The organism is Cupriavidus sp. 291-E7 (genome assembly GCF_057798835.1).
This window is the reverse complement of record NZ_JBYOJV010000031.1, coordinates 1-49835: the sequence shown is the minus strand read 5'-3', so window position 1 is coordinate 49835 and position 49835 is coordinate 1. Positions and strand designations below refer to the sequence as shown.

Annotated in this window: 47 protein-coding genes; 26 read left to right on the top strand and 21 right to left on the bottom strand. The window is 62.1% G+C overall.

Features of this window, described 5'->3' with window-relative positions; genetic code table 11:
* The 3 genes from AC3FLX_RS31230 to AC3FLX_RS31220 all read right to left on the bottom strand — a co-directional run.
* A partial coding sequence (locus AC3FLX_RS31230; protein WP_488701189.1) for an autotransporter family protein occupies positions 1-1499 on the bottom strand: 1499 nt, incomplete at its 3' end.
* Between the two features lie 888 nt (positions 1500-2387).
* Positions 2388-2519 carry a hypothetical protein gene (locus AC3FLX_RS31225; RefSeq protein WP_488701188.1) on the bottom strand — a complete coding sequence of 44 codons (132 nt, stop codon included), beginning with the start codon at positions 2517-2519 and terminating at the stop codon, positions 2388-2390.
* A gap of 578 nt (positions 2520-3097) precedes the next feature.
* Positions 3098-3955, bottom strand: coding sequence for a helix-turn-helix domain-containing protein (locus tag AC3FLX_RS31220; protein WP_488701187.1), 858 nt, complete (start codon positions 3953-3955; stop codon positions 3098-3100).
* A gap of 114 nt (positions 3956-4069) precedes the next feature.
* Between AC3FLX_RS31220 and pdxR the strand changes: the two genes are divergently transcribed.
* On the top strand, positions 4070-5479 hold the full coding sequence (gene pdxR / locus AC3FLX_RS31215; RefSeq protein ID WP_488701192.1) for a MocR-like pyridoxine biosynthesis transcription factor PdxR: 1410 nt from the start codon (positions 4070-4072) through the stop codon (positions 5477-5479).
* A gap of 28 nt (positions 5480-5507) precedes the next feature.
* Here pdxR and AC3FLX_RS31210 read toward each other — a convergent pair whose 3' ends face one another.
* The 8 genes from AC3FLX_RS31210 to AC3FLX_RS31175 all read right to left on the bottom strand — a co-directional run bounded on the left by AC3FLX_RS31210 (position 5508) and on the right by AC3FLX_RS31175 (position 12137).
* Positions 5508-6020, bottom strand: a complete 513-nt coding sequence (locus tag AC3FLX_RS31210) for a YkgB family protein (protein ID WP_488701186.1) — start codon at positions 6018-6020, stop codon at positions 5508-5510.
* A 238-nt stretch (positions 6021-6258) separates the two neighbouring features.
* The gene (locus tag AC3FLX_RS31205; protein WP_488701185.1) at positions 6259-7209 is read right to left on the bottom strand and encodes an AraC family transcriptional regulator; all 951 of its coding nucleotides are present in this window, start codon (positions 7207-7209) and stop codon (positions 6259-6261) included.
* Between the two features lie 79 nt (positions 7210-7288).
* A complete protein-coding gene (locus tag AC3FLX_RS31200; RefSeq protein WP_488701184.1) occupies positions 7289-7738 on the bottom strand; it encodes a GNAT family N-acetyltransferase in 450 nt (149 codons plus the stop codon).
* 58 nt (positions 7739-7796) lie between these two features.
* Positions 7797-8492 carry a glutathione S-transferase N-terminal domain-containing protein gene (locus tag AC3FLX_RS31195; protein WP_488701183.1) on the bottom strand — a complete coding sequence of 232 codons (696 nt, stop codon included), beginning with the start codon at positions 8490-8492 and terminating at the stop codon, positions 7797-7799.
* 146 nt (positions 8493-8638) lie between these two features.
* On the bottom strand, positions 8639-9184 hold the full coding sequence (locus AC3FLX_RS31190) for a carboxymuconolactone decarboxylase family protein (RefSeq protein WP_488701182.1): 546 nt from the start codon (positions 9182-9184) through the stop codon (positions 8639-8641).
* Between the two features lie 183 nt (positions 9185-9367).
* A complete protein-coding gene (locus tag AC3FLX_RS31185; protein WP_488701181.1) occupies positions 9368-10003 on the bottom strand; it encodes a nitroreductase family protein in 636 nt (211 codons plus the stop codon).
* A 249-nt stretch (positions 10004-10252) separates the two neighbouring features.
* On the bottom strand, positions 10253-11179 hold the full coding sequence (locus AC3FLX_RS31180) for a LysR family transcriptional regulator (RefSeq protein WP_488701180.1): 927 nt from the start codon (positions 11177-11179) through the stop codon (positions 10253-10255).
* A 322-nt stretch (positions 11180-11501) separates the two neighbouring features.
* Positions 11502-12137 carry a nitroreductase family protein gene (locus AC3FLX_RS31175; RefSeq protein ID WP_488701191.1) on the bottom strand — a complete coding sequence of 212 codons (636 nt, stop codon included), beginning with the start codon at positions 12135-12137 and terminating at the stop codon, positions 11502-11504.
* A 232-nt stretch (positions 12138-12369) separates the two neighbouring features.
* Here AC3FLX_RS31175 and AC3FLX_RS31170 point away from each other — a divergent pair, with 232 nt between their 5' ends.
* Positions 12370-12846 (top strand): RidA family protein, encoded by a 477-nt coding sequence (locus tag AC3FLX_RS31170; protein ID WP_488701179.1) that lies wholly within the window; start codon positions 12370-12372, stop codon positions 12844-12846.
* On the opposite strand, the gene AC3FLX_RS31165 is transcribed toward AC3FLX_RS31170, so the two are convergent.
* Positions 12827-13720: a LysR family transcriptional regulator gene (locus tag AC3FLX_RS31165; protein WP_488701178.1), complete on the bottom strand. Its 894-nt coding sequence runs from the start codon at positions 13718-13720 to the stop codon at positions 12827-12829. The two genes, AC3FLX_RS31170 and AC3FLX_RS31165, sit on opposite strands and share 20 nt — an antisense overlap.
* A gap of 127 nt (positions 13721-13847) precedes the next feature.
* Here AC3FLX_RS31165 and AC3FLX_RS31160 point away from each other — a divergent pair, with 127 nt between their 5' ends.
* From AC3FLX_RS31160 to AC3FLX_RS31145, 4 genes are all read left to right on the top strand, one after another.
* Complete coding sequence (locus AC3FLX_RS31160) at positions 13848-14834, top strand: zinc-dependent alcohol dehydrogenase family protein (protein WP_488701177.1); 987 nt, start codon at positions 13848-13850, stop codon at positions 14832-14834.
* A 175-nt stretch (positions 14835-15009) separates the two neighbouring features.
* Complete coding sequence (locus tag AC3FLX_RS31155) at positions 15010-15924, top strand: pyridoxal-phosphate dependent enzyme (protein ID WP_488701176.1); 915 nt, start codon at positions 15010-15012, stop codon at positions 15922-15924.
* A 170-nt stretch (positions 15925-16094) separates the two neighbouring features.
* Positions 16095-16883 carry a flagellar filament capping protein FliD gene (gene fliD, locus AC3FLX_RS31150; RefSeq protein ID WP_488701175.1) on the top strand — a complete coding sequence of 263 codons (789 nt, stop codon included), beginning with the start codon at positions 16095-16097 and terminating at the stop codon, positions 16881-16883.
* 146 nt (positions 16884-17029) lie between these two features.
* Positions 17030-17977, top strand: a complete 948-nt coding sequence (locus AC3FLX_RS31145; RefSeq protein WP_488701174.1) for a LysR family transcriptional regulator — start codon at positions 17030-17032, stop codon at positions 17975-17977.
* Between the two features lie 84 nt (positions 17978-18061).
* Here the strand turns inward: AC3FLX_RS31145 and AC3FLX_RS31140 are convergent, their stop codons facing one another.
* Positions 18062-19180: a succinylglutamate desuccinylase/aspartoacylase family protein gene (locus AC3FLX_RS31140; protein ID WP_488701173.1), complete on the bottom strand. Its 1119-nt coding sequence runs from the start codon at positions 19178-19180 to the stop codon at positions 18062-18064.
* Between the two features lie 35 nt (positions 19181-19215).
* Complete coding sequence (gene ocd / locus AC3FLX_RS31135; RefSeq protein WP_488701172.1) at positions 19216-20289, bottom strand: ornithine cyclodeaminase; 1074 nt, start codon at positions 20287-20289, stop codon at positions 19216-19218.
* 136 nt (positions 20290-20425) lie between these two features.
* Between ocd and AC3FLX_RS31130 the strand changes: the two genes are divergently transcribed.
* Positions 20426-20851, top strand: coding sequence for an Lrp/AsnC family transcriptional regulator (locus AC3FLX_RS31130; protein ID WP_488701171.1), 426 nt, complete (start codon positions 20426-20428; stop codon positions 20849-20851).
* A 21-nt stretch (positions 20852-20872) separates the two neighbouring features.
* Here AC3FLX_RS31130 and AC3FLX_RS31125 read toward each other — a convergent pair whose 3' ends face one another.
* Complete coding sequence (locus AC3FLX_RS31125; protein WP_488701170.1) at positions 20873-21778, bottom strand: GntR family transcriptional regulator; 906 nt, start codon at positions 21776-21778, stop codon at positions 20873-20875.
* A gap of 82 nt (positions 21779-21860) precedes the next feature.
* On the opposite strand from AC3FLX_RS31125, the gene AC3FLX_RS31120 reads away from it, so the two are divergent.
* The 5 genes from AC3FLX_RS31120 to AC3FLX_RS31100 all read left to right on the top strand — a co-directional run bounded on the left by AC3FLX_RS31120 (position 21861) and on the right by AC3FLX_RS31100 (position 28205).
* Positions 21861-23060, top strand: a complete 1200-nt coding sequence (locus AC3FLX_RS31120) for a C45 family autoproteolytic acyltransferase/hydrolase (RefSeq protein ID WP_488701169.1) — start codon at positions 21861-21863, stop codon at positions 23058-23060.
* Positions 23061-23106: 46 nt separating this feature from the next.
* Positions 23107-24699, top strand: coding sequence for an ABC transporter substrate-binding protein (locus AC3FLX_RS31115; RefSeq protein ID WP_488701168.1), 1593 nt, complete (start codon positions 23107-23109; stop codon positions 24697-24699).
* Between the two features lie 76 nt (positions 24700-24775).
* Positions 24776-25732 carry an ABC transporter permease gene (locus AC3FLX_RS31110; protein ID WP_488701167.1) on the top strand — a complete coding sequence of 319 codons (957 nt, stop codon included), beginning with the start codon at positions 24776-24778 and terminating at the stop codon, positions 25730-25732.
* Positions 25729-26541, top strand: a complete 813-nt coding sequence (locus AC3FLX_RS31105) for an ABC transporter permease (protein ID WP_488701166.1) — start codon at positions 25729-25731, stop codon at positions 26539-26541. The genes AC3FLX_RS31110 and AC3FLX_RS31105 overlap by 4 nt, the downstream gene beginning before the upstream one ends.
* Positions 26538-28205, top strand: a complete 1668-nt coding sequence (locus tag AC3FLX_RS31100; protein ID WP_488701165.1) for a dipeptide ABC transporter ATP-binding protein — start codon at positions 26538-26540, stop codon at positions 28203-28205. Before AC3FLX_RS31105 ends, AC3FLX_RS31100 begins: the two co-directional genes overlap by 4 nt.
* A gap of 67 nt (positions 28206-28272) precedes the next feature.
* Here the strand turns inward: AC3FLX_RS31100 and AC3FLX_RS31095 are convergent, their stop codons facing one another.
* On the bottom strand, positions 28273-29322 hold the full coding sequence (locus AC3FLX_RS31095) for a porin (RefSeq protein ID WP_488701164.1): 1050 nt from the start codon (positions 29320-29322) through the stop codon (positions 28273-28275).
* A 1364-nt stretch (positions 29323-30686) separates the two neighbouring features.
* On the opposite strand from AC3FLX_RS31095, the gene AC3FLX_RS31090 reads away from it, so the two are divergent.
* From AC3FLX_RS31090 to AC3FLX_RS31065, 6 genes are all read left to right on the top strand, one after another.
* Complete coding sequence (locus tag AC3FLX_RS31090; RefSeq protein WP_488701163.1) at positions 30687-32357, top strand: MASE1 domain-containing protein; 1671 nt, start codon at positions 30687-30689, stop codon at positions 32355-32357.
* Positions 32302-33003: a response regulator gene (locus tag AC3FLX_RS31085; protein WP_488701162.1), complete on the top strand. Its 702-nt coding sequence runs from the start codon at positions 32302-32304 to the stop codon at positions 33001-33003. The genes AC3FLX_RS31090 and AC3FLX_RS31085 overlap by 56 nt, the downstream gene beginning before the upstream one ends.
* Positions 33004-33314: 311 nt before the next feature.
* Entirely contained in the window at positions 33315-34505 is a 1191-nt protein-coding gene (locus tag AC3FLX_RS31080) for a mandelate racemase/muconate lactonizing enzyme family protein (protein WP_488701161.1), read from the top strand.
* Between the two features lie 141 nt (positions 34506-34646).
* Positions 34647-35984, top strand: coding sequence for an MFS transporter (locus AC3FLX_RS31075; RefSeq protein ID WP_488701160.1), 1338 nt, complete (start codon positions 34647-34649; stop codon positions 35982-35984).
* A gap of 16 nt (positions 35985-36000) precedes the next feature.
* Positions 36001-36930: a 2-dehydropantoate 2-reductase gene (locus tag AC3FLX_RS31070; RefSeq protein ID WP_488701159.1), complete on the top strand. Its 930-nt coding sequence runs from the start codon at positions 36001-36003 to the stop codon at positions 36928-36930.
* 146 nt (positions 36931-37076) lie between these two features.
* Positions 37077-37805, top strand: coding sequence for a GntR family transcriptional regulator (locus AC3FLX_RS31065; RefSeq protein ID WP_488701158.1), 729 nt, complete (start codon positions 37077-37079; stop codon positions 37803-37805).
* 61 nt (positions 37806-37866) lie between these two features.
* Here AC3FLX_RS31065 and AC3FLX_RS31060 read toward each other — a convergent pair whose 3' ends face one another.
* Together AC3FLX_RS31060 and AC3FLX_RS31055 are read right to left on the bottom strand one after the other, a co-directional pair.
* Positions 37867-38766, bottom strand: a complete 900-nt coding sequence (locus tag AC3FLX_RS31060) for an N-acyl homoserine lactonase family protein (protein ID WP_488701157.1) — start codon at positions 38764-38766, stop codon at positions 37867-37869.
* A gap of 35 nt (positions 38767-38801) precedes the next feature.
* Positions 38802-39191, bottom strand: a complete 390-nt coding sequence (locus tag AC3FLX_RS31055) for a cupin domain-containing protein (protein WP_488701156.1) — start codon at positions 39189-39191, stop codon at positions 38802-38804.
* 269 nt (positions 39192-39460) lie between these two features.
* Between AC3FLX_RS31055 and AC3FLX_RS31050 the strand changes: the two genes are divergently transcribed.
* Entirely contained in the window at positions 39461-40294 is an 834-nt protein-coding gene (locus tag AC3FLX_RS31050; RefSeq protein WP_488701155.1) for a LysR family transcriptional regulator, read from the top strand.
* 115 nt (positions 40295-40409) lie between these two features.
* Here the strand turns inward: AC3FLX_RS31050 and AC3FLX_RS31045 are convergent, their stop codons facing one another.
* Positions 40410-41960, bottom strand: coding sequence for a methyl-accepting chemotaxis protein (locus AC3FLX_RS31045; RefSeq protein ID WP_488701154.1), 1551 nt, complete (start codon positions 41958-41960; stop codon positions 40410-40412).
* A 353-nt stretch (positions 41961-42313) separates the two neighbouring features.
* Here AC3FLX_RS31045 and AC3FLX_RS31040 point away from each other — a divergent pair, with 353 nt between their 5' ends.
* The 7 genes from AC3FLX_RS31040 (at position 42314) to AC3FLX_RS31010 (ending at position 48600) form a co-directional block, all read left to right on the top strand.
* Entirely contained in the window at positions 42314-43564 is a 1251-nt protein-coding gene (locus AC3FLX_RS31040; RefSeq protein ID WP_488701153.1) for a CaiB/BaiF CoA transferase family protein, read from the top strand.
* Positions 43561-44337: an enoyl-CoA hydratase-related protein gene (locus AC3FLX_RS31035; protein ID WP_488701152.1), complete on the top strand. Its 777-nt coding sequence runs from the start codon at positions 43561-43563 to the stop codon at positions 44335-44337. The genes AC3FLX_RS31040 and AC3FLX_RS31035 overlap by 4 nt, the downstream gene beginning before the upstream one ends.
* 26 nt (positions 44338-44363) lie before the next feature.
* On the top strand, positions 44364-45188 hold the full coding sequence (locus AC3FLX_RS31030) for an enoyl-CoA hydratase-related protein (RefSeq protein WP_488701151.1): 825 nt from the start codon (positions 44364-44366) through the stop codon (positions 45186-45188).
* A 64-nt stretch (positions 45189-45252) separates the two neighbouring features.
* Complete coding sequence (locus AC3FLX_RS31025; protein WP_488701150.1) at positions 45253-46140, top strand: LysR substrate-binding domain-containing protein; 888 nt, start codon at positions 45253-45255, stop codon at positions 46138-46140.
* 124 nt (positions 46141-46264) lie between these two features.
* Positions 46265-47230, top strand: a complete 966-nt coding sequence (locus AC3FLX_RS31020; RefSeq protein WP_488701149.1) for a Bug family tripartite tricarboxylate transporter substrate binding protein — start codon at positions 46265-46267, stop codon at positions 47228-47230.
* A 196-nt stretch (positions 47231-47426) separates the two neighbouring features.
* On the top strand, positions 47427-48011 hold the full coding sequence (locus AC3FLX_RS31015; RefSeq protein ID WP_488701148.1) for a TetR/AcrR family transcriptional regulator: 585 nt from the start codon (positions 47427-47429) through the stop codon (positions 48009-48011).
* Between the two features lie 94 nt (positions 48012-48105).
* Entirely contained in the window at positions 48106-48600 is a 495-nt protein-coding gene (locus AC3FLX_RS31010; RefSeq protein WP_488701147.1) for a hypothetical protein, read from the top strand.
* A 471-nt stretch (positions 48601-49071) separates the two neighbouring features.
* On the opposite strand, the gene AC3FLX_RS31005 is transcribed toward AC3FLX_RS31010, so the two are convergent.
* Both AC3FLX_RS31005 and AC3FLX_RS31000 read right to left on the bottom strand, forming a co-directional pair.
* Positions 49072-49275: a barstar family protein gene (locus AC3FLX_RS31005; protein WP_488701190.1), complete on the bottom strand. Its 204-nt coding sequence runs from the start codon at positions 49273-49275 to the stop codon at positions 49072-49074.
* A gap of 19 nt (positions 49276-49294) precedes the next feature.
* Positions 49295-49835: DDE-type integrase/transposase/recombinase (locus tag AC3FLX_RS31000; protein WP_488701146.1), on the bottom strand; the 541-nt coding region annotated here is incomplete at its 5' end.

Genomic DNA, 49835 nt, shown 5'->3' with positions numbered 1-49835 from the left:
ACATTGGCGCCGTACTGGTCGGTGAACGCGTCGAAACGCACCTGCGACCACGCGAGCTGCGCCTGCGGCGTGACAGACCAGTTGCCGCCCAGCGCGAGCTGGTGGCCGGCTTCCACGCTGGTGGCCACACCGCTGCCGCGATTGCCATTGGCGAGCTTGGTTGCCAGCGTCGACGAGCGGATGTCGGTGTCGTACCACGTCACCGTGGCGCGGGCATCGACATACGAACCATTGTTGCCGTACCACGTTGCCGTACCGCCGAAGCCATAACCGGTGGCATCGATCGCGCCGTTGCCGAACATCGACGACACGTTGGAGTTGGCGATGCCGTAGTGGAACGTCGGACCCACCACCAGCGTGCCGGACTGGTTCTCGATGACCGGTGCATCCACGCCGCCTTCGAACTTCCACATGCGCACGTTGTAGCTGGCGCCGGTCGTGCTGGTCGACGGATCGATATGGGTGTTCGAACCTTCCACGCGCGCCCAGGCACCGCGGCCGATGATCGGCTTGCCGGCATCCTGCTCGGCCTGCACCGAAGCGTTAGGCGACCACGAGCGATTGCCGACGCGCTGCTGCAGCGTGCCGAGTTCGTTGAAGCGCTGCAGGACGCTGGAATAGGCTTCATACAGCGGCACGGTCGGCGCCAGCAGTGGGGCGGCGGATGCGGCCGAGCTGCCGCCAACCGTCGGATCGGCCAGCGTCGAGCGCAGATACCAGTCGCCATCGGCTGGCGTCGACACGCCGTTCTTGTACAACCGGTACGCGTACGCGCCGCCAACCGCGGCCTGCTGGCCCTGGAACGTGTAGTCGCCCGCCAGCGTGAAGGTGCCATTCGATGCGCCTTGCACGTCGATGACCTTGATGCCTTCGACGGTCGGGGCGCCAGAGCCACCGACGTTGACCGCGCGGAGCTGGCTGGTGCCCGACGTGTCGCCCGTTACCACCAGGCGTCCCGTTGCCGAGTTATCACCGCCGAATACGGTATTCACGCGCACGGTGCCGCCATTGCCGATGTAGTTGCCGGCGATGGTCAGCACGCCCGAGCCGCCACCCGGCGTGACCGTGCCGGTGTTGGTGACATCGCCGAAGATCGTGCCCGCGCCGGACAGCGTACCCGCTGCGTTGACCGTCACCGGACTGGTGATCGAACCATCGATGGCCAGCGTACCGAGGTTGATGGTGGTCGGGCCGGTGTAGGTCTGCGCCGCCGTCAGCACCGTGGTACCGGTGCCGTTCTGCGCCAGACCGCCCGCGCCGGAAACGACACCGCCGTACGTATAGCTATCCGACCGGTTGAACGCCAGGGTGGCGCCACTGTTGACCACGACATTGCTGGCGAGGCTGCCGCTGGTGCCACCGTTACCGATCTGCAGCGTGCCTTGGTCGACCGTCCACGGCGTCGTGACCGTGCCGGTACCGATCAGCGCCCACGTACTGCTTCTTGGTGAAAGTATCGAAATAGCGGTACTGCGCAGAGTCGCCAATGGTGGAGACATCGAATACGGCGTTGGTGCCGCCGCCAAGGCGGAAGGCGTCATTGGTGCCGAGTGCGCTTGCGACGACGTTGCCGACGATGTTGGAACCGGCCCGCAACTCAAGCGTGGCACGGGCATTCGCCGCCGTACCGAACACGATCGCAGCGGCAGCGCCGTCGCCGGCCAGCACCGTGCCGGAATTGACCAGCGTGATCGCGGTGGTAATCCCCGTGGATACCGCGGCGGCGCCTCGACCGCCCGCAATTCCCCCGGAGTTGTCAACGGAAAACGTGCCGGAGCCGAACCGGACGGCGAGACCGCCTCCGTTTCCACCGCTCAGGTCGTCACCGCCGCGAATCGTGCCCTGGTTGACGAGGCTGCCTACGCTCAGCGCCGACGAGAACGAAACTCCGACGCCTGCAACGCCCCCAACGCCGTCCCCCCGGCGATCGTACCCGACGCGGCGTTGACGACGCTGCCACCGCTGGAAACGGTCACCCCACTTCCGCCAGTACCGGCCGTGGCCCCACCACCCTTGATGGAGCCGTTATTGGTAAGCGTGACTGTACCGCCCAGGACAAAACCCGCGCTGCCCGTGCCGCCGTTGTTTGTATTGGTCCCGCCAGTGACCGAACCGTTGAGGATGGGCTGTCCTCCACTTACGGCAAGACCATTCCCCGGCGCGGCTCCGGTCACACCTGCATACGTGCCATCGAACGTCCGGTCACCGGTGAACCCGCCGGCCCCGGCGGCTCGGGTCAGCGTAAAGCCTTGCGTATCGATGATGATTCGCTTGGCGGGCGACGGAAATACACCGGATGCCGCAATCGTAAAGCTCGTGGCCAGACGGATCGTCGCGCTGGTGTCGCCGTCCGTTGCGGCAGCCGTCAGTGCGGCGCGCAGTTCGGCCTAGTTGCTGACCAGATATTCGCCAGCCGATGCACCCATCGCAAACAACAACGCGACGGCCAGCGTGATGGCAGACGCTTGCGGCGCGCACACCCCGGCCTGCCGGATTCCACGACAAAGTTTGGACTGCATGAACTACCCCTTATTTGTATTTGTATTTGTATTGTTTTCATTACAATTTCGTAGCGGGGGCGATGGTAGATCACACGAAGTTGTTATGTAAGCGCTACACGAATACTTCGTGGCGGCGTCGATACGACACCGCTTCCCCCATTGCAAGGAGGGATAAAAACGTATTAGAGGAGACGCTCTAAAAGGAACATGCGTGCCGACGGTGGCGGCGGGTCACGCGCGATCATCGGTCGCTAGTCAGGGCGGAATGACGGACGGATAAGGGTCGTCGACGATCGCGGTGCGCGCTCTACAGGGTTGCCGTGTCTTCATCGAGCATGTTGTTCACGAGCCTGCTGCGATATGAGGCTCAGCGCTTCAGCGCGGGTGGTTCTTCACATACCATCGGCTGACAGCACACGATGCACACGAAGATCCCCAGCCATGACTTCTCCATTCAACCTTCCGTGCCAAGCCGACACAGCGCTTGTCGGAATCGCCCGCGGCCGGATCTTTGCCGGTGAACACGATCGACGCATGCCGCAGGTATATGCGAAGCCAGGGAATGCGTGGAAGTGCGTCGGCATGAACGACATCCGTCACGAGCGCTCCAACCGGATCCGCCCTGGTGTGTTCCCGGAAATGCGACGAAAGCACGTAGTCATATGCGAGCGATCCGCGAAGCCGCAGTCGTGCGCAATCTGTGCCAGCGGTGTGCTGGTTTCCAATAGCAGCCGCGTTGCGCGGGCCACCCTTCGCCGCATGATAAATCGCAGCGGCGCTTCACCGGTTGAAGTGCGAAAGGCGCGCATGAAATGCGCGAGACTGACTTCGGCCATTGCCGCCAACTCCGTGAGGGCGATGTCGTCACCAAGATGATCTTCGATGTAGTCGAGGACACGGCGCAAACGAAACGGTGCGAGTCCCCCCTTGCAGGCCAGGCGCGGCGCGGTGGTCTCGAGCCTGGCCAGCTCAACGGCGAGCATGCCAACCAGGCTCTCGCAGTAAAGCCGCTGACCGATGCGTGGCGTGACGCTTGCCAGCGCAAGCCGATCTGCCATAGCCCAAATCGGTTTGTTCTCGAACATGAGGCGCGAGTGGAATTTGGCGGCGCCGCTGGCGGTCCCGCAGGCCTCACCCAGCAGCGTATCGTCGAAGTGGATCGCCACGCAGCGGAAGCCGCGAATGAAGCGGGTATAGCCGTAAGCTTCGCCGCCTTGCTCGATCAGACTCAGGTGATCACTGCCGCGATAGCCATCGATAAGCTGCTTGGATGGCTTGTAGCGTGCCTCGATACGGCCGCCGGTTTCTCGCAAGGCCGCCCGCAAGCTGACGCGCTGCGATCCGATCGGACGAGCCACGTCTTGCAATTCGCCGTATTCGAAGACTTCCACTTCCGTGTTTGCCCAGACACCGCCGGTTCGACTCTGATGCACGTTTGTGACGATACGTACCACGTTCAGTCTCCTACCCGATCGTGGTCCGGTCGCTCCGCTTGGCGGGCGCAGCATGAACCTTCGATGGCACAAATATTTGAACCACGTTTTGCAACTAGTGTGTGTACTAAGAATATGGACGCGGGGCTGCAGATCCAGCTCGACCGGAAGGCAAAGCTTCCCTTGTCGGAACAGATTCGTCTGAGCATTACCAGGGCAATCGACTCTGGCGTGCTTGCCCCCGGCACTCGATTGCCCTCGTGGCAAGATCTGGCTGCGCAGCTCGGCGTGGCGCGCGGCACCGTTCAGGCGGCATATGAGCGCTTGTCCGACGCGCGGGTAATCGAGGCCTTTGGGGCAAAGGGCACCCGTGTGGCGCCTCGGCGCAGCGCGCCATCAGTGCAGCCAGGCACGCCAACGCACGGGCATTTCTTTCGAAGCTATCTCGAAATGAATGCGGGGCCGGCAATCTTCCAGCTTGGGATTCCGGCGTTGAACGCGCTCCCGGACACGCTCTTCGCACGCATGCGTTCTTCGAACGTCCTAAAAACAGGGGCTTTCTCGTCATTGGTCTATCCCGATCCTCGCGGAGAGTTCGAACTGCGCCGGGAGATCGCCGCCTATCTCGCAATCTCCAGGAACCTCCACTGCGTCCCGGAGCAGGTGTTTGTCACTTCGGGCTACAGCTCTGGCCTCGGCCTTGCGCTGCGCGTGCTGGGCCTGGAAGGTAAAAAGGTTTGGATGGAAGAGCCCGGCTTCATGGTTACCCGAAAAGCGTTGGAGCTCGCTCGCTTAGAAAGCGTGCTGGTACCAGTCGACGCCGAAGGCCTGAATGTCGGCTACGGCATCGAGAAGGCCGCGGACGCCGCACTCGCGATCGTGACGCCCGGCCAACAAGCACCCTTGGGCACAACCCTGTCTTTGAGGCGACGGCTTCAGCTGCTCGAATGGGCAGTCTTCCGCGACGCATGGGTCATCGAAGATGACTACCTCAGCGAGCTACAACTGGACGGCCGAGCCGCCCCCGCCCTGGCGTCTCTTGGCGCGGGCCATCGGGTGATCCATATAGGAACGTTCAGCAAGACCATAAGCCCGGGGTTGCGGCTCGGATTTGCTGTAGCACCGGCTGAACTCGCCAACGCGTTCTCAGAAGTGGCCGCAACACTTGCCCCTGCGCCTTCACCAATTGTTCAGCTCGCCACGGCTCAGTTCATGCGCGATGGCCACTACGTCCGGCGCGTCCGTCGGCTCAAGCGTCTATATGCTGCGCAGCGCGACGCGCTCTGCGAGCAGCTGCAAACACGCAACGCGGAATGGACAAAGGCCGGCCTGGCGATACTGCTCAAGCTTCCTGATGGCTCACCGGACATCGATATCGCTGCGGAAGCCAAGAACTCTGGCATGGCACCATCGCCTCTGTCTGCATGGTTTGCGACACCGTCCTTCGCCCTACGCGGTCTGCTGCTCGGCGTTGCGACGGCAACGGAACCGCACGTTGCAGCATCGTGCAACCGTCTGTTCGAGATCATCGACCGATACCGCTAGCGCGGTACGTTGCACCCCGCTGCCGTCGTCAAACGCCAGACTTCCGGGTGTCCGACCACGAGCCTTGGACAGACGCCAAAAAGAGAGAGATCGATACGGCCAACAGAACCAGATCCTTAAGAAGGAACTGGCCAGGCATCGCCGAGATCGCCGGAAATCCACCCGCCGTCGCTTCCGCTACGCCAGGGGTGCTTAAGAAAAAGGTAAGCGTGATCAGATAGGTCGCAGCCGACATCGCTGCCCCGAGCGCGGAGAAGATACGCTGGAACGCTCCGAGAATCAGTGCCGCCGCGGTCGACAGCTCGAGTACGCCAATTGCGTAACTCGCTCCTTGCACCCCAAACAGGGTATGGAGCCAACTCATGATGGGGCTATTCGCGATGAACGGAGCGATCCCGTTGGCTTCGTATGCGGTGAATTTCATTCCGCCAAACCAAAGAAAGATCACGACCAGCGCCCATCTTAGCGGGGCCAGTACAGAGAACGATGCAACGCCTTTTTCGGCGACTTTCAGGCGAAACTCATTTGCATGGGTGGTCATTTTTCGTTTCCCGTTCAAGTTGTGCGGGTGGCTAGGAGCTTCCACTTTAGCGTTACGCCATAGCAGTTTCGAGACTCCATTTGCTCAATAAGATGCTAGAAAAGATCAAATGGGGGCGGTCTTTTCCATGTCGGGACACGGGGCGGCTACGCTGCGCTGGGTCGAGATCGCGGATGGGTTACTCGGGCGCCGGCGAGCGTAGTGCCCGATCGAGGGGACGCCTAAAAAGCGACGCGCATTAGTCGCCGTCGCGCGCCAGACGACGCCACTCCCCCGGTGTCATCTTCATCTTGTCGGTGAATACACGGCGGAATGCGGCAACGGATCGATAGCCTACCGAGTCGGCCACTGCCTCGGTCGTCATCGTCGGCTTCTTCAGCTCGTTGGCGGCTATGCTTATGCGGATGTCGGTCAGCAGTTCATTGGCTGAGCGCCCGAGACTGGACTGAAAGTGCCGCATGAAGGTGGCGCGGGACATGCTGCATAAGTCGGCCAGATCGGCCAGATTCCAGGTCCGCGCCGGATCGGCAAACATGGCCGAAATCGCAGGGGCCAGTCGTGGGTGGCCCGCAAGCGCCAACAGCCCCGCCGGGGACTTCTCCGATTCACTCGCCGCGCGTAGTACCAGCGTGAACAGCGCGAAGCTCAGGGCGTTAAGCATGGCGTTGCCTCCCGGCTTGTCGCCGGTTGACTCCATGCGCATCAGCCCCACCAGACTGGCGAGGTCTTTCGAGGCGGACATGATGCCGTCTTCCCCGTCCGTGGACCGCACCACGAGCGTTGCGGGCAAGTAATCGCGGATGATCCGATCATGGGGCGACCCGATACAAAACCGCCCGCACAGCATGTCCAGGCGTTCTCCCTTTCCATCGTTCTCGCTCAGCATCCATCCCGCGGAGCCCCGGCGATTTTGAGTAAGACCGGGTACATGTCCGCTGCCATCGTGCAACACGTGCGCCGACCCATGAGGCAACAGTACGATATCGCCGCTCACGAGTTCCCTGAGCGAACCTGTCTGTGGATCCTCAAGAATAGCCCTGCCTTTGAGGACCACGTGGTAAGGGATTTCGTGCGGTGCGGACTGATCCCATGCCACACGCCACGGCGCTCCATAAACGCAGCGCACCTCCAGCTGGCCTGTGATGTTGATCATGTGCAGGAGTTGGCTCAACCAGTCGACTTGGGACATAGGACCTCGAAAACATCAAACGCTCGCGCAACTGACTTCGGTTGCTCACCATTTGCACTGCAACATGTGGCCCCGTGGGTCAGGCCAATAGTTTGCGATATTGGATGAAACCTGAGCGATCCGCGATGCGGTCGTAGAGCTGCATGCCGTCATGATTGGATTCGTGTGTCAGCCAGTGCACACGGGACACTTGCCGACGGCGCGCTTCCGCATAGACATGCTCGATCAGCGAGCGCCCGATGCCGCCGCCACGCGCATGGTCGGCAACGAACAGATCCTGAAGATAGCAGTAGTCGCCGGCTGCCCAGGTAGATCGATGGTAGATCGAATGCACCAACCCCAGCGCCTGTTCTCCCGACATGGCAAGCGCCGCATACATCGGTTCGCCTGGGTCCAGGAAGCGTCTCCAGGTTGTGAGCGTCACGGACTCGGGGATCTCTACCTCATAGAATCGCTGATAGCTTTTCCAAAGCGGCAGCCAGAGATCGAAATCCTGGTTATCGATGGCCCTGATCTGGACTGATTGCACAGGACTCTTCCCTGAGATTAATGAATTGCATTCCGGCACTGTCACCAAGTCGCCAAGACTAGGCCGCCGTCACTTCAAGTCCGCGTTGCACCGCTGGACGAGCGAGGCCGCGATCGAGCCACCTTTTCACCCGGAGAAATCGCTCGAAGCCGACGATCTCGCCCGCCTCGTAAAAGCCGACGAGGTTGCGCACCCAACCCAGCAGTGAAATATCGGCGATGCTATATTCGGCGCCCATCACCCAGTCTCGACCCGCAAGCCGGTTGTCTAGAACGCCGAGCAGCCGCGCCGATTCGCTTGCGTACCGATCGCGCGGGCGCTTATCTTCGTAGTCTTTGCCGGCGAATTTGTTGAAGAATCCAACCTGGCCGAACATCGGCCCGACACCGCCCATCTGCCACATCACCCATTGGATCGTTTCATAGCGAGTACCAGGATCGGTGGAGAGAAGCTGCCCCGTCTTGTCGGCCAGATAGATCAGGATCGCTCCAGACTCGAACAACGCCAACGGTTGCCCACTCGGCCCATTCGGATCGTAGATCGCAGGAATCTTTCCATTGGGATTGAGCGCGACGAAGGCCGGATTATGATGCTCATTGACCGTGATATCGATGCGATGCGGCTCATAAGCGAGACCCGTTTCTTCCAGCATGATGCCCACCTTTACCCCGTTGGGTGTAGGTAGGGAAAATAGCTGCAATCGATCGGGGTACCGCGCAGGCCAGCGCGCAAAAATTGGATGATTGAGGGTCACTGTCTTCCGCAAAGTCTTGTCAGCTTGCACAAGGAGACGGGACGCACCCACGAACACTTTTCAGGGTGCGTCCCGACCTTGGACTTACGTTCGCATCAGCCCACACTTCCGAGAACCACATGCGTAGGTGATGCGTTCGGGCTAAGTCAGATGGAGCCGGCCGGCGCAACGGCAGGAAAATCCTTCTCGGGATCGAACACGTTGTTGAAGTAGTTCGTCAGCGAGTACATCGCCACCAGCGCGACGATCTCCATGACGTTCGCGTCCGTGTAGCCAGCATCGCGCACCGCTTTCAGATCGGCGTCACTGACCTGGCCGCGGGCCACGATGACCTTGCGTGCAAACTGGATCGCTGCGTCGCGCTTCGGGTCGCTGGCATGACCCTTCCGAGCGAGGATGATCTCGTCGGCCGGCAACTTGGCCATGTGCTCAGCCGTGAAGCTGTGCACGGTCAGGCAATAGTTGCAGCCATTCACTTCGGAAACGGCGAGGCCGATGCCGTCTCGCGTCTTCACGTCGAGCGCCTTGCTCAAGCCGCCGAGCAGCGTGGCCCATGCATTGAATGCAATCGGGCTCTGCGCGAAGCTCGCCATCATGTTCGGGGTGAATCCGATGTTCTTGGTGAACGCATCAAGCGTCGGTTTCGAATCGGCCGGTACCTGTTCCGGCGTGAGCGCTACAGTTCTTGCCATCTTGAATCTCCGTGAGTGGCGGGCTTGCAAATTGGGGGCAGTCCATTGGGGACCGCCCCGGTCACTTCGTGCCGATGTCTTGGGCCGAAGCGAGTGACATGTCTTCAGGAAGGAAGTACCTTGCGGTCGCCGCGACCTGAAGATGGTTGAGTCGTTCGCGCGGACAATGCCGCTGCGCCGCCCCTATACCAAATCCAACACATCGTTCAGTGGGCGCCGCGGCTTCTGCGCCCAGTTTCCGGAACGCTCCGTACCCACGGACAACAGCATGACCGGCACTTCGTTTGCTGCCAGTCCAAACTGTTCGTGCACGGCTTCGGCATCGAAACCGATCATCGGCGTCGAACCGAGTCCCAGCGAGCGCGCCGCATAGATCATCGCGGCCGCTCCGAAAGTGCCGGTACGTACCGCCTCATCGCGCTGGCGCTGTGGGTACGCCATATACAGATCACGGGCGGGGCTTTCCCATTCCGGCACCATTGCCGCTGGCATGACGCCAGCTTCCACCAGCGGAGCAAGACGTTCTGGAATGACGCTGGAGTCGGCCAGCTGACCGCAGATGATGAAGGTCACCGCGGCATCCGTTACCGCGGGTTGGCTCCAGGCAATGGGGCTTAGCCGGGCCTTGGCTTCAGGTGTGCGAACGGCGATGAAGCGCCAGTTCTGCATGTGGAAGGACGTTGGCGCGGAGGTACCGATTCGCACCAGTTCGCGGATCTGATCGTCGCTCAAGGTTGCGGCCGGGTCGTAATACTTGGCGGCGCTGCGGCTCAAGATGCATTCGATGACGGCGTTGGTCATGGTGTTTCCGTTGGTCATGCTAATTCCTGTGTGGGCTGCTTCAACTGCTTCGGAGCCTCCACTTTAGGCGGACGGAATAGCGATTTCGAGACTACTTTTGTTCAATAAAATGCTCAAAAGGATCAAAGCTACCGAGAGTGGTATTCGGCACATCCAGCACGAAAGGTGACCGCATGGGATGCCATCCCTGGATGGATTGGGCGGCCAACGGAATTCGCCCCATGACCTTCGAGGCCGGCACGCCGCGCATGACTGGCACCGCCGCTATCAGGCCGCGACCTGCCGGGATGCGGCGCCGAAATGGGGATGCCGCGCGAAAACCTCGGCAGCCCAATTTACGAACACCCGCACCTTGGCCGAGAGATGCCGGTTCTGCGGGTACATCGCCGAGATTGGCAATTCGTCGGTCTGCCACTCAGGCATGACTTCCACCAGCCGGCCACTACTGACATAGGGATCGGCCGCCGCTCGGGAGATGCGCGCAATGCCGTGGCCTTCCACGGCACAGCCCAGATATACGTCGGCGTCGTTCGTGGAGATCACGGAGGGGAGCAGCATTTCACTCCGTTCGTCGCCACGCGTGAGCGACCACGGTGTCACTCGACCGGTGCGGTTCGACAGGAAATTCACCGCCCTGTGCTGTGCCAGCTCCGAGAGATCTTGAGGCGTTCCGAAGCGGCGTAAATAGATGGGCGATGCATAGAAGGCCAGCGTCAGCCTGCCAATTCGACGCGCTACCATCGATTCCTCGAGCGCACCTACGCGCACCACCACGTCAACACCTTCCTTTAGCAGGTCAATCGGCTTGCCGTTGCTGGTCAGCTCCAGCTCCAGTTCGGGATAGGCGTTGAAGAAGTTGCGCAGCTGCGGCATCAACACCATCTTCGCGAGCCCGCTTGTGGTGTCCACCGTCAGCGTGCCGCGCGGCGAGTTGTTCTGGCGCATCAACAAGTGCTCCGCTTCGTCAATGTCTCCCAGAATGCGTACGCACCGTTCGTAATAGGCGGCCCCATCGGTCGTCACGCTGATGCGCCGCGTTGTTCTGTGCAGCAGCTTGACGCAGAGATGCGTCTCCAAGTTCTGTATCAAGCGGGTGATGGTCGCCTTTGGCAGATCGAGCGACTCCGCAGCGCGTGCAAAGCTGCCAACATCGACCACGCGCGTGAATGCCTGCATCGAGACAAGACGATCCATGACTACAGCTCTCGAAAGAAGAATGACTTGGAGACTGTTTCAGAGAAGACTGCAACCTGTGGCTGCAGGCAGCTCGGCAGAAGAGCGATGCCAGGCTTAACCAGTGCGATGGGACGATGAGCGCGATCGGTGAAGCCAATGCCGAACCAAGGCGGACAAGTCGGCCCTCGCATGATTCCCCGTCAGAATTTTTGTGTGCCTGAAATTGCCCGGACGCATCTCCAACACACAGTGCCCTGGGATGCCTCCGAGCCTCGGCGTTACGTTCGCGTCAGTCGACACTCCAGCGAACTCCGCGCGAATACATTGATTCGACTAACGGTTAAACGAGATCCAGCACATCGGCCACGGGAAGACGCGGCTTCTGCGCCCAGTTTCCGGGACGCTCCGCACCCACGGACAACAGCATGACCGGCACTTCGTTTGCCGCCAGTCCAAACTGTTCGTGCACGGCTTCGGCATCGAAACCGATCATCGGCGTCGAACCGAGTCCCAGCGAGCGCGCCGCATAGATCATCGCGGCCGCTCCGAAAGTGCCGGTACGTACCGCCTCATCGCGCTGGCGCTGTGGGTACGCCATATACAGATCACGAGCGGGGTTTTCCCATTCCGGCACCATAGCCGCCGGCATGACACCAGCTTCCACCAGCGGAGCGAGGCGTTCTGGAATGACGCTGGAGTCGGCCAACTGACCGCAGATGATGAAGGTGACCGCGGCATCCGTTACCGCGGGTTGGCTCCAGGCAATGGGGCTTAGCCGGGCCTTGGCTTCAGGTGTGCGAACGGCGATGAAGCGCCAGTTCTGCATGTGGAAGGACGTTGGCGCGGAGGTACCGATTCGCACCAGTTCGCGGATCTGATCGTCGCTCAATTTCGCGGCCGGGTCGTAATACTTGGCGGCGCTGCGGCTCAAGATACATTCGATGACGGCGTTGGTCATGGTGGTTCCGTTGCTCATGCTGATTCCGGTGGGTGAAGAATGAAGTTGAGGCTTCGTTCGCTTCCTCTTGGTGGCGGCATTGTGTATCGACGACAACACGATTAGAAGAACCAAGACTTTTGCTTTTCGTGTGTACCAAGAATGGAATCGCGCCGCGCGGGGAGTTGTGTCGCGCGCTAAGCATCGTCTCGGACAAACCCCGAGCATTCGATTACTCTCTACCCTTTCGACAGCGTCGGTAAAGGTGCCTATGACGAGAGACGACAAGTTTCGGCAGATCGCGGCGGAGTTCGGATTCGATCCGGACGAGGAAATCAAGATCGGTGGAAAGTACACACCTGTTTTGATTGATGGGAACGTCGCCTACATTGCCGGCCAAATTCCGCGAGTGGGAGAAACGGTGCGCTTCGTTGGCGTAGTGGGCGAATCGATTTCGCTCGAAGAGGGGCGTCGTGCCGCTGGGACTTCCACGCTGCGCGCCCTGTCGCTAATCAAAAAGCGCTGCGGGACGCTCGATGCCATTCAGGCGGTGCCGCGCATCACTGTGTATGTGCGAAGCGCGCCCGACTTCACGATGCAAAGCGAAGTCGCCGACGGCGCATCTGACGTCTTGTATTCGGTGCTTGGCGACGTCGGCATACACACTCGCTCGTCCGTTGGTGTACTGCAATTGCCAAAAGGTGCGTCGATAGAAGTGGATTTCATCTTCACGGTGCGGCCCGCGTAGTGGTGCCGATATCCTCCAGCCGCGCCACCGTCAGATCCACTAGCGCCCGCAAGCGTGCCAGCCGGCGCATGTCGCGGTGAATGCCAAACCAGACGTCGCGTCCCGGCGGCGCTTCGCCCAAGTCGATGCGCCGCAGGTCGGGCGTCGCATCGCCCAGTGCGCACGGTAGTACTGCGAAGCCGCCACCCTCGGCGCACATGCGAGCCTGCACGCCACGGTTGTTGCTGCGATAGGCGATACGTGCCCTGGGCAGCATTCTTCCGGCCCATGTCACGTCGGGTAGCGTGCCAAAAGCGGTATCCATGCTGATGAGCGCGGCCCCCTGGCCGTCGCCGGCACGCGGTGCCACCAGATCGCGGTGCCCGTACAGCGCGTACTGCATGTGCATCAGCTTTCGCTGGATGACGTCCGGCTCCTCGAACGGCGTGATGCGAAACGCCAGGTCGGCCTCGCGGCGCGCAAGGCTGTACTGGCGTGAGTCCGTCACCAGTTCCAACGACACGTCCGGATGCAGCCTGAGGAAAGCGGCAAAGACCGGGGTCAACACATGCATGCCGAACCAGTCGGATGACGTGACGCGCAGCGGGCCTGTCAGCGTATTGCCCTGTCCCGCCAGCGCTCGGGAGAGTCCGAGCGCTTCCTCCTCCATACGCTCGGCATAGACCAGGACGGCGCTCCCCTCGTCGGTCAGTACCAGGCCGTCGCTGGTTCGGTGGAACAAGGCTTGCCCAACGGCCTCCTCCAGCGCTCTGAGGCGCCGGCCCATCGTCGGTTGTGTCTGGCCGATCACTCGCGCCGCGCCGCCGAGCGTCCCCGCCCGCGCTATCGCGAGAAAGATCCGGACATCGCTCCATTCAAGCCTGTGGTCATGCATTTTTGACTATCCGCCATTCAAGATTGTTAATTTCCATGCGATTCCGCATGAGCCATGATGATTCCAATGACACGCGGAAAGCAAGATGTCCTGCGTGATGGCCAAACGGAAAAATCTGGAGATGACAATGTCCATGCACGCCCTGGTGCTGAACCACTACAACGGCCCCCTCGAATCCACCACGCTGGCCAAGCCTGACCCCGGCCCTGGACAGGTGCTGGTACGCATCGCAGCCAGCGGCCTCAATCCGCTCGACACCAAGATTCGGGCGGGCGCCGCCGCGCATGCGCGGCATTCGCTGCCGCTCGTCCTTGGCATTGACATGGCTGGCACAGTGGAAGCGGTTGGTGCGGGCGTTACCGCTTTTCGCCCCGGCGACGAAGTCTACGGAATGACCGGCGGCGTGGCTGGCCTGCAAGGTTCGCTCGCGCAGTACGCCGCCGTCGACGCCGATCTGTTGGCGCGCAAGCCGTCGAATCTGTCCATGCGCGACGCTGCGGCGCTGCCGCTGGCTTTCATCACGGCCTATGCCGGTATCGTCGATCGGGCGCACCTGCGGGCCGGCCAGACCGTGCTCGTCCAGGGCGGTGCCGGTGGCGTCGGCCATATCGCGGTGCAACTGGCGAGCGCGCTGGGCGCCAAGGTATTCGCCACGGCCAGCGAGAAGAATCTAGACCTGGTGCGCGAACTCGGCGCAACGCCCATTGATTACCGCGCGCAGTCCGTCGAAGACTACGTCGCCGCGCACACACAGGGCGACGGCTTCGATCTGGTCGTCGACACGGTTGGCGGACCGACGCTGGATACCTCGTTTGCCGCGGTGAAGCACTCCGGCCACGTAGTCAGCGCACTCGGTTGGGGCACACACGCGCTGGCGCCGCTTTCGTTCCGGGAAGCCACCTACTCCGGCGTGTTCACGCTGTATCCGCTTCTCACCGGCAAGCTGCGCGCCCATCACGGCGAGATGATGCGCGAGGCCACGCGGCTGGTGGAAAGCGGACTGCTACGGCCGGTGGTCGATCCACGCCGCTTTACGATGGTGCAGGCGGAACAGGCATATGAGGTCGTCACTGCGGGCACCGCGCGCGCGAAGTTGGTCGTCGAGATCGAATGATGGCCGGGACGGGGCCACGCTTTCTCGCCAGGGCTGGTCCGTTCGCCCGTCAGCACGATACTCCCCCGGCTGATGCGTACCTGATTGCCACTGGACATGGCGACGAAATTGCCCCATATACGGAGAAACTCCTGAACCCTGATGGCTTGGCCGCACCAACCTGAACAAATCCAAGATGGCACTGCATATCGAAACCCCTTTGCTGGCGTCCCCAACCCTAAGTGCAGCGGCGGGGCGCTCAGTCTGGCTCAAGCTTGAATCGCTGCAACCTTCCGGCTCGTTCAAGCTGCGCGGCATTGGCGCCGCATGCGAAGCGTATGTGCGGCAAGGAAAACGGCGGTTCATCTCGTCGTCAGGCGGCAACGCCGGCATAGCCGTAGCGTACGCCGGCAGCCGACTGTCGATCCCGGTCACGGTGGTCGTACCCGAATCCACCTCAGCACGCGCGATGGCACTGATCCGCCAGCATGGCGGTGAGGTCGTCGTGCATGGCGCGACATGGGACGACGCCAACGCACTCGCCATGTCGATGGTTGGCGACGATGCCGTCCTCCTCCACCCTTTCGACGACCCGTTGCTATGGTCCGGGCATGCCACGCTGGTCGACGAAGTAGCCCGGACCGGCTTCCGACCGGACGCCGTGGTGCTCTCCGTAGGCGGTGGCGGACTATTTTCTGGCGTGGTTGAGGGCCTGCGACGCAATCATTGGGAAGACGTGCCCGTGATCGCCGTGGAGACGATCGGCGCGGACTCGCTTTCGCAGTCGTTGCGGGCCGGTCATCGGGTAACGCTGGAGGCCATCACGAGCGTGGCCAAGTCTCTCGGCGCGAAACAGGTCAGTGCGCAGGCATTCGCGCTTGCCCGCTCGCACCCCACGCGAAGTGTGGTGGTGCCGGACCGCTCCGCCGTGGCCGCGTGTGAGCGTTTTCTGGACGAGCATCGCCTGCTGGTCGAACCCGCGTGCGGGGCAAGCCTCGCACTCGCCTACGAGCATAGCGAAGCGCTGGAAGGCGCTAACAACGTATTGATCGTGGTCTGCGGCGGCGTAACGGCCACCGTGGACGATCTGCGTCAGTGGTCGCGGTCTTGATTCCCGATTGGGTCATGATTTCCGGCCACCTTGGCGGAGGCGGGACGGGCCGTGGTGCCGGGCGACCCTTGCTTTTTCGCCATCGCGCAATTGTCTTTTCATCGTCTATGAATAATTAATCACAGTGCTCACGTCGTTAATCCGTGCATCTCTCTCACGGACGATCAACGATGAGTTCTGTCTCCTCCCTCGGTTCCGCCGCAGGCTTCGACCTGAACCAGATCCTCGCGGCGAAGGAGCGCAGCGTCGCCGCGCGCCTCAATTTCTACGACCAGCAGGCCACGGCCTATAACAGCAGGCTATCGGGCTACGCCAAGGTTCACGCCAGCCTGGACAAATTGACCGACGCGGCCAGTGCCATCACCAAGCTCGGCAACTTCGATCCGGCCAAGAATAGCAACCCATTGCCCGCGGCCTCGGCGGTCAAGCAACTGGTGGATGCGTTCAATGCCGTGCGCGGCGAGATCGGCGCCCAAAGCGCGGTCGGCACGGACAATACGGTGCGCGGCGCGCTTGCCGGTGATGCGTCGCTGCGCGCGATTTCCACCGCGCTGCAAGGCGCGCTCGACAACGGGGACATAGGCAAGCTCGGCCTATCCTTCGACAACCAGGGCAACCTGACGCTGGACAGCGCCAAGCTGGAGAAAGCGCTGAAGGACGATCCCGATGCCGTCAGGAAGCTGCTCCAGGGCGACGACAAGAACGGCGGGCTCGGCAAGGCGATTGCCGACGTGGTGACGGCCGTGACCAAGCCTGATGGTTACCTCGACAAGGCGGCGAGCCAGGTCAAGGGCGACCTGCGCAACCTCGCGGGTCGTCAGGCCGATGAGGCGACGCGGGCGGTGGCGTTGATGGAAACCTACCGCATCCAGTACACGCGGCTCGACATGCTGATCAACAACAGCAATTCGGCCAACGACTTCTTTTCCGGCCAGATGGCAATGCTGCGCGGCCGCTAACGGCGGCAGTGGCATCGGCGCGCGATTGTTGCCGTTCGCTCCACACACTGCGTTCGAGAATCGACTTGTGCGCAGCAGCGCGAGAAAACTAACATCGCGCGTTTCGAGTGTCGCGGGAGTTGCGCCGGATGGATAAGTTCCGAGCCATGTCAGTCTTCAAGAGGATCGTCGAGGCCGGCAGTTTCGGCCGCGCCGCCGATTCCCTGGGCATGGCGCGCGGTTCCGTGACGCGCTTGATCCAGGAACTCGAAGCCACGCTGGACGCGCGGCTGATCCATCGCTCGACCCGCAGCCTGCGCCTGACATCGAAGGGCGCGATCTACTACGGCCACTGCGTCAGCATTCTCGCGGCGGTGGACATGGCGGAAGCGGGTTTTCGCAGCACCACGCGCGGGCCTCAGGGCCGCTTGCGCATTGTCTTGCCGGATTCGCTCGGGCGCCGCGTCATCCTGCCCTCTCTGCCGTCGTTCCACGACCAGCATCCCGATATCGAACTGACGATGCATTTCGGCGAGGACCGTCCCGATATGGTCCAGGACGGCATCGATTGCGCCATTCGCATCGGGGAACTGGAGGATTCGTCGCTCACCGCGCGCCGCATCGGGCGATATCCGTACGTGACGGCCGCGAGCCCAATCTACCTTGCTCGCTTCGGCATTCCATCGCACCCCGATGGCTTGCAGGAGCATCGTGCCGTGCACCACGCGGTTTCGGGATCGCCGCCGGGGCTGACGTTCCTCACCGACGGAAAACCCAGGGTGATACGTGTGCCATCGCGGCTTTCCACGGATGACAGCGAGGCGCACCTGCAAAGCGGACTGCTGGGGCTCGGCATCATCCAGGTGCCATTGCTGCTGGCGATTCCGCATATGGAGCGCGGCGAGCTGAGCGAGATACTGGCCGCGTTCAGGCCGCCCGCCCCTGCGCTGTCGGCAATCTTCTCCCGGCCGAACCTGTCACCAGCGTTGCGCGTGTTTGTCGACTGGGTGGACAGCGTGTGTCGTGCGAATGGCGTGGTGGCCGGTGCGGAAGGCAGGGACAAGACCGATGCCCCTCTTCCCTCTTCCGCGAATGCGGCAGAGAGAAGGCCATAGCAATGCATGTCGCTTCCCGCCTCCCGCTGCGGCACCAAGAGCCCGACTTACCAATTCAAGCGGTGAGACCTGAAGCAACCGACTTTATGGGCCCAGCAGGTTTCCGGTGCGAAATGCATGCTCGCCCGAGATCCGGCCGATCTGGTCGCCCGGCTTGACGAAGCGCGTATCGCGTCCCATGTAGAACACGCCGGTGCTACCTGCGGAAATCGTAATGCGCTCGCCGGCCACCGGGTCCACGATGTCGAAAAGGGGCTGACCTTTCGTGACCGCGTGGCCCACGGCGGCGCGATATACGAGCATGCCGGCCACCGGCGCCACGAGCTGTTCGCTGCCGGCCAGCGGCGTGGCGGGTTGCGCCAATGGCGGTAGCGCGGGCGCGTCCCCTTGCACAGCGCCAACGTGGATCAGGTAGTTCAGCAGCGCCTGGGCATCCTGCCGCGCCAGTTCGTGGGACACATCGCGCTGGCCGCGATGCTCGACGGTCACTGCGATGCTGCCCGATGGAATCGGATACCGCTCGCCGTAAGCCTGCTGAAGCTGGTACCACGTGAAGCTGTGCGCTTCGTCGAACGAGCAGGCGCCAGAATCCAGTGCGAGCAGGCTGGCTGTCGCTCCCAGGTAGCGGGCCAGCGGCTCGACCTCGCGCCAGATGGCGTCTCCCGTGTAAAGGTGCATGCCGGCCTCGCGCGAGCAATGCAGGTCCAGGACGTAGTCCGCATCGTGCGCCAGCAGCATCAGCGCCTGTTGCAGCGAGGCGAACAGCGATGCCGGTGCGCGGGACAGCAGCGCCTGGCGCCACGCGGCCCGAATCGCGCGCACGTTGGCTTGCGCATCGGCGCCAAGCTGATCAGCCACGGCTGCCGCCACGTCCTTGAACAGCATCGGGAAGTCGCGGTTGAAGTTCTTGCCGCTGGACAGCTCGAAGCGTCCGACGAAGTTGCCCATCACGCCCTGGGCCAGCCCGACCGGATTGGCCGCCGACACGACCACCACTTCGGCGCGCAACTGTCCTTCCGCCTCGATGCGCGCCAGATGCTCGCACAGCGTCGTGGCAACGAGCATGGCCGGCACTTCGTCGGCATGTAGCCCTGCCTGGATATAGACCTTGCGCCCCGATCCGGCGTCACCGAAATGATGGCTGACCAACTGGAAGGCGACGCCGGGCGATGGCGATTTGAGCGAATGGATCTGGCTGTGCATGAAAGGGACCTTCGTTGAGACGATGCGATGCGGACTCAGTGGATTTCCGCCGGCTCGGGCGCGCAAGCCGTGGCGACGGCAGGCACGCTCGTGGCCTGGGCGAGTTGTGCGAACAGGTTGCGAGGATCGGCCAGGGCCGGAATCAATTCGGTGCGCGTGCCGATATTGAGAATTTCCGCCTGATCGCGCAGATAGCGCAACGCCGAGAAGTCCTCAAGCGCGAAGCCGACCGAGTCGAAGATGGTGATTTCACCGGCTTCCAGGCGGCCCGGCACTTCGCCTTCGAGCACGCGCCAGAACTCCGTCACCGGGAAGTCGGCGGGCATCTGCTGCACGTCGCCTTCGATACGGCTTTGCGGTTCGAACTCGACGAACACGCGGCCCCGGCGCAGCACGTCGGGATGCAGCTCGGTCTTGCCGGGGCAGTCGCCGCCCACGGCGTTCAGGTGCATGCCCGGCTCCAGCATGTCCGGCGTGACGATGGTGGCGTAGGCCTTGTCGGCGGTCACCGTGGTCACGATGTCGGCACCGCGCAGCGCCTCGGCCGTGCTGGCACAGGCCCGCACTTCCAGCCCCGGCACCTCGGCAAGGTTGCGGCGCAGCTTGTCGGTGGCGGCGGGATCGACGTCATAAGCCTGGATGCGGCGGATGCCGAGCAGGTGATGGAAGGCCAGCGCCTGGAACTCGCTCTGCGCGCCATTGCCGACCAGGGCCATAGTCGTGGCATCGGCACGCGCCAGGCGCCGCGCGGCCATCACCGACGTGGCTGCAGTACGAATGGCCGTCGTCAGCGTCAGTTCGCTTAGCAGCAGCGGCATGCCGGTGGAGACCTCGGCCAGTACGCCGAACGCCATCACGGTAGGCAAACCGATGCGGGTGTTCGCCGGATGGCCGTTCACGTACTTGAAGCTGTACAGGTGCGCGTCGGCCGTCGGCATCAGCTCGATCACGCCCAGCGGCGAATGGCTGGCGGAACGGGCCGATTTCTCGAAGTCCTGCCAGCGCCGGAAGTCGTCCTCGATATAGCGCGTCATGCCGCGCAACGCCTGGGCAAGGCCTCGCGTGGCGACGATGCGGGATACGTGCTCGGTCGAAAGGAATTGGGTCATGTCATTGGCTCCTGGGAGTAAGGCGAAAGTGCGTCAGGCCATTCTCTACAGGAGGACCACCAAATTGAAGTGGTTATTGTGTTCACAAAATACTATCATTGCTGCAATTCGAACACAACGCACTGCATTTCGACAGATGGACGAGTTTGACCACAAGCTGCTTGCCCTGCTGCGTGCCGATGCGCGCGCCAGCGTTGCCGTACTGGCCCACCGGCTGGGCGTGGCGCGCACCACGATCACCAACCGCATGGCCAGGCTCGAGAAATCGGGGATGATCGTCGGCTACACCGTGCAATTGCGGCCGCAGGCGCAGCAGGACACCATTTCGGCGTGGATGAGCATTGCCGTGGAAGGCAACCAGGCGCGCGAAGTCATTGCCCGGCTGCTGGGGGAGCCGGGTGTTTCGTCACTGCACGACACTAATGGCCGCTGGGACCTGCTGGCCGAAGTGCGCGCCGTCACGCTGGACGGGCTGGCCGGCGTGCTGGAGCGCGTGCGCCTGATCCGCGGCATCAGCGCCACGGAAACGAGCATTCACCTCACGAGCTACAAGATGTCGTGAGGCAGGAAGATCCGCGCCCGCCTAGGGCAGGACGTCATCCTCGGCGGCGCGCACGCGCAGCCGGCTGGCCACGTCGAGATGGCGGCGCATCAGTTCGGCCGCGCCCTCGCGATTGCCCGATTCCAGCGCGGCAAGGATGCCGAGGTGCTCGTGGCAACTCACCTCCACGCGGTCGCGCCCGTGCTTCCAGTCGTAGTTGGACAGGCGCCGCATGCGGTTCAGCCGCCGGATCGCATCCACCAGGAAACGGTTGCCCGACGCCTGCGCCAGCCCCTCGTGGAACGCGGCGTTGGTCTCGAAGAAGGCCACCGGCGACCCCTCGGTCCACGGCTGCGTCAGGAACGCCGAGTGCTGGATGCGCATATGCGCCGCCCAGTCTGGCGACAGGACGAAGCCAGGCTCCAGCAGGCCGGCCGGCTCGATGATCAGGCGGAACCGGTAGCTCTCGACCCTCGCCTCGCGGTACCACGCGGCGTCCTGGAACTTCCACAGGTAGCCCAGCCGCCGCTCCACGATGCCCAGGTCGGCCAGCCTGACCAGCGCCTGCTTGATCGTGGCGCGCGTCTCGCCATAGGTCTGCATCAGGTCGCGCTCGGACACCTCGTCGGCCAGCGCGCCGCGCTGCCGGTCGTGCGCGATGCGGGTAATGAGCTGATCCTCGCCCGCGGGCGCCGCCTCGTCCGCCACCGCCACGGGCGGCGGGCTCACCAGTGCCACGCCTTTGTTGCGACGCCGCTCCACAAAGCCTTGCGCCTCCAGTTCGTCGAGCGCCGCGCGTATTGGCGTGCGCGACACCCCCAGCGCTTCGGCCAGCTTCTGTTCGTTCAGGCGGTCGCCCTCGCGCAGGTCCTCGTTCCGGATCCATTCGGCAATCCGGTCACGCAGCGCCAGACGCGCGCGTCCCATCGACTCGTTCGGAATACTCATTGATTTTTTTGTATCACCAAAATACACTTTGGATTATACATTCACCAGACACACTCCTAACCCACACCCGTAGTACCACGCCATGACCCACCAACCAGACCAGCACCCATCCTATCCGGCCGTTGCACCCGAGATCCCCCTGATTGAAGTGCGCGGTGCCCCGCGCGAGCGCGGCCGCCAATACGGCGAGCAGGCCGCGCCGTGGATCCGGCGCGGCATCGAACACTACTCGCGCCAGCTCGAAAAAAGCAAGCTTGGCTGGAAAGAGCTCGAACACATCGTCGCCACGTTCGAACCGACCATTGCCGCCTTCGACGCCCACTATATCGACGAGATGCGCGGTATTGCTGAAGGCGCCGGCGTGCCCTACGTGGCCGTGGTGATGCTCAACGCCCGCACCGAAGTGCTGAAGCTGGCCGAGCGCATGCGCAACCGCGAACCGGTGCCGCTGGAACCGGACGGCTGCACGGGCGTCATCGCGCTGCCGGAGGCCACCGCAAGCGGCCGGGTGATCCATGCCCAGAACTGGGACTGGAAGGCCGAGTGCGCCGAATCGGCGGTGGTATTGAAGGTGCATCGTGACGACGGCCCCGACCTCCTGACTTTCACCGAGGCCGGCGCGCTGGCCCGCTCGGGCATGAACGCCGCGGGTATCTCGATCACGGCCAACTATCTCGAATGCGAGCGAGACTACCGCACGCTGGGTGTGCCTCTGGCGCTGATCCGCCGTAAGGTGCTGGAACAGCAACGCCTGGCCTTTGCGATGCAGGCGGTCTACGTGACGGCTAAATCGGCCGCGAACAATATCATGGTGGGCCACGCGGGCGGCATCGGCATCGACTTCGAATGCGCGCCCGACGAGACCTTCCAGGTACTGCCCCAGCAGGGTGTCATCGTGCATGCCAACCACTGGCTGAGTCCGGTGGCGCTGACCAAGCTGCGCGAGCTTGGCATCCAGAAGATGCCGGACTCGCTCTATCGTGATGAGCGCGTGCGCCAGTTGGTGCTGCCGCATGTCGGCAACATCACCGTGGATACCATCAAGCAGGCCCTGTTCGATGATTTCGAGACCCCGTGGTCGGTGTGCCGTCCACCCCGGCCGAATTCCAGCAACAATCTTTCCGCCACGGTTGCCATGATCGTCATGGAGCCGGAACTGGGCGTGATGGAAGTGTCCATGCTGCCCGCGCTGTTCCCGACGTTCCGCACGTTCCGGCTCGACATGGAAATCGAGCAACCGAAGGCCGGGCGCGCCGTGCCACGGCACGCGGCGGCAGCCTGATCACGCGGGAGGAGCGATGGAGATACGAGACAACCACAATAGAAGAATGACGTACACGCTGGCCGGCGCCCTGGCGCTTGCTATGGCGTGTGCACCGATCGCCGCGCATGCGCAGCCCGCGCAGGACTTGCTGCGCGTGCGCCTGAACGCCGACATCCGTTCCACCGACCCCGGCGTCAATCGCGACGTCAATACCGATGCCGTGATGGCGCACGTGCTGGAAGGACTCGTGGCGTTCCGCGAGGACACGTCGGTCGGGCCCTTGCTCGCGCAGACGGTGACCACCTCGCCGGACGGACTGATCTACACCTTCACGCTGCGGCCGGGACTGCGCTTTCAGAACGGTGCGCCCGTCACCGCCGATGACGTGGTCTTCGACTGGCAGCGCTACATGACGCCGGCCAATAACTGGCGCTGCTTGTCCGAGTTCGATGGCCGGGGCCTGGCCAAGGTGACGTCCGTCGTCGCCCGGGACCCTGCTACCGTCGTCTTCACGCTGGACAAGCCATCGGCCCTGTTCCTGAAGACGCTCGCGCGGCCCGATTGTGGTGGTACTGGTATCTACCATCGCAGTTCCATAGGCCCGGACGGCAAGTGGCGCGAGCCGGTTGGCACCGGCCCTTACCGGATCACGGACTGGAAGCGCGGCCAGTACATCGAGCTGGCGCGCAACCCCCACTACCAGGCACTGCCCGGCAAGCGCGATGGCAACACCGGCAACAAGACGCCAGACATCGCAAGGATCCGATTCATGATCGTCCCGGATCCGTCTTCGGCCAAGGCCGCGCTGCTGTCCGGAAACATCGACGTGATTCCCGACGTGGAAGACAACGACCTTCCAGACTACCGTGCGCGCAAGGACATCCTGCTCGACAGCACGCCCACCATGAGTCTGAATGGGCTGCTGTTCCAGACACGCGACCCGGTACTCAAGGATCCACGCATTCGCCGCGCCATTGCCTTGACGATCGATGTGCCGGAAATGGTCGATGCTGTCACCAGTGGTGGCTCGGCGCCGAGTCGTTCCGTCATACCGCGCCCCAGCCCGTTCTACGGCAAGCCGCAGGCCGTGATGCCAGGCCGCGATGTCGAGGCGGCGCGCAAGCTGCTGGCGCAAGCCGGCTATCGCGGGCAGACCATCAAGATTCTGACCACCAAGCGCTACAACTCGCTGTTCGACATCGCCGTGCTGACCCAGGCGATGGCCGCCGAGGCCGGCCTGCGCATCGACGTGGAAGTGCTTGACTGGGCCACGCTGCTTGACCGCTACAACCGTGGCGATTTCCAGGCGCTGGCGTTCACCTATTCGGCCCGGCTTGACCCATCGCTCTCCTACGACATGATCACTGGTCCGAAAGACAAGCAGCCGCGCAAGGTCTGGGAAAGTCCCGAAGCCATCCGTCTGTTGGAGGCGAGCATGACCGAGACGGATCCGGTTCGCCGGCAGGCGGTGTTCGACGCGCTGGAGGCGCGCATGCGCGAAGACGTGCCGGCCATCTTCATCTATTCGGAGACCCGCACCAGTGCCGCGCGCAGCTATGTGCGCAACTTCGGCGGATGGCCGCTGGGCCAGCCGCGCGCCTGGAACGTATCGTTCGGTGCGCCATCCGCACCGGCAACGGCCAGCGCCGCGCGGTAGCCCGCAGGAACAAAAGGGCCGCCAGGCGGCCACGTTATTTTTCCGGGTACCTCGCGTACCCTTCCCGGACCGACCCATGTCATCCTCATTCCCGCTATACCTGCTGCGACGCGCGTTGTGGACGCTACCCACGCTGCTGCTCGTGGCGGTGCTGGTGTTCGTGCTGATGCGCCTGATCCCGGGCGACCCGGCGCAACTGATTCTTGGCGACACCGGCACGGCCGCGCAGATCGCCGACCTGCGCGCCCAGCTTGGCCTGGACAAGCCTATCTTCGTGCAGTTCTGGCTCTGGCTCTCGCACATGGCCAGCGGCGATCTCGGGCATTCCATCACCAGCGGCGAAGCCGTGCTGCCGTTGCTGGTGGAACGCTTCCAGGTAAGCGCGACGATCGTGCTCGTGGCGGTTGCCGCCGCCACCGCCATCGCCGTACCCGCTGGCCTGTTCGCAGCCTGGAAGCAGAATTCGCTGTCGGACACCGTCATCGTGGCGGGCGCCACGTTCTTCCTGTCGATCCCCAGTTTCTGGCTCGGCCTGCTGCTCCTGCTGGGGGTGGGCCTCAAGCTCGGATGGGTGCCAGTGGTGGGCTACGTGACATTCAGCGACGACTGGCACGCCGCCCTCAGCTATCTCGTCCTGCCGATCGTCACGCTGACGCTGATCGAGATGGGCGTGCTGACCCGCATGGCCCGCGCCAGCGCTATCGAGACGCTGCGCCTGGAGTACGTGACGCATGCGCGCGCCAAGGGCCTGTCCGAACGCCGCGTGCTGCTGCGCCACGTGCTGCCCAACGCCTTCGCCCCCACGTGGACCATGATCGGGCTGGTGCTTGGCAACCTGCTGGGCGGCATTGCCGTGCTGGAGACCGTCTTCACGCTGCCCGGCCTGGGCCGCCTGCTGGTCGACGCGATCTTCGCGCGCGACTACCCCGTCGTGCAGGGATGCCTGCTGTTCACCGCCGCCATCTACGTGCTGGTGAACCTGGTTGTCGACCTGTTCTACCCCCTCTTCGACCCGCGAGTTGCCACGTCATGAAATTCAGAACCAACGCCGTCATCGGCGGCACGCTAGTCGGCATGGTCGTGTCGATGGCGCTGCTTTCCGCGGTCTGGACGCCGTTCAATCCACTCAAGCTGAACCTGCGCATGCGCCTGAAGCCGCCCACCGGACTGCACTGGCTGGGCACCGACGAATTCGGCCGCGACATCATGTCGCGTTTGCTGGCCGGGGCCGGCGCCAGCCTGACCGTGGCCGCGCTGACCGTGCTGGTGGCGCTGCTGCTGGGCACGCTGCTGGGCCTGTGCTCGGGATACTTCCGGGGCCGCATCGACCGCGTCATGATGGTGCTCAACGACGCATTGCTGGCCTTCCCCGGCATCCTGCTGGCGCTCGCCATCATGGTGATCACCGGGGCAAACAAGTACGGCATCATCCTGGCGCTGGGACTGGCGTACACGCCCACGGTCGTGCGGCTGGTACGCGGCACCGTGCTCTCCCTGCGCGAGAAGGAATTCGTGGAAGCGTCACGCGTGATCGGCAATAGCGAACTCGTGACCATGCTGCGCCACATCCTGCCCAACTGCGCCGCCCCGTTGATGGTGCTCGGCACGTCGATGTTCGGCTGGGTTGTACTGGCCGAGAGCGCGCTGAGCTTTCTGGGGCTTGGCGTGCCGCCGCCCGCACCCACATGGGGCAACATGCTGTCTTCCGGCCGCCCCTACATGGAATCCGCCGCCTGGCTCGGCATCGCGCCCGGCCTCTGCATCGCCATGACGCTGCTTGGCATCAACCTGCTGGGCGACGCGCTGCGCGACTGGCTCGACCCCCGCATGGAGCGACAATGACCGCCCAATCCCTGAACGACATCGAGTCGTCCACCGCCACGGCGCCCCTGCTCTCGGTGCGCAATCTCACGCTGAAGGGTCCTTCTGGCAATCCGATCCTCAATGGCATCTCGTTCGACATGGCACCCGGCGAGGTGCTGGCCCTGGTTGGCGAATCGGGCAGCGGCAAGACGATGGCTGGCCGCGCCGTCATGCGATTGCTGCCGGCGCAGGTCGCGCAGACCGGTGGCACGATCACGCTGGCCGGCCACGACGTCGCCACGCTGCCCGAGCGCGCCATGCGCGGCCTGCGCGGCCAGGTGGCGGGCATGGTGTTCCAGGAACCGATGGTGTCGCTGAACCCGGCCATCACGGTTGGGGCCCAGCTCTGCGAAGGGCTGATGCTGCACGAGCGCATCGGTGCGGCGGCGGCGCGCGAGCGGGCCATCGACATGCTGCGCCGTGTGCAGATCGCCGACCCCGAAGGCTGCATGGCGGCGTTTCCGCATGCGTTCTCCGGCGGCATGCGCCAGCGCATCATGCTGGCATCGGTCATGCTGCTCAAGCCGCGCCTGCTGATCGCCGACGAACCGACGACCGCGCTCGACGCATTGAGTCAGCGCGAAGTCATGGAAATCATGGCGGAGCTGACCCGTAGCTGCGGCACCGCCGTGCTGCTGGTCACGCACGACCTGCAGCTCGTGGCGCACTATGCGGACAGCATGCTCGTGCTCAAGCGCGGCGATCAGGTCGAGTATGGATCGGCGGCGCAGGTCCTGAGCCAGCCCGCGACGGCCTATACCCGCAGCCTGATCAATGCCCTGCCCTGCCGCGCCGACGATCGCGCACCGGTTGCCGACGTGGCGCCCGTGATCGAGGCGCGTCATGTCTCGGTGGCGTATCCCGGTGCGCATCGCATGTTCTCGCGCCAGGCCGACAAGCTGGCCGTGGACGACGTCTCGCTGGCGATCCGTCCCGGCGAAGTGGTCGCCGTAGTGGGCGGCTCCGGTTCCGGCAAGACCACGCTTGGGCGCGCCATGATCGGCCTGCTGCCGCTTGCCGGCGGCGACCTTCGTTTCCGCGGACAACCCGTGGGGTCCGGTGACAAGGCCGCGCGGCGCGAATTCCGGTTGGCCTGCCAGATGGTGTTTCAGGACCCGTATTCGTCGCTCGATCCGCGCCAACGCATCGCGGACATCGTTGCCGAGCCGCTCAATCACGGGCCGCGTCTCACGCAAGCCGAGCGGCAGGCGCGCACGGCTGAGATGCTGTCGGAGGTGGGGCTGGACGGCTTGGGCGACCGGTTCCCGCATGCGCTGTCCGGCGGCCAGCGACAGCGCGTGGCCATCGCCCGGGCACTGATCCGCCGGCCCGCCTTGGTGGTGGCCGACGAACCGGTCTCCGCGCTCGACATGACGATCCAGAAGCAGGTGCTGACGCTGTTCCGCCAGTTGCAGACCCACCACGGCTTTGCCTGCTTCTTTGTTTCGCATAACCTCGCGGCGGTGTCCGAGGTGGCCGACCGCATCGTCGTCATGCACCAGGGCCGCATCGTCGAGCAAGGCAGCGTCGCGGACATCTTCGACCGGCCACAGCACCCCTACACGCAGGCGCTGCTGGAAGCCGCCTACGTCGCGCCGGGGCAGCAGACGCCGCTGTCCGCGCGCATGGCCGTGGCCGCCTGAAGGCATCCCGCATGAAGAAAGGGCGCACCCCGCGGTGCGCCCTTTTTGTTTGTCATGCCCCGAAGCCTCAGAACCTGTGGCGCATGCCGAGCAGAACGCCCGTCTGGTTCTTGCCCGCAACGGTCGAACCGAAGCCGCCGGTGCCAAGGTTCGAACCGTCCTTGTTGCGCGTGTAGGCCAGGTTCAGGTAGACGTCCGTCCGCTTGGAGAGCGAGTAGTCGGCGGAAGCGACGAACAGCCAGGGGTCCGCGCCGCTGTTGCGGAAGTCCTGATAGTACGCGGCGCCGGTCAGCGACCACGCTGCGGTGATGTCCCATTGGGCGCCGGCCCAGTAGAGATTGGTCGTCTGGCTCGACGGCGACGTCATGAACCTTGCATAGCGATAGCCGACATACGACTTGACCGGACCGATGACGTAGGTGGCCGCCAGCGACGCCTTGCGCGTCTTGTCCTGATCGGTCGCGACCGTGTTGCCGTTCAGCTCGTCATAGACGGCGGCAATGGACAACGGGCCACCGTCGTAGGCCAGGCTCGCGCCATACTCGCGGCCCACCTTGTAGTTGCCGGGCACCTCGCCATTGACGCCCGACGTGCCGTCGGCGCCAAAGCTATAGAGGAGCTTCGCCGTCATCGGCCCGAACTTGCTCACGTACTTGATCGAGTTGTCCGCGCGCGACTGGAACGCATCGTCCTGGATCCCGATCGAATAGCGGGTGGAAATGCCCATCGGGTCGTACTGCACGCCGAAGTCGTATATGGGCGTATTGTGGCGGCCCAGCGTCAGCGTGCCGTAGGCCGTGTCCAGACCGATCCACGCCTGGCGTCCGAACAGGCGCCCGCTCTGCCCGCTCTTGCCGTCATCGACGTTGTAGCCGCTCTCCAGCGCGAAGATGGCGCGCATACCGCCACCCAGATCCTGTGCACCGCGCAGGCCCCAGCGCGAGCCGGACAGGTTGCCTGACTGCATGCGCACGACACTGTTGCCGGCACCCTTTTGATGGTTGGCGAACTCCACGCCCACATCGGCCACGCCATAGAGCGTCACCGATGTCTGCGCGAAGGCAACCTGGCAGGATGCCGTGGCGATGGACGCCAGAAGGTAATGGCTCTTTTTCATGCTCTCGATACTCTCCTCTTGGTGAATTTTCTTCCCGATGCACCGCGACGCGCCGCCATACGCTCCGTGTCGAACGGCAGCACGCCGACGTGCGCTTCTGCGAGCGCCGCCGGACCTCAGGTAAAACCGGGAAGTTCATCGCACCCGCATGGGCTCACGCGGGCAACACCGACGTGCGTGCGTCGGCGCCAAGGGATTGTTTCAAGCCGTCAACCCAAAATGAAGCGTGCATAGTGCAGTCCCACCTGTACTTGCCCATGCATTTTGACGTTACGGCATGGCATAAATGTCGTTTGTCTTCTGCGGGCGTTTGAATTGACTGGGTCGGACCTCCGCTCCTTTCGTAAGGGGCGCGGAACGATTTTCGTCGAGCCGTTGCATCGGCTGACTACAAGGGCGCTTCTCGGCCAGAAGCGGACGGTCGAGCAAAGATCGCACCTTTTCAGCTAGCTGTCTCCGAGCTTGATAGTGCAATCCGCCCACTCACCACCCGAGAGTCGGGATGGGATCACTGAGCGAGTAAATGACCTGCTGGTCATTGGCCTTTGCCGCCTGGTTGGGTAAATCCGCGGTTAAGAATTCTTCCGTCTCCGATGGGTTCGCGACGACAAAAGAAATCCCTAGAGAACCCTCGAGGGATGTGCTGATCGATGGCCTGCGACGGCCATCTAGCGATTCAATATGCTCGTGCCTTATGCGCCATCGGTGAACGCATCTCTCTTATCCGTAACACGTGCGCCATCGGTGAACGCGTCCCTCTTATCCGTGACGCGCGCGCCATCGGAGAAGACATCGAACTTTGATGTCAGACCTCCATCGGTATAGGGATCTCGCGGGCCCATCGTGCTAGCGCCGTCGGTGTAGACATCGCGCGTCCCCGCGCCATAGACCACGCCAGCGCTGACCGCCGCACTCGCCACAGCGAGCAAGCAGATTGTTCTTACCATTTTTCGCCCCCCAATTGACGTAGTAGGAAGAACCCCGAAGCTTCAGTTTGTGCGCCGCAACTTCGTACTCGTCAATATAGGCTTCGGCGACACGTACGCGTATAAGGGGCGGGTCCGAAAAACGTCTAGGGGAACGCCCTATTCGATGGATGCCCTGCCGCCCATATGCGAACGCGAATCGAATCCGGGCGCTACACGGCAAAACTCGCAGTGGAGATCGGCGTTCGCTGCAAAATCTGTATGGCGCATTGAATCGATCCTTACCGTCGGGGGAAATCTGGCATAAATTCTAAATACTCTTACGCTGCGCCTATCCCAGCGTGCCTGGCAAAGGCGTAATACCGCGCGCAAGCGCCGTCATTGTGGCCAAGAAAAAGCCTGAAGTTTCAAGGCCTGCCCCATGATCGGAAGCGAGCAATGCAGAACATCACGCAACCCGCGCGGTCAAACCCCCTTGTTCGTACTGCACTCGTCGCGCTGGCGTACTTCGCCGGTGCAAAGCTGGGACTGGCCTTTGCGATGGTGGGGGGCGCCGTGTCGCTGGTGTGGCCCTCCAGCGGCATCGCGCTGGTGGCCTTGCTTGTTCTGGGTATCCAGGTCGCTCCCGGAATCGCGATTGGCTCGATTGCAGCCAACATTTCGGTAGGCGTGCCACCTCCAGTGGCGCTGGTCATCGGACTTGGCGCAATGACCGCTTCCCTGCTGGGGTGGCTCTCATTGACGCGGCTTGCGCAATTCCGGCGCGCTATGGACCGCAGCAAGGACGTGATCGCCTTCATCGTGCTCGGTGCGACGGTCAGTACGGCGGCGAGCGCGCTCATCGGCGCGAGTGCGCTTGTCGCGGCGGGACTCGTGCATCGCGGCGAATACGCCCCCGCCCTTCTGCAATGGTGGCTCGGGGACATGATGGGCGTGCTGGTCGTGGCCCCTGCGCTACTGACATCGATCTCGTATTCGAGCCCGATTCACTCAGCCAAACTGGCCTCGGAAGCGTGTGCACTTGCCCTTGCGACGGCGTGGATCAGTTATCTCATCTTCGGCTCGGGCGAACTCGCTGGGCACAGGTACTATCCTGCTGCCCTGGCGGTTTTCCCGTTCACCATCTGGGCGGCGCTGCGCTTCGATCACTGGGGCACCTGTCTCTCGACGTTGCTTGTTTCGACTATCGCCATCTGGGGCACCACACACGGCACCGGTCCATTTGCAGGCGGAACCCCGGTAGACAGCCTGATCAGATGGTGCGCGTTTGCCAACGTCGTTGCCGTTACCGGGCTGCTGCTCGTGGCGGCACATGCCCAGGAAAAACGAATCCGGTGGCTCCTGCTCGCCTCCCACGTCATGCTGGAGGCACGCGTACAAGAGCGAACCCATGACCTTGAGCGCGCAAACCAGGAACTGAGGGAGGAGATCGCGCGACGTCGCCTGCTGGAAGCGGAACTGATTCGAAGCAGCGATCAGCAGCAGAGGCTCATCGGCCAGGAGCTGCACGACGGCCTTGGCCAGCATCTCACCAGCCTGGGCTTTTACTCCGTGGCGCTGAGCGAGGAATTGCAGAAGCATCGCCACCCCGCGGCTACCAACGCTGCCAAGATCGTCGAACTGGTCAAGCAGGCTGCGCTGATGACCCGCAAGGTCGCGCACGGGCTGGACCCCGTCGCCTTGGAGGATGGTGGCCTGGCCGCCGCTCTGCAGGGCCTGGTCACGACGACGCGCTCGGTGAACGGCATCGACTGCGCCCTTCAGATCAGGTCGGGGGCAGACTTCCTGGATCCGCCGATGCAAAACCATCTCTTCCGCGCGGCACAGGAAGCGGTCAACAATGCGCTCAAATATAGCCACGGCAGCCACATTTGGATCGAGCTCGATCGCGACAGCGGGTTGCAGCGACTCTCTATCAGTGATGACGGCGTGGGCCTGGCCGAGGACCAGATCGCGCATGGCACAGGGCTGGGACTGCACAACCTGCGTCATCGGGCGAGTCTGCTCGGGGGATCTTGCACGGTCTCCTGCAATAGCTGGGGCGGCACCACAGTTGCAATCAGCTTCCCGATACCGGAGCGCCCGGACCATGCAAGGGACATCATGTAGCCCGGGCCGCGCGGTCCAGATCCTTATCGTCGATGACCATCCCATCATCCGGGAAGGGCTGACCCACTTGCTGCATTCCCATGAAAACCTGCACGTCTGCTGCGTAGCGGGCAGTGTCGAAGAAGCGGTGGCGGCTGTCACCTGCAGGCCTGACCTGGCCATCGTGGATCTCAGCCTGCAGTCGAACTCCGGCCTGGACCTTGTCAAAAATTTCAGGCAGCACTATCCAACGCTGACGATCCTCGTTCTCAGCATGCATGACGAAGCCCTGTTCGCCGAGCGTGCATTGCGGGCGGGTGCAAATGGGTACCTGATGAAACTCGGGGCCACGGAACATATCCTGAACGCCATCCGCGAGGTACTCGCGGGGAATGTCTATTTGAGCGCAGCGATGCATGAGAAGCTCGCGCGCAAACTGACGACGCCGACCAAGACGCCCACCAGCGCCATCGCAAACCTGTCAGAGCGGGAATTCGAGGTCTTGCACCTGATCGGACTTGGCTTCAGTACGCGCGAAATTGCTGAGAAGATGAATCGCAGCATCAAAACCATCGAAGCCCACCAGGCCAACATCAAGGAAAAGCTGGAGATTCGCAGCGGCAAGGAACTGATGCGCTTCGCCATCCAGTGGGTCGAAGGCCAGTAGGCATGGATATGCCGCGGTGATGTCCCCAGTCCAAAAATAAGCCGGACACACGCGCTTGCGCCGACTCCCGTTTCTGACGCCCGCTTGGCCTGCCCCCAGGCGCCGGTCGCCACCGCGCGGCTCGTAACCCGGCGCGTCGCCCTCAGCGCGGCAGGCTGGCGGATGCCATTCCGTTCCCCCATGACGGAACCCTCGCCCGGCGAACCTCCCCTTCCTCGGGTTTACGTTAGTTGCCCAGCGCTATACGACGACCTAAATTCCTCGTTAATTGTTAACAATCAATTGTTGTCAACGTACAGAGCGAGGAAAACATGCGTATTGAGCACTTTGAGACGATCTCCTGCGACGCCGGGTGGCGTAACTACTACTTCCTGAAGGTAGTGACGTCCGATGGCACGGTCGGTTGGAGTGAGTACGACGAGTCATTTGGACCGCCGGGGTTGACCGCTGTGATCGAGCAGTTGGGTGCGCGATTGATTGGCAAGTCGGTGTACGACCACGAGGAAGCGTATGGCCGACTGGCGGCGTCGTTGCGGCCGGCTCCTTATGGGCTTAGTGCCGAGGCGATTGGTGCTATCGAGAATGCCTTGCTCGATGCAAAGGCCAAGTCGTTGGGGTTGCCGGTTTATCAGTTGCTGGGCGGCAAGCATCGGGACAGCGTGCCGATTTACTGGTCGCACTGCGCGACCTGGCGGATCAGCCATCCCAAGCTGTATCAGCCGGCCATTGTCGATCTGGACGGGGTGAAGAAGGCGGGTGAAGACGCGCGCAAGTCCGGTATTTCGGCGCTGAAGACGAATCTGTTCGTCGATGAAAATGGCAAGCCGCGTCAGTGGATGGCTGGTTTTGGTTCGCCTTATGCGCCGTCGCTGAACGTCGACAAGGCGTTGATCCGGAATCTGCGAGCACATCTGGAAGCGCTGCGCGATGGTGCGGGTCCGGACGTCGATATTCTGGTGGACCTGAATTTCAACGCGCGTACCGAGGGTTATCTTTCGCTGATCAATGCGATCAAGGATTTCGATCTGTTCTGGGTGGAACTCGATATCTACAATCCGGACGCGATGGCGTACATCCGCCAACGCAGTCACGCCCCGATTGCGGCGTGCGAGACGCTGTTTGGCGTGCGCCAGTTCCTGCCCTATTTCCAGGCGCAGTCGATGGATGTAGCCATTGTGGATGCGGTGTGGAACGGCGTCTGGCAAGCGATGAAAATCGCCAACGTTGCCGACGCATTCGACGTCAATATCGCGCCGCATAACTTCTACAGCCATCTCTCCACGATGATGAATGTGCATTTCGCGGCGGCGGTGCCGAATCTGCGCGTAATGGAAGTGGATGTGGATCGGCTGTCCTGGGACGACGAGCTATTTACCAGCACACCGCAAATTGAGCGCGGCGGCATTCTCGTTCCCGATGCGCCGGGCTGGGGTTGCGACCCCATTGAGGAAGCATTGCGCGCCCATCCGCCGCAAGTCCGTCGCAGCCATCTTGGCCTGTAAGCGCCGGGCCTGAAGCGTAGTCCCCCAACTAGAGATTCCGATCACTTCCGGGGAGGAGGTGGAGACCGTCGCGCGCTGGCGCGACCGACCTCCCCTCGGGAGCCGCCCATATACCACCATTCGAATGGCTGGAGCAGGATCATGATGACAGTTTCCACCCCCGCCGCGCGGCAGCAAGCGGCGCCATTGCACACGAGCGACGAGGTGCGGCGTACCTTTGCCAAGATCACGCTGCGCATTATTCCGTTTCTTTTCGTCTGCTACGTGTTTGCCTATCTGGACCGCGTCAATATTGGCTTTGCCGCGCTGCAGATGAAACAGGATCTCGCGTTTTCGGACGCCGTCTACGGGCTTGGTGCCGGCATTTTCTTCCTCGGTTATTTCCTGTTCGAGGTGCCAAGCAACCTGCTGCTCGAAAAGATTGGCGCGCGCAAGACGCTGATGCGGATCATGGTCGTTTGGGGATGCATATCGGCCAGCTTTGCGTTCATCACCACGCCCGCGCAGTTCTATCTCGCGCGCTTTCTGCTCGGCGCCTTTGAAGCCGGATTCTTCCCCGGTATCGTGCTCTATCTGACGTACTGGTATCCGCCCGCCATGCGCGGAAAGATCATTACGCTTTTCATGTCGGCAATTGCGGTGTCGGGTGTAATTGGTGGCCCGCTGTCGGGCTGGATCATGGTCAATATGACCGGTGCGTCGGGGCTTGGCGGCTGGCAGTGGCTGTTCATCATCGAGGCGGTGCCGTCGATCATCCTCGGCGTGTTGGTAATGTTTGTGCTGTCCGACAAGCCTGCTGACGCCCGCTGGCTCACGGCGCGGGAAAAAGACATCCTGACCCATGAAGTGGGCGACCCAGGCACGCACGGCCACGATCATTCCTTCGTGAAGACCCTGCGAGACCCGCGGCTGTATGCGCTGTCGATGATTTACTTCACGATTGCCGCCGGCCTTTACATCATCAGTTTCTGGCTCCCGGAGATGGTGCGCAGCTATCACGTCACCAATCCACTACAGATCGGAATCCTGACGGCGATTCCTTATGTGGTGACGTGCGTCGGCATGGTGATTGTCGGCAAGCATTCCGACAAGACCGGCGAGCGCCGCTGGCACGTGGCGCTGGGCATGATCGTCGCCGCGATTGGCCTGGTAGCGGTAACGCTTGTCCATAGCAGCCTGGTTGTCGCGCTGGTCGTATTCTCGATTACCACGCTCGGCATTCTGACCGCCATGCCACTGTTCTGGACGATTCCCACCTCGTACCTGTCCGCATCCGGTTCGGCGGGTGGTATCGCGGTCATCAACAGTATTGGCCTGATCGGCGGTTTTGCCAGCCCTTCCGTGCTTGGCTGGGTCAAGATTACGACCGGGTCGCTGAATTACGGGCTATACACGTTTGCGATAACGCTGGTACTGGGCGCCATTCTGCTGCTCACGGCCATGCCGCAGCGATTGCTCAAGAGCGGCGCTCGCGCTTGATTAAATAGGAGACATCATGCGAATTCTGGTTTTGGGCGCCGGCGCGATCGGCGGCTACTATGGCGGCCGGTTGGTTCAGCACGGCGCGGACGTAACCTTTCTCGTGCGCCCGGCGCGGCGTGCGATTCTTGAACGCGATGGGCTGAATATCCGCAGCCAGTATGGTGATTTCCGCGCCGCGGTGAAAACGGTCACCCAGGAGGAACTGGACGGGCACTTTGACATCGTGCTGCTGACCAGCAAGGCCTATGACCTGGATTCCGCCATCGAAGCCATTCGCCCCGCCGTGGGCGCGAATACCGCTGTGCTGCCGTTGCTGAATGGCATGGCGCATATCGACAAGCTCAACGCAATCTTTGGTGCGGATCGCGTGCTCGGCGGGCTGGCGAAAATCATCGTCACGCTCGGCAACGACGGCACGATCCAGCATCTGAACGACTGGTGCTATATCAAGTTCGGAGAACAGTCGGGCGTCATGAGCGAGCGGGTGCTGGCCCTGCAGCGGGCGTTTCCGCAAGACAGCGTCAAGGCCAGTGCCGTGCCCGACATCATGCATAACCTCTGGGAGAAGTTCGTCCACCTTTCCACCGTGGCCACGGTTACTACATTGCTGCGCGCCAGCGTCGGTGAAATCGCTACGGTGTCCGGCGGTACCGAATTCTTCTACCAGGTGCTGGCAGTTCACGCCGAGGTCGCAGCGCGTGAGGGATATCCGATGACCGACGCATTCCTGGCCGAATATCAGGCGCTGTTTGCCAACAAGGAATCGGCGTATGTCCCATCGATTTTGCGCGACCTGGAACGCAAGTCGGCCATCGAGGGCGAGCACATTGTCGGATACATGCTTTCGCGCATCCGGGCACATGGCCTGGATGAAACCGTCCATCGGATCTGCTGGCTGAACCTGCAGGCCTACGAAGTACGGCGAGCAGCCGGCAGGCTCTGACCCCCCGCAAAATCGTGCGCAAACAAGCACATTCTTTCCACTTGGCTGCCTGGGATTAACTGCCCACAATTAACAATAGCGTGCGCCGGGCGGTATGATGCCAGTCATCCGCCTAGCAGCCCAGGTTAGCGCCTCGCACCCGCGCCGTGACCGGTTCGGGTGCGTTTTCCGTTTCCGGTCAAGCACTTGCACTTATGAGTACTCGCATTGAAATCGACAAACGCAGCCTTGATCGGCAGGCTGCCGACTGGATCCGCGACGCCATTTTTTCTGGCGATCTCGCGCCCGGCTCCCGGCTCACCGAAATAGCGCTGGCGAAACAGATTGGCCTGTCGCGCTCGACGGTCCGTGCCGGTATGCAGCGTCTGGCCAGTGAAGGTCTTCTGATCCAGCACGCCTATACCGGATGGGAAGTTGTGTCGCTGTCGGCGGAAGACGCCTGGGAGCTTTACACGCTTCGCAGCAACCTCGAAGGCATGGCCTCAAGGCTCGCGGCCGCGAATATCGACGATGCCGGCCGCAAGAAACTGCGCGAGGCACTGGTCGAGCTGAAATCCGCGATAGCCGATATGGATCGCCGCCGCATCGCCGAGGCAGACCTGGCTTTCCATAAGACGGTTGTCGCGCTGTCGGGCCATCGCCGCCTGATCGTCCAGTATGGTTTGATCAGCGACCCGGTAATGCTCTACATCCTCATGACGACAAAACTGATGGAGTATTCCGAGGCGATTTATGCCGAGCACGAGCATATGGCGTCGGCAATCCTGCAGGGGGATACAGCGGAAGCCGAGAAACTGGCCCATGACTATGCACAGATGCATGGCGAACGCCTGGTGAAGGTATTGCAGGCGCAAGGCGAGTTTCAGGAAGTATGAAACGAAACGGCGCCGATGCATCCAAAGCGTCGGCGCCGCGAATCATCAGGCCCTGGTCGTCTCAGTCGTAATACGCGGGAAGCAGCTTGAGCTGTTCGGTCTGATGCTTGTCATGATTGATGAACAGCTTCGCCTTGTAGGTCCCCATCAGTTTCCGGACCTTTTCCATCGATGCGAGCGAATCCGCATTACTGGTATTCAGCGACGGCACGATGCTTCGCTCGAAGTTCCCTTCCAGATGCACCACGTCGCCGGACAGAATCACGAAGCCTGAGTTTTTCAGGTGAACCATCAGCGACTGGCTACCCGGCGTGTGGCCCGGCGTGGCAACCAGCGTCACGCTGCCGTCACCAAAAACATCTGTATCGCCTTCAACCAGCTTCAGGTCTTTCGGTTTTCCCATCAGCTTGCGCGCCAGTGCCATCAGCTGGTTGACGTTCTCATTCGACCCGTTGGGAGAATGGATCCAGTCATACTCGGCCTTCTGCATCAGAATCGTGGAATTAGGAAACAGGCTCACATTGCCGATATGGTCGCCGTGGGTGTGCGAAATGGCTACCCGGCCGACATCGTCGGGCTTGAGTCCCAGTTCGGCGAGCTGGCCCGTCAGCGTCTTGTCGAGGTGATAGACGATCAGTTTCGGCAGCGTAGACCAACCCTTGGGGTCCTTGTACGACGATTCGGGCACGCCGGTATCCCACAGCAGCCAATCCTTTCCGTGCTTGACCAGCCAGCAGGTCGACGAAAACTCGATGCTCTTTCCAACGTTCTCGCCCGGCGTCCAGACCGATTCGTCATTGGCGAGAGAGCGGCCACAGTCCACGCGGTACAGCCTGTCGGCCACACCGGCGCGGGTTGCGTCGGGCAGTGCGGACGCGGCGTGCGCAACGGGCGCGCCTTCCAGCATGAACAGCAACGACATCACGGCAGATGCCACCGCCACTTTTGTTTGCCTCAGCATTACCAATTCTCCTGGTGAAGATAATCGAGTGGTCATCAAGGCGCACGCAGCACCAGTGGCTTGTTCTTCTCGACAATATAGTGGGCAATTGCCTTGAACCGCGTGGTGCCGGTGTTGCAGACGTTATGCATTTCTTCCTGCCCGAATTGCAGTGGTCGTCCCGCCACAAGAATCTGGTCTGGCTTGCTATCGAACTTCGCCACCGCCTGGCCTTCGAGCACGTAGGCGCTCTCTATCCCTGGGTGCGCATGCCGGGTCGTGCATTGTCCCGGTTCGAGTTCGGCAATCACGCTCACCGTCTCGTAACCGGGCGGATAGTCGATGGTCTGCAGCGGAGTGCGCTTCTGGGCCAATGCGTTGGCACCTGCGCCCAGCAGGACGACTCCGGCAGCGGCAACCGCCAGCGATCGTGTTGAGTATTTCATGGTGTCTTCTCCGAATGGATATTAGTTATGGTTGTACTGCGGGGTAATACCTGCGCCCATCGCTACTGCAGATGGCTCAAGGCTATGTGCAATAGCGAATCGCGAGAACTGAAATATCGAGATATGACCTATCTCTGATACAGATAGGTGAGCACGTTCCTGAACGACGGGCTACAGTTGCGCATGAGCATTGCATGGCAGACGGAGGCACGGTTCGTATGGAACTGGCGGATTTGAAGACTTTCGAAGTGGTGGCGCGGCTGGGCAGCATGAACCGCGCTGCCACCGAGCTGCACACCGTGCAGTCGAACATCACGGCCCGCATTCGCGGGCTGGAGGAAGAACTTGGCACGCTGCTGTTCGAGCGCCATGCGCGCGGCGTGCGTCCCACACCCGCCGGCCAGCGGATCCTTCCGTTTGTGGCGCGCATTGGCAAGCTGATGGCCGAAGCGCGCGCAGCGGCTCAGGACGATGGGGTTCCCAGCGGCACACTGACGCTCGGCGCGCTAGAGACGGCCACGGCATTGCGGCTGTCACCGCTGCTCACTGGGTTCGCGCGCGCCTATCCGGACGTCAAGCTTTCCGTGACCGCGGGGAGCACTGCCAGCCTGGTGCGGGATGTGGTGGCGTCCCGCTTCGATGGCGCCTTTGTCGCTGGCCCCATCTCACATCCCGATTTGCACCATGAGCGAGTCTTCACGGAACAGCTCGTGCTTGCCACGAGCCCGGAAGTTCGCTCGCTCAACGAGCTGTCCCACATCTCCGACCTGCGGATCGTCGTGTTTCAATCCGGCTGCTCGTACCGCCAGCGGCTGGAATCATTTCTCGCTAAAAAGGGGATCGTGGTTGCCAAACCGCTCGAATTTGGCTCGCTGGATGCCATAGTCAGTTGTGTGTCCGCTGGCGTGGGCATTACGCTACTTCCACGCGGCGTACTGGCCGAATTCGCCGATGCCGGACGCATCGCGATTCACAGCGTGCCGCGCAGTCTCTCCAAAGTGGACACGTTGTTCATACACCGGAAAGACGCTTACCTTTCGAGCGCAATGCGGGCCTTTCTCGCCATCGCCCGCGCGAGCGCGCCGGGCAAATCTGGCCCCTAAGACGAAAGCGAGGCTCCTCGACATCAGGAACCTCGCTTGCTCAAGGGCTCCGTTCTCTCAAGGAGAGGAGCCTCCACAAACCCAGGCAGTTCAGCCCGCTTCGCCCTTACGCGAATCAGGCTGCGGTCTTGAAGTACATCACCTCGTCCTTCATACCGACGGCCTGCTCGCGCAGCGCCTGTGCCGCTGCTGAGGACTCTTCGACCAGCGCTGCGTTTTGCTGAGTCGCCTGGTCAATCTGGGCAATGGCAATGCTCACCTGTTCAAGGTTCTTGCTCTGCTCGTCGGATGCCGCCGAAATCTCGCCGATGATGTCCGAGACGCGCTCGATTGCCGTACTGATCCGTTCCATCGCGGCACTAACGCCCTCGGCCTGCTGAGCACCAACTTGCACCTTCACGGTTGATGTCTCGATCAGCTCCTTGATTTCCTTGGCTGCGCCAGACGCTCTTTGTGCCAGCGATCGTACCTCGCCGGCGACAACCGCGAAGCCTCGTCCCTGCTCACCGGCACGTGCCGCCTCAACCGCGGCATTTAGCGCCAGGATATTCGTCTGAAACGCGATGCCTTCAATCATGCCGGTGATCTCCGCGATCTTCTTCGACTCGGCGCTCACCTCACCAACCGTCTGCACCATCGCGGCCACATCGGAACGTCCGGACTCCGTCATCTCTCGGGCACTTCCCGCGAGGGAAGTCGCCTGACGCGCATGATCGGCATTCTGGTTCACCGTTTCGGTCAGCTCGACCATACTGGCCGCCGTCTGCTCAATCGAAGCAGCCTGCTCTTCGGTGCGAGAAGACAGATCCAGATTGCCGGATGCAATTTGCCCGGCGGCGCTGGCGACCGCCACACTGGCCGAGCGGATATTTCCGACCGTGCCGCCGAGCTTGTCATTCATGTCCTTCAGCGCTTGCAGCAGCTCGCCAGTCTCGTCACTGGATGTCACCACGATCTCGCTGCACAAGTCACCATCGGCCACGCGACGCGACACACTGACAGCCTGTGCCAGCGGACGGCTGATGCTGCGAGTCAGGAAGTACGCACAGATGATTCCAAGTATCAGAATGAGTCCTTCGAGCACGAGCAGCAGCGCGCGGCTCTTGGCGGCAACGCCATCAATTTCCTTGGCGGTATCGTCAATGGTGCGTCGCTGCACTTCAACCAGCTCGCGCATGGTGCCCTGATAGGCGTTGGCCGCCGGGGTGAACACCTTGTCCAGAATACGCGTGGCTTCATCGACATTACCGGCCGCCTTGGCCTTGTTGATCTCATCGCGAGAACTCAGGTAGGCCTTCCGCGATTCGCCGATCTTGTTGAACAGCGCCTTTTCTTCGTCAGTGGAAATCAGGGTTTCCACTTTCTTCTGAAGTTCGCCCGAGCTCTTGGACGACGCCGCCGCCTCTTCAGCGAAATAAGGGCCCAGCGCGGGATCACTACTCTTTGCGATGGCGCTAGTGCGTCGGATGCCCGATGCCAGATTGGCATACCAGTCGCCAATCAGTCGCTCCTTGAGGAGCGGCACCTTCATCATTTCGCGCGTCGCGGCTGCAACATTGTCGAGCCGCCAGATGGCGATAGCGGTAATTGCAATGGAAAACGCCAGAATCAGCGAGAAGCCAAGAGCCAGCCGCTTGCCAATCTTCATGTTGCCGATGAACGCCATTCGTATCCCCATTTTCCCTACGCCATCGGCAATAGGTTCTGCTTGATTTTTGTCTGCCCTGCCGCGTAGTTGACGAGCAAGATTAGGCACTGTCGTTTGCAGAACGGCTGTTCAACTGACATCCTCAACCCAACTTTAGTGGGGTACGGATCGCGCGCCGGATGCCGGGCTTTCCAAGGGCCGCCTGTTCCAGCAACGCCGTTTCAGGCGGGTCTGCCGCTACGTCTCGTCACTGGAACATGACCCATTCCGCGCGGAACAAAAAGTCAACGCAGCGTTCCATAAAGTCGATGGGAGGCGTGGTGGCATCGCTCTAATCTTCGGGCAATAGAAGATTCCTGATGGAGACGAGCATGCTCGAAGACAGCTTGACGGGGCTGAAGGTCCTCGATTTTTCCCATGTACTTGCGGGACCCGTCGCGTCGATGACGCTCGCCGACCTTGGCGCGCACGTCGTCAAGATCGAACCGATCGATGGCGAAATCGGGCGTCGCATCGGACCGCCGTGGCAGAACGGCGAGAGCCCGACCTTCATGAGCGTCAATCGCAACAAGCATAGCCTCGCTGTCGATCTCAAGTCCCCGGAGGGACGCGCCGCGATTCAACAGATGGCTCGCAGCGCCGACGTCATCATCGAGAATTTCCGGCCCGGCGTCATGGAGAAACTGGGATTGGGATTCGCGTCGCTGTCGCGGCAGAATCCACGGCTCGTCTACTGTTCGATCTCGGCATTCGGGCAGGAAGGTACGCTCAGCTCGCGGCCCGGCGTCGACGGCATTATCCAGGCGGTGAGCGGACTCATGAGTACGCTTGGCGAGCAGGCATCCCCTCCCGCGAAAGTGCCGACTCCCATCGCCGACATGGTGACGGGATACCTTGCAACGATCGCCATCCTCGCTGCCCTGCGGGGCGCCCGAACCGAGCGCGGCGGGCAACATCTGGACGTCAGCCTGTACAACGCAACCATCATGCTGCAACAGGCCAGCTTTGCCGCCTACTTCGCTTCAGGCAAGGAGCCCGAAAAATCCGGAAGTGCCGCCCCTTACGCGTGCCCGAACGAGGCGTATCCCACCGCCGACGGATGGATCATGGTCGTCGCCTATCATCCCGCGCGGTGGCGCGCGCTCCGCGAACTCCTGATGCTTCCCGACGATGCGTCGGATGACCGGTTTTCGACCAACGATGGACGGGTAGCCAATCGCCACGCGTTGCGAGAGATTCTCTCGGAACGATTCCGCGCCCGCACTACCGCCGAGTGGGTCGACAGCCTCACCGCGCGGGACATCATCTGCGCTCCCGTGCTGAGCTATGACGAGGTCATGGCGTCACCGGAGTACGCCGCCAGCCGCCTGTCATGCGAGGTCGATCATCCGGTCGCGGGGCGAATCCGCACGCATCGGTTCGCACTGGGCCCGCGGCATGGATCGAACGCCGTGGACGAATGGCCCACGCCCGCTCCCGTGGCGGGGCAACACACAGCCGAGGTGCTGAGCCTCTACGGCATGAGGGACGACGACATCGAAGCGCTGATCCGATGCGGGGCTGTCCTTGACACCTCCACAAGCGTCACCCGCCCCTGCCAGATGGAAACGGATGCCCTATGAGTACGCCTATCGTCAGACAGCTCCCGCATGAGCGCGTCGTGCTGCTTCGCCTTGCTTCCAGCAACACCCTCAACCCGCTTACCGATGAACTGATCGATGCGCTGGTAGACGCGCTGCTCGCAAACGAGGCCGATCCGGACGTGGCGGTCACCATCATCACGGGAAGCGAGCGTGCCTTCGCCGCGGGCGCGGACATCGCCGCGATGTCGCAACTGGACTACCCGACAGCATTCCAGCGGGACTACATCGGCCGCAACTGGGAAGCGCTGCGCACGCTGAGGAAGCCTGTGATTGCCGCAGTCAACGGCTATGCATTCGGCGGCGGATGCGAGCTGGCGATGATATGCGACATCGTCATCGCCGCCGAGGATGCGACATTCGGTCAGCCTGAAATCAAGCTCGGCATCGTGCCCGGCGCGGGCGGTACTCAGCGGCTTCCGCGTGCCATCGGAAAGTCCTCGGCAATGCTCATGTGCCTCTCTGGCGATGCGATCTCCGCGCGGGAAGCGTTGAGCATGGGTCTTGTTTCCAAGCTCACGTCACGGGAAAACCTGGTGCCGGAGGCCATCGAAGTCGCCAAATCCATCGCAAGACACTCGTTGCCGGTCGTGATGGCCATCAAGGAAGCCGTGAACAGGTCGTTCGAGAGTTCGCTGTCGGAGGGCCTCCTGTTCGAGCGGAGAACCTTTCAGGCGGGCTTTTCCCTCAGTGACCAGAAGGAAGGGATGTCGGCCTTCCTCGAACGGCGGCCGGCAAATTTCGTCGGACGATAACGCAATCCTTTGCACCAGGAGAAAACATGATTGCCAGCAATGCGCCCGAGAATGGGTGCGTCCTCAGCACGCTCAAGTCCGGCATCCTGACACTGACGCTGAACAACCCTTCGAATGGCAATGCCCTTGACCTTGCGATGACGGCGTCTCTCTCCGAGGCACTGGAAAGCATCAACGCGATGGCGGATGTCCATTGCGTACTGATCCGCTCGTCCGGCCGCCACTTCTGCACGGGGGGCAATGTCAAGGACATGAAACAGGGCAGTGACCTGATGGCGGGAAGCGTGAGCGACGTAAGAGACCGGCTTCGTCGCGAGCTGCATCGCATCACGCGCGCGCTGGATGGCCTCGAAGTTCCGTCGATCTGCGCGATCAATGGCGCGGCCGTCGGCGCCGGCTGCGATCTTGCGCTGATGTGCGACATCCGCATTGCCGGGGAAAAGGCCAGCTTTGCCGAGAGCTTCCTGCGCCTGGGCCTGGTGTCGGGCATCGGTGGCGCATGGTTCCTCACGCGAATGGTCGGCGCCGCCAAGGCGCTGGAATTGACGCTGACCAGTGAATTCATCGATGCGGAAGAAGCCCACCGTCTTGGCATCGTGTCCCGGGTGGTTGCCGATGCGGACCTGGATGCGAGCGCGTTAGCCCTGGCCGAGGAAATCGCGCGCAAGCCGCCCATTGCGCTGAGGATGGCCAAGCGACTGGTTCGAGAATCCGCGGGTGCGTCATTGCCGGCGGCGCTGGAGATGGCAGCCTCGATGCAGGCCATCCTGCTTTGTGGCGACGAGCACAAGCTGGCGGTGCACCATTTTCTGGAGCGGCAAGCCGAAGCGAAAGCCGGGTCGGCGCGGTAGGGTCGAACGCTGACTTCTGGGATAGACTTGGAGCGTTCGAGATTCCCGGATCGTTTTCGAGCTTATGGCGCGCCGTAATCTGCTTCCCCCGCTGAATCCCGCGCGTGCATTCGAAGCGACGGGTCGACTACTGAGTGTCACGAAGGCCGCGGAAGAACTCAGCGTGACGCCGGCGGCCGTCAGCCGCCAGGTCAGGACGCTTGAAACCTATCTCGGCACCGCACTGCTCGATCGGGCGCCCGGCGGTCGCATGCAGTTGACCCCCGCCGGCGCCCGCTATCTTTCCGAGCTCATGCCTCTCTTTGCTGGTTTGCGAGAGGCAACGTTGGCCGTCACCGGCAGCCGATACGGCGGTAACACGCTGCGCATCCGGTCACCCGCGACATTCGCGGTCCGCTGGCTGATCCCCCGCCTGGCGAGCTTTCATCAGCAGCACAAGGATATCGACGTCCAACTGACGACTTCCTTCCAGCCACTGGATTTCCAGCGCGAGGACATCGACGCTGGTGTCCAGCTTGGAAATGGCCGTTGGGCAGGACTCAGTGCGCTTCGCCTGATCCCGAATGTGCTCGTCGTCGTTGCCGCACCCTCCCTGCAGATTCGCTCCAAGCGCGATCTTGCCAAGCACACCCTGCTTCATTCCCTTGCCCGTCCCGACGACTGGATGCTTTGGCTCGACGCGGCCGGTGTGAAGAACCTCGATCCATCCCGTGGCATGAAGTATGAAACCTCGCTGCTTGCCTATCAGGCTGCTGTTGAGGGGCACGGCATCGCGATCGCGCAGCGAGACCTGGTCGCCAAGGAGCTTGCGGATGGCACGCTGGTGATGCCGGTTGATTTTTCACTGGACCGGGGCGAGCACACCTACTACTTCGCGTGGGCGGCCGACAGGCCCGAATCCAGCGCACTGCGGGCGTTCCGCCAGTGGCTCTCCGCTACCGTCGCGAGCTGAGGCGCCTTTACAAAAGGTCAACACCCGGCCACCAGAAATTCGATGGTGCGCGCGTCGTCCGCTTCGTATCCTGACCTCATGAAAACGGCAAGGCAGCCCACGCCTTCGCCACAAAGGAGACGACATGAGGATCACACACGCGGTTGCGGCCGCCATCACTTTGGTTTCGCTCGGCACCACGGCGGCGCGCGCAGCCGAATATCCGTCAAAGCCCGTCAGCTTCGTCGTGCCATTTGGCGCGGGGAGTGCCACCGACCAGTTGGCCCGTGCCTTGGGCGCCGCCATCACGGGGAAAACCGGGCAGGCGATCGTAGTCGAGAACAAGCCAGGCGCCTCGGGCATCATCGCGGCGCAGTTCGTTGCGCGTGCCGTGCCCGACGGATATACCGTCCTCATCACCACCAACACGACGCAGACAGCGAATCCTCATCTGTTCAAGAAGCTTCCGTACAACCCCTTGACCGACTTCCAGCCGGTGACCGCGCTTGGACGCGGCGGACAGGTGCTTGTTGTGCGTGCGAATGCGAAATACAAGGATGTTGGCGAGATTGTCCAGCAGGCGCGATCGGCCCCCGGGAAGCTGACATTTGGCAGCGGGAACTCGTCGAGCCGCGTTGCGGGCGAGATGCTGAAGCAATTGGCAAAGATTGACCTGACGTGGGTGGGCTACAACAGCAATCCCAATGCCATGAACGATTTGCTGGGCGGCCACATCGAAATGATGCTTGTCGACACGGTCGTTGGTTTGCCGCAGATCGCAGCGGGAAAACTGAGGCCGCTGGCCGCGACGACCGCCACGCGTATCCCCCAACTTCCCAATGTGCCGACCATGCAGGAGGCAGGCATCAAGGACTTTGAAATGGGTTACTGGTTTGCCGCCTATCTGCCAGCGAATACCCCTGCCCCGGTTGCCCAAAAACTCAGGGAACTGCTTGTACAGGCTGTCAACGACAAGCAACCGAAGTCCTTCTTTCAATTGACCGGAACACAAGCCTGGACGACAACGCCTGCCGAACTCTCCGCCTTTCAGCGTATTGAGTCTGACAAGTGGGGACGCGTGATAAGAGCTGCGGGGATCGAGCCCGAATAGGGTGGGTTCGGCTGGCGCATGATGACAAGACACCTCTCCAGCATTTGTGCCAGCCCGACGAAACCGTCCCCGCAACCGCGGAGACTTGACACCCTTACCAACCAACTAGTAGGATGGCTCACCGAATCGACGATGCGACTTAAGGTATGCCAGGACAAACGATCGTCCCGCATGCTGACGAAGAACGCCTTAATTCATGACTGTGGAACTTTCACCCCGGGCCATCGAAATCGCCGAGCATGCCCGGCAGTTGCTCGCCGCGGGCGGCTATAACGGCTTCAGCTATGCGGATCTGTCCGAGCGGGTGCGTATCGGCAAAGCCAGCATCCATCATCACTTCCCGAGCAAGACCGATCTCGTTCTCACTGTGGTCAAGCGCCACCGTCAGCAGTCGACGGAAGGTCTGGCGGCAATGCAGCGCCACGTCGGTGATGATCCATTGGCGCAATTGAAGGCTTACGCAGACTACTGGGCGCGATGCATACGCGACGGCTCCTCGACGATGTGCATTTGCGCGATGCTGGCGGCCGAATCACCGATGATTCCGCCTGAAATCGCAGTGGAGGTGCAAGGCTATTTCCAGGATCTGACGGCGTGGATCGCCGGGGTTCTGAAGCAGGGCGAGAGCAAGGGGCAGTTTCGCTTGCAGGGCAGCGCGCTCGTTGAAGCCCAGACTTTCATGTCCACGGTGCATGGCGCCATGCTGACGGCTCGCGTCCTTGGCGACCCCAAGTCCTTTCAAAAAATCGTACATGCAGCCATCGGCCGCCTGAGTACCTGAAACGGATCGTTTGGCCTGTTCACCGGCCAAACGATTTTTTTAAACCCCAATCAACCAACCAACTAGTTGGTTTGTTATTTGAACAGGGACCCCCATGCCAAATCCCCTTTCCACGCTTGGTGCTGTTCATACTGCTATCAGTCTGGTGCCGTTTGCGGCCGGCCTTTACGGCTTTGTCCGCTATGGCTCAATCGACCCCGCGCGGCGTTCGGGGCGGGTCTATCTGGGCGGTTTGGTATTGTCCGTGCTTACGTCGTTCGGCTTGTCCAGCACCGGCGGCTTCAACGCCGGCCACGCCCTGGGCATCCTTGCGTTGTTGACAATGACTGGCGCGTTGCTCGTGCCACGACTGTCCTTGTTCGGGCGTGCGGGTAGATACCTGGCTCAGTTCGGCTTTTCGTTCACCTTCTTCCTGTTGCTGGTCCCGGGCATCAACGAAACGTTGACCCGTTTGCCTGTCGCACATCCGCTGGCCACCGGCCCGACTTCCCCCATCGTGCGTGGAGCCCTCGCGGCGTGGTTAGGAATCTTTATCGTGGGAGCCTCGCTGCAGCTGTGGTGGATGCTGCGTTCGCTGCGCCGGGTCTAGATAGGGAGCATCCATGACCAGCGTCCGCGCATTGCCCCCGGTTTGCTACGCGTTGCCGAATGCCGTGAGTAGCCCACGCGGCAATCACAGCACGCACGCGCTGACCTCAAGCCAGGAATTCCAGGCACTCCTGAAGGCACAGGTCAAGCCATCGCGGACACCGCATGGCCCACCAAACCCACCAATTCAAGCCGAACAGGCCGACGCCCCGCCGCTCGGTCCAAACGTCGAGGCAATGCTTCAACAGTTGCACGCATGCCGAAAAATGCGGCTACATGGCGAGCCTGAAGCTTGCGAACCGGTCGAATGCGCGCCGCAGCCGTCAACAACGGCCCCGACGCTGCCGGCGAACATCGTCATATGGATACCGATACCGGTGGACATCCGGACGCCGAGGCATTTTGGCGGCGCCCGGCGCCGGCGCCGACGCCCTCTATGGCGGAGTGCCCGCTGACTATGAGTCAGCCCTTTTCAGGCGCGCTCAATCCGTGATGCGAAGGACGGATACTGCCGAACAGCATTCTCTAGGCAATTGGCCATCACATTCGCGTCGCTCGGAAAACGTCGCTCGAATTCCTTCCAGTTCTTCAGTCGGAGAACGAGCGGCATTTCGACAAGCGCAGTGATCGCATCCCAAACTGCATCCCAGTTCTTTCCTGGAGTTGACCCTGTGATTCAGGACACCCAAACACCGTTAAGTTGATGATGTGGCAGCTCGCCGGAACTCGCGAGGCGAACGATATCTCAACGCTTTGTGTGGATGCCGCTCATTGTATTGCTCGAATGCGACCGTTAACTGAGAGAGCGCTGTTGGCACGTCGGGCCTGTTCATGAACGCAATGTAATCGCGTTTCATGGTCTTGACGAAGGATTCGGCCATGCCGTTGCTTTGCGGAGAACGCACGGGGGTGGTCAGTGGCTCCAGTCCCAGCTCCCGCGCGAAGGCGCGGGTACGATGGTCGATGTACGCCGACCCGTTGTCCGACAGCCATTCGATGGTGCGCTCGGTCTGCACAGCGCCAAAGCGCTGTTCGACGGCGGCCAGCATCACATCTCGCACAATATCGCCACTGTGCCCGCCGGTGGTTGCAGCCCAACTGATGGCTTCCCGGTCATGGCAATCCAGCGCAAAGGTTACGCGTAGCGGCGAGCCGTCGTCGCAACGGAATTCGAAGCCGTCTGAACACCAGCGAACATTGCTACGGTCAACAGCGACGCGGCCGTCATGGCGACGT

Excerpts from the sequence above, each read along its gene's own strand:
- AC3FLX_RS31225 (WP_488701188.1), bottom strand. The coding sequence starts at position 2,519 with ATGCAGTCCAAACTTTGTCGTGGAATCCGGCAGGCCGGGGTGTGCGCG.
- pdxR (WP_488701192.1), top strand. The coding sequence starts at position 4,070 with ATGGACGCGGGGCTGCAGATCCAGCTCGACCGGAAGGCAAAGCTTCCC.
- AC3FLX_RS31210 (WP_488701186.1), bottom strand. The coding sequence starts at position 6,020 with ATGACCACCCATGCAAATGAGTTTCGCCTGAAAGTCGCCGAAAAAGGC.
- AC3FLX_RS31205 (WP_488701185.1), bottom strand. The coding sequence starts at position 7,209 with ATGTCCCAAGTCGACTGGTTGAGCCAACTCCTGCACATGATCAACATC.
- AC3FLX_RS31190 (WP_488701182.1), bottom strand. The coding sequence starts at position 9,184 with ATGGCAAGAACTGTAGCGCTCACGCCGGAACAGGTACCGGCCGATTCG.
- AC3FLX_RS31185 (WP_488701181.1), bottom strand. The coding sequence starts at position 10,003 with ATGACCAACGGAAACACCATGACCAACGCCGTCATCGAATGCATCTTG.
- AC3FLX_RS31180 (WP_488701180.1), bottom strand. The coding sequence starts at position 11,179 with ATGGATCGTCTTGTCTCGATGCAGGCATTCACGCGCGTGGTCGATGTT.
- AC3FLX_RS31175 (WP_488701191.1), bottom strand. The coding sequence starts at position 12,137 with ATGAGCAACGGAACCACCATGACCAACGCCGTCATCGAATGTATCTTG.
- AC3FLX_RS31170 (WP_488701179.1), top strand. The coding sequence starts at position 12,370 with ATGACGAGAGACGACAAGTTTCGGCAGATCGCGGCGGAGTTCGGATTC.
- AC3FLX_RS31165 (WP_488701178.1), bottom strand. The coding sequence starts at position 13,720 with ATGCATGACCACAGGCTTGAATGGAGCGATGTCCGGATCTTTCTCGCG.
- AC3FLX_RS31160 (WP_488701177.1), top strand. The coding sequence starts at position 13,848 with ATGTCCATGCACGCCCTGGTGCTGAACCACTACAACGGCCCCCTCGAA.
- AC3FLX_RS31155 (WP_488701176.1), top strand. The coding sequence starts at position 15,010 with ATGGCACTGCATATCGAAACCCCTTTGCTGGCGTCCCCAACCCTAAGT.
- fliD (WP_488701175.1), top strand. The coding sequence starts at position 16,095 with ATGAGTTCTGTCTCCTCCCTCGGTTCCGCCGCAGGCTTCGACCTGAAC.
- AC3FLX_RS31145 (WP_488701174.1), top strand. The coding sequence starts at position 17,030 with ATGTCAGTCTTCAAGAGGATCGTCGAGGCCGGCAGTTTCGGCCGCGCC.
- AC3FLX_RS31140 (WP_488701173.1), bottom strand. The coding sequence starts at position 19,180 with ATGCACAGCCAGATCCATTCGCTCAAATCGCCATCGCCCGGCGTCGCC.
- ocd (WP_488701172.1), bottom strand. The coding sequence starts at position 20,289 with ATGACCCAATTCCTTTCGACCGAGCACGTATCCCGCATCGTCGCCACG.
- AC3FLX_RS31130 (WP_488701171.1), top strand. The coding sequence starts at position 20,426 with ATGGACGAGTTTGACCACAAGCTGCTTGCCCTGCTGCGTGCCGATGCG.
- AC3FLX_RS31125 (WP_488701170.1), bottom strand. The coding sequence starts at position 21,778 with ATGAGTATTCCGAACGAGTCGATGGGACGCGCGCGTCTGGCGCTGCGT.
- AC3FLX_RS31120 (WP_488701169.1), top strand. The coding sequence starts at position 21,861 with ATGACCCACCAACCAGACCAGCACCCATCCTATCCGGCCGTTGCACCC.
- AC3FLX_RS31115 (WP_488701168.1), top strand. The coding sequence starts at position 23,107 with ATGACGTACACGCTGGCCGGCGCCCTGGCGCTTGCTATGGCGTGTGCA.
- AC3FLX_RS31110 (WP_488701167.1), top strand. The coding sequence starts at position 24,776 with ATGTCATCCTCATTCCCGCTATACCTGCTGCGACGCGCGTTGTGGACG.
- AC3FLX_RS31105 (WP_488701166.1), top strand. The coding sequence starts at position 25,729 with ATGAAATTCAGAACCAACGCCGTCATCGGCGGCACGCTAGTCGGCATG.
- AC3FLX_RS31100 (WP_488701165.1), top strand. The coding sequence starts at position 26,538 with ATGACCGCCCAATCCCTGAACGACATCGAGTCGTCCACCGCCACGGCG.
- AC3FLX_RS31095 (WP_488701164.1), bottom strand. The coding sequence starts at position 29,322 with ATGAAAAAGAGCCATTACCTTCTGGCGTCCATCGCCACGGCATCCTGC.
- AC3FLX_RS31090 (WP_488701163.1), top strand. The coding sequence starts at position 30,687 with ATGCAGAACATCACGCAACCCGCGCGGTCAAACCCCCTTGTTCGTACT.
- AC3FLX_RS31080 (WP_488701161.1), top strand. The coding sequence starts at position 33,315 with ATGCGTATTGAGCACTTTGAGACGATCTCCTGCGACGCCGGGTGGCGT.
- AC3FLX_RS31075 (WP_488701160.1), top strand. The coding sequence starts at position 34,647 with ATGATGACAGTTTCCACCCCCGCCGCGCGGCAGCAAGCGGCGCCATTG.
- AC3FLX_RS31070 (WP_488701159.1), top strand. The coding sequence starts at position 36,001 with ATGCGAATTCTGGTTTTGGGCGCCGGCGCGATCGGCGGCTACTATGGC.
- AC3FLX_RS31060 (WP_488701157.1), bottom strand. The coding sequence starts at position 38,766 with ATGCTGAGGCAAACAAAAGTGGCGGTGGCATCTGCCGTGATGTCGTTG.
- AC3FLX_RS31055 (WP_488701156.1), bottom strand. The coding sequence starts at position 39,191 with ATGAAATACTCAACACGATCGCTGGCGGTTGCCGCTGCCGGAGTCGTC.
- AC3FLX_RS31050 (WP_488701155.1), top strand. The coding sequence starts at position 39,461 with ATGAACCGCGCTGCCACCGAGCTGCACACCGTGCAGTCGAACATCACG.
- AC3FLX_RS31045 (WP_488701154.1), bottom strand. The coding sequence starts at position 41,960 with ATGGCGTTCATCGGCAACATGAAGATTGGCAAGCGGCTGGCTCTTGGC.
- AC3FLX_RS31040 (WP_488701153.1), top strand. The coding sequence starts at position 42,314 with ATGCTCGAAGACAGCTTGACGGGGCTGAAGGTCCTCGATTTTTCCCAT.
- AC3FLX_RS31035 (WP_488701152.1), top strand. The coding sequence starts at position 43,561 with ATGAGTACGCCTATCGTCAGACAGCTCCCGCATGAGCGCGTCGTGCTG.
- AC3FLX_RS31030 (WP_488701151.1), top strand. The coding sequence starts at position 44,364 with ATGATTGCCAGCAATGCGCCCGAGAATGGGTGCGTCCTCAGCACGCTC.
- AC3FLX_RS31025 (WP_488701150.1), top strand. The coding sequence starts at position 45,253 with ATGGCGCGCCGTAATCTGCTTCCCCCGCTGAATCCCGCGCGTGCATTC.
- AC3FLX_RS31020 (WP_488701149.1), top strand. The coding sequence starts at position 46,265 with ATGAGGATCACACACGCGGTTGCGGCCGCCATCACTTTGGTTTCGCTC.
- AC3FLX_RS31015 (WP_488701148.1), top strand. The coding sequence starts at position 47,427 with ATGACTGTGGAACTTTCACCCCGGGCCATCGAAATCGCCGAGCATGCC.
- AC3FLX_RS31010 (WP_488701147.1), top strand. The coding sequence starts at position 48,106 with ATGCCAAATCCCCTTTCCACGCTTGGTGCTGTTCATACTGCTATCAGT.